Origin of the sequence: Mesorhizobium sp. CA12, assembly GCF_020165255.1 — a bacterium.
Taxonomy (GTDB): domain Bacteria; phylum Pseudomonadota; class Alphaproteobacteria; order Rhizobiales; family Rhizobiaceae; genus Mesorhizobium.
This window is the reverse complement of the sequence record NZ_JAIUHT010000009.1, coordinates 109,412-165,876: the sequence shown is the minus strand read 5'-3', so window position 1 is coordinate 165,876 and position 56,465 is coordinate 109,412. Positions and strand designations below refer to the sequence as shown.

Below are 56,465 nucleotides of genomic sequence, written 5' to 3'. Positions count from 1 at the left end.
GCCGAGGCGGCATTCGCCCGCTTGGTCGACGCCTGGGAAGCCCATTTCGCGCCCATGGCCGCCCCCTATGCCGCGGTCGAGCCGCCGGCTTCCGTGAAAGTGGCAATCGACCGCCGCCTGTTTGCTTCGTCCGCGTCCACGGCGCCCAGCGGCGGCCTCTGGGCGAGCCTTGCCTTCTGGCGCGGCCTCGCCGCCGCGGCCATCGCTGCTTTGGCCGTCTATGTCGCCCTGCCTTACGTCAACCCGCCGGTCCGGCCATCCGAGACCAGGCTGGTCGCCTCTCTGGCCGCCGACAACAGCAACGTCAAATATCTTGCCGTCTATGACGCCGCCCGCCACGAGGTCGGCCTGTCGCTGGTCTCCGGCGACCGCGGCGCCGGCAAGGATTTCGAGCTCTGGATGATCGAGGGCAAGAACGCGCCGGTCTCGATGGGTGTCATTCCCGCCGGCCCGACCGCGCGCATGGCGGTCACGCCGGCCGTCCAGCAGAAGCTGGCGCAAGGCGCCGTGCTCGCCGTCAGCCTCGAGCCCTCTGGCGGTTCGCCGACCGGCCAGCCTACCGGTCCGGTCGTCGCCGCGGGTGACCTGAAGGGCATCTGACCCTGGTCAGCCGGTTATCGGAGACTAACTGCAGTCTATATCCTGCCCTTTCTAGGCGGGAAAATTTCGCTGCCGCCATCAGTGACACAGACGCAATAAAGCACCCGAATAAAAATCGCGCGCCCCTCGTGAAACTAACGCTTTTCGGGCCCGTATCTCCTCGCGTTCCCACGGACGGGAAGAAACAACCCGAGGAGACTGACACCATGCGTAAACTCGCCACCCTTTTGCTTGCCGCTACACTTGGTCTTTCGGCGCTCGGCGCCGTTGCCTACGCTGCCAATCCGATGGTCGGCGGCGCGCCGATGTATGCCAAGAAGAACATCATCGAGAATGCCGTCAATTCGAAGGACCACACAACTCTGGTCGCCGCCGTCAAGGCCGCCGGCCTGGTCGACACGCTGCAGGGCGCCGGTCCGTTCACCGTTTTCGCGCCGACCAACGAGGCCTTTGCGGCGCTGCCCGCCGGAACGGTCGACACGCTGCTCAAGCCCGAGAACAAGGACAAGTTGACCAAGGTGCTCACCTGCCACGTCGTCGCCGCCAAGGCGCTGGCCGCCGACGTCGCCAAGATGGCCAAGGCCGATGGCGGCGCCCACCAGGTCAAGACGGTCGGCGGCTGCGAGCTGACGCTGAAGGCGGAGAAGGGCAAGGTCACCGTCACCGACGAGAACGGCAACGTTGCCCATGTCACCATCGCCGATGTCCGCCAGTCGAACGGCGTCATCCATGTCATCGACAAGGTTCTCTTGCCGAAGATGTAACAAAGCGGGCCTGGCCGGCGAAGACATGGCTGAGCGCTGGCCGCATCATTCAAGATCCGCGCCGCCGGCAGGGGTGTGCTCCGCGTCCGTCCCGCAAGGGCGGCGCGGAGCAGCATCCGGAGCGTTCCAGGAAGGTTCTGTCCGGAATTGCTCGAACGAAGAGATGGGGCGTCACCGGCTTTTGATTTCCGGCCCGGGCTCTATCTTGGCAAAGTGCGTCAGGAGGAACGGCCATGAACCGTCGCGATTTTCTCTGGAGCGGGGCCGCCGCCACCGCTCTCATCGTCGGATCCGCAGCGATGCTGCGTGCCGGCGGACCGAAGCCCGCTCTCGCCGCCGAGACGTTCGAAATCACCAAGACCGATGCCGAATGGCACGCCATCCTTTCGGACGAGGCCTTCGATGTGCTGCGCAAGCAAGGCACCGAATATCCCGGCACCAGCCCGCTGCTCAACGAGCATCGCAAGGGCATCTTCGCCTGTGCCGGCTGCGACCTGCCGGTCTATTCGTCGGAGGCCAAATTCGATTCCGGCACCGGCTGGCCGAGCTTCTGGCAGGAAATCCCGAACTCCATCGGCAAGACCGAAGACCGCTCGCTCGGCATGACCCGCACCGAGGTCCATTGCCGGCGCTGCGGCGGTCATCTCGGCCATGTCTTCGACGACGGCCCGCCGCCCACCGGCCTGCGCCACTGCATTAACGGCGTGGCGCTGAGCTTCAAGCCGGCTTCAGCCTGAGGTGGGTTGAGATTCAGGTGAGGCCGGCCTGCAAATGGCGGCTTCCTGCGCTTCCGGTGCTCACGTACGAAAAGTACGCTCCGCTCCGGTTCTCGGAACCCACCATTTTCGACTCGGCCTGACCTGAATCTCAACCCACCTTGGAGTCGCTTTCAATCTCTCCAAAAAGAATGACCCCGGAAATCGTCACCGGTTTCCGGGGTCACGCGTTGAGGAAGCCAGGCGGGGGTTCCGGCTCCTCAATGGCCTCCGCCGCCACCGCCGCCCTGCGGGGCCGGCTTGTTGATGAACAGCACGAAAAATCCGAGCGAGGCGAACAGCACCGTCAGCATCATGAACACATCCATGAAGGACAAAAGCGCCGCCTGCTGGTGCACCATGCCGGACAGTTTCGAGACCGCAGCGCTCGCGGCGTCGAGACCGGCGGTCTGCTCGAAATTCTGCGTCATGTTCTGCAGCTTGGTCTGCGCCGCCTCGCTGCCCCACTGCACATGCTCCGAGAGCCGCGCATAGTGGAAGGCGTTGCGGTCGATCAGCACCGTGTTGATCACCGCGAGGCCGACGGCGCCGCCAAGGTTGCGGGTCAGGTTGAACAGGCCTGACGCATTCTTCAGCCGTTCCGGCGGCAGCGTGCCGAGCGCGATGTTGTTGATCGGCACCATGCACAGCATCATCGAGCAGCCGCGCAGGATTTGCGGGATCAACAGCTCATAGAAATCCCAGTCGGCCGTGAGATGCGTCATCCACCAGGTGCCGGTGGCGAAGCCGACGAAGCCGATCATCATCATCAGCCTGAGGTCGATCTTGTTCGACAGGATGCCGGCAACGGGCGCGGTGAAGAACATCGCCAGGCCGCTGACGAACAGCGCCTCGCCGATCATCATCGAATCGTAGCCGCGGATACGCCCCAGGAACACCGGATAGAGATAGGTGAGCCCGTAGAGGCCGATGCCGACGACGAAGGAGAACAGCGAGCCGAAGGCGAAGTTGACGTTGCTGAAGGCCCTCAGGTCGACGATCGGCTCCTCGGCGGTGAAGACGCGCCAGAAGAAGATGACGCCGCCGATGGTCATGATGATGGCGCAGGCAAACACTGCCGGCTCCTGCAGCCAGTCATGGTTCGGGCCTTCCTCCAGCACATATTCCATGCAGCCGAGGAAAGCGGCCATGCCGACCAGGCCCCACCAGTCGAACTTCGAGAACAGTTTCAGGTTGGGCTTGTCGAAGTCGATCAGCGACCAAGCGGCCGTCGCCACCAGGATGCCGGGCACGACATTGATCAGGAACAGCCAGTGCCAGGACATGGCGTGGCTGATATAGCCGCCCACCGTCGGGCCGATCGTCGGTGCCAGCGTCGCCACCAGGCCGATCATCGGCGACACGACGGCGCGCTTGGAAGGCGGGAAGATGGTGAAGGCGGCCGCGAAGACGCTGGGGATCATGCCGCCGCCGATAAAGCCCTGGATGGCGCGGTAGACGATCATCTGGTCGATATTGGTGGCGGTCGCGGCGAGCGCGCTGGCCGCGGTGAAGCCGGCCGCCGCGGTGGTGAACAGCACGCGCGTCGACAGCATGCGACTGAGGAAGCCGGACAGCGGGATCATCACCACCTCGGCGATCAAATAGGCGGTCTGCACCCACGGAATCTCGTCGGAGCTGGCGCTCAGGCCCGCCTGGATTTCCGAGAGCGAGGCCGAGACGATCTGGATGTCCAGGATCGCCATGAACATGCCGAACACCATCGCCAGGAAGGCGACGACGCGGCGCACAGGCATATGGTCCGCAGGCAGGGCCGGCGCGGCAGCGACCGGACGCCCGGGCATTGATCCTGCGGTGATGGTTGCGGTTGCCATGTCATGGCCTCCCTGGGCAATTCCTGGGACGAGCGCGTGGCGGTCCCGAATTGCGTCGAAAACGATAAAGCAGGCTGGACGGCCTGGCGCTCGATCGGCCGCCGGGCCGCCCCCCAATCAGTTGGTCGTCGAAGCCGGCGCGGTGCGGCTGTCGACCGCGACGACGACGCTCAGCCCGGCGCGCAGCTTGCCGGCCTTCAGCACGTCGGCCGGCACGTCGATGCGCACGGGCACGCGCTGCACCACCTTGGTGAAGTTGCCGGTGGCGTTTTCCGGCGGCAGCAGCGAGAACACCGCGCCCGAAGCCGGCGCCAGCGAGGAAACCGTGCCTTCGAAGGTCTGGCCGTCGATAGCGTCGACGGTGATGCGGACCTTCTCGCCAGGCACCATGCGGCCGAGCTGCGTCTCCTTGAAGTTGCCGACGATGTAGAGCTTGTCCATCGGCACGACGACGGCGAGCTTCTGGCCGGGGCTGACGAGATCGCCCTGCTCGACCGAGCGGTTGCCGACGACGCCGTCATAGGGAGCCTTCAGCACGGTGAAGGACAGGTCGCGCAGGGCCTTGTCGCGGGTGAGTTGCAGCGAGGCGAGCGTCGAGGCCGACTCGGCGCGCTGCGCTTCCAGCACGCCGATATTGGCCTGCGCCGCCGCGATCTGCGCATCGGCGCCGACAAGCGCCGCCTTGGCCTGGTCGAGCGCGGTCTGGGCGTCGTCGAGCTGGGCCTGCGTGCCGACATGGGTCCTGACGAGTTGCGCCGCCCGCACCTGGGCGCGCGCCGCATTGTCGGCGGCGGCCTGGTCCGCGACCTTCTGTGCCTGAGCCTGCGACAGCGAAGCCTGGGCCGCCTTGGTCTGGGCGTCGATGCGGTCGAGCGTCTTGCTCAAGGTGGCGATCTGCGCCTCGGCCTGGGCCACGGCGATCTTATAGTCGCCATTGTCGATGACGAACAGCGGATCGCCGGCCTTGACCTGCTGGTTCTCGCTCACCAGCACCTTGTCGATATAGCCGGATATTTTCGGCGACACGAACGACATATCGGCCTGGACATAGGCGTCGTCGGTGGAGATCATGAACCGGCCGTCGGTCCAATAGTTATACCCATACCAGGAACCGGCGCCGAGAAGGGCAAGGCCGATGATCGGTAACAGGAAAGAGCGGACAGAGCGCTGCTTCTGGGCGGGTGCTTCAGCCGCCGGCGTCGCAACGGGAGCAGCGGGCTGGACAGGAACTTCCGGCGCTTCGGTCGAAGGCTGGACCTTGGCGTTGGGAAAAGAGCGGACTTCGGCGGTGGCGGGCGCGTTCGAGGACATAGTGATCTCTCTGGAATATCAGTCATACTGAACCGTTCGGTTCGAATTGGAGATTGACATAGCGCGGAAAGAGGACCATATCAAGAGGAAATCGAACCGAGCGGTTCGAAATATTTTTCAAGGAACGACTTCCATGGTCGACACGACAGCCGATAGCGATCTGCTCGACTTACGCAAGGGCCGCCCGGCGGCCGGGCAGGATCCCGTAAAACGGGCCCAGATCATCGAGGGCGCCCGCCGCGTCTTTATAGACAAGGGCTTTGAAGCGGCCTCGATGAACGACATCACGCGCGAGGCCGGCGTCTCCAAGGGCACGATCTACGTCTATTTTCAAAACAAGGAAGAGCTGTTCGAAGCGCTCATCGAGGAAGAGCGCGGCACCATCTTCAAGAACATGTATGAGGTGCTCGACCATTTCGACGACCTGCGCAAGACGCTGGTGAAGTTCGGCACCGTGCTTTCGCTGAAGATCACCTCGGCCAAGGTCATCCAGGCCCAGCGCACCGTGGTCGGCGCGGCCGATCGGATTCCGGAGCTTGGCGCGCGCTTCTACGAACGCGGCCCCAAGCGCGGCCACGACAAGGTCATGGCCTTCCTCAACGAAGCCGTCGAACGCGGCCTGCTTCAGATCGCCGACGTCGACCTTGCCGCCTACCAGTTCACCGAGCTTTGCCTCGCCGGCCTGTTCCGCCAGTGCATCTTTTCCTATCGCACCAAAGCGCCGAGCCAGGCGGAGATCGAGCACGTCGTGACCTCCGGCGTCGAAGTGTTTCTCAAGGCCTATGCCACGGAAAAATTCTTCGCCGAGGAACGGGCGTTGCAATCGGCCTGACCGTCCGGGCATGCGGATTCCAGAGCGCAAAGGGCGAAGCTGAAGGGGTCGCGAGGCGTCGCCGCGAAATCCATCGGTGCGGTCTGCCTCGACCGCGAAGACCGGCCTGAAGACCCCCCTCTCAAAATATCGATCGGCTTCGTCCGGCAGGCGCTTTCGGAAGAACCTGTTAACCATCGCTTCCTATGTCTCGGGATACGTTCAATCGGCGAGTCTCGAGTATGACATCCATGCGTTTCCCCCGTGCCAATCATCCCGGCGCCTCAGCCCACGACAGCGACGACGAACATCGCAATCCGCGGGAAACCGGGCGCCATGGCGCAGTCCCGCAAGCAGGACAGGTCGTGCCGCTGCGAGTCCTGCCCGGGGGCGAATCGGCCGCCGCTCGTAACGCATCGTCCGACTCGGCCGGCGATTCGGCCGGCGACGATTTCGCCCTCCCCGCCTGGCAGAACTATTTCTTCCTTGCGCCCAATGTGCGGTTCACGCGCACGCCGGACACTGACCTCGCCAGGCGGGCCGCCCCGCCGGAGGATGCCGCTCGGGGCAAGGCATCCGCGGCCGAGCCCGTCCGGCCTGCGCCGCCGGCTCCGCCGCCAGCCGCTCCGGTCCGGAAAAGTTCCGCCGCTCCCGCCCCGGCGCCGATGCAAACCAGGCCGATCCGCGCACCAGCCACTGTTGCCCCTGCCACGGTCCCGGCCGCAGCGGCCGCGCCGACCCAAGGCGCCGCTGCTCCGACGCCAAAACCGCGCCTGAGCGGATTGCGCTGGTCCTATCTTTCCGATCATGCCTTTTTCGAGTTCGGCATGCCCTTTCTTGCCGAGCGCCTGGCGCGGGCGCGTCTGAACGAGGCGGGGCAGGCGCCTGCCGTTCCGGCGCAGCCATTGATGCAGCCGGTGCCGGCGCAGCGTCCGGCCGCGCAACCCGTCCAGCCCCGTGCCGCCTTCCCGGGCGAGGCGACGTCATTTTACCGGGTCATCGAATGGCGCTCCAGCACGGCAGAGGCAAGTCCGATCTCGGCGCCCGTGCCGGCTCCGGCGGCGGCCCAACCGGCGCCTGCCAAGCCGATGCCGATCTCCGCCCCGGCAAGCGCCGGGAAAGCCAGGCAGGCACCATCGTTGCCCATGGCCGGCGAGGTCGAGCCGCTATCCGCGATGGGCGGCTACGAGCTTCCTTCGGAAGAGCTCTTGCAGATGCCGCCCGAGGGCCAGGGCTTCTACATGTCGCAGGAGCGGATGGAGCAGAATGCCGATCTGCTCGAAAGCGTGCTGGAGGATTTCGGCGTCAAGGGCGAGATCATCCATGTCCGGCCGGGGCCGGTCGTCACGCTCTACGAGTTCGAGCCGGCGCCGGGTGTGAAATCCAGCCGCGTCATCGGGCTCGCCGACGATATCGCCCGCTCCATGTCGGCTGTATCGGCGCGTGTGGCCGTGGTGCCGGGCCGCAATGTCATCGGCATCGAGCTGCCCAACGAGACGCGCGAGACCGTCTATTTCCGCGAGCTGATCGGCTCGGCCGGCTTCCGCAATACCTCCTGCAAGCTGGCGCTCGGCCTCGGCAAGACCATCGGCGGCGAACCGGTCATCGCCGAGCTCGCCAAGATGCCGCATCTGTTGGTGGCGGGCACCACCGGGTCGGGCAAGTCGGTCGCCATCAACACCATGATCCTGTCGCTGCTCTTCAGGATGAAGCCGCAGGAATGCCGTCTCATCATGGTCGACCCCAAGATGCTGGAGCTCTCCGTCTATGACGGCATCCCGCATCTTTTGACGCCGGTCGTCACCGATCCGAAGAAGGCCGTCACGGCGCTGAAATGGGCGGTGCGCGAGATGGAGGACCGCTACCGCAAGATGGCGCGCCTCGGTGTGCGCAACATCGACGGCTACAACCAGCGCGCGGCCGGCGCCCGCGACAAGGGCGAGGTCGTGACCATGCAGGTGCAGGCCGGCTTCGAGAGGGGCACGGGCGAGCCGCTGTTCGAGGAGCGCGCGATCGACCTCGCGCCGATGCCCTACATCGTCATCATCGTCGACGAGATGGCCGACCTGATGATGGTGGCCGGCAAGGAGATCGAAGGCGCCATCCAGCGGCTGGCGCAGATGGCACGCGCCGCCGGAATCCATCTGATCATGGCGACGCAACGCCCGTCCGTCGATGTCATCACCGGCACGATCAAGGCCAATTTCCCCACCCGCATCTCCTTCCAGGTGACGTCGAAGATCGACAGCCGCACCATCCTCGGCGAGCAGGGCGCCGAGCAGCTGCTCGGCCAGGGCGACATGCTGCACATGGCCGGCGGCGGGCGCATTTCGCGCGTGCATGGCCCTTTCGTTTCCGATGTCGAGGTCGAGCATGTCGTGGCGCATCTGAAGGCGCAGGGACGTCCCGAATATCTCGACACCGTTACCGCCGACGAGGAAGAGGAACAGGAAGCGGCCGACACTGGCCCGGTCTTCGACAAAAGCGCGATGGCCGAGGAGGATGGCGACGCGCTCTATGAGGAAGCCGTCAAAGTGGTCAAGCGCGACAAGAAGTGCTCGACCTCCTACATCCAGCGCCGCCTCGGCGTCGGCTACAACCGCGCCGCCTCATTGGTCGAGCGCATGGAGAAGGAAGGCCTGGTCGGCGCTCCCAACCATGTCGGCAAGCGCGAGATCCTCACCGGCCGGCGCGATCGCGAGCCGGAACGCGACGAGATGGATTGATCCTGAGGGATCGGTCCCTGGCGGGCGGCGTCAGCCGCCGTTCGCTACCAAGGCGATGGCGGCGCGCAGCTCGTCCAAGCCCTCGGCTTTTTCCGACGAGGTGGCCAGCACCAGTGGAAACGCCGCCGGCCGCTTCTTGATCTTGGCCAGCGTCTCCTCGATCAGCCTCGGCACGCCCGCGGCCTTGATCTTGTCGGTCTTGGTCAGCACCACCTGGTAGGACACTGCCGCCTTGTCGAGCAGGGTCAGCACTTCCTCGTCCTTGGCCTTGATGCCATGGCGCGCGTCGATCAGCACATAGACGCGCTTCAGCGTCACGCGGCCCTGCAGATATTCGTAGATCAGCTTGGTCCACTCATCGACCTTGTCCTTTGGCGCGCTGGCATAGCCGTAGCCCGGCATGTCGACCAGCGCCATCGGCGGCAAGTCGGCGCCCTCGCCGGAAAAGCCGTCGGGCACGAAATAGTTGAGCTCCTGCGTGCGGCCCGGCGTGTTCGACGTCCGCGCCAGGCCCTTGTGCCCGACCAGCGCGTTGATCAGCGACGATTTGCCGACATTGGAACGGCCGGCGAAGGCGATCTCCGGCGGGCCTTCCGGCGGCAGGAATTTCATCGACGGCACGCCGCGGATGAAGACCCAGCCACGGGTGAACAGCTCCGGGCTGATCGCCGTTTCGTTCGGGGTCTTGTCGTTTGTCATTTTTTCGGGCGCGTTCAAACCGCCGCCTCCAGCCTGGAAATGTCGGCGCCGCGGATGGCGTTGAGGTTGCGGCTGATCTTGTCGACCGGCCAGTCCCACCAGGCTGCCTTGAGCAGCAGCCGCACCGTGAATTCGTCGAAGCGCATCTTCACCACCTTGGCCGCATTGCCGGCCACGATCGCATAAGGCGGCACGTCGTGCGTGACAACCGATTTCGCCGCGACAATGGCGCCGTCGCCCACCGTCACGCCCGGCATGATCACCGCATCCATGCCGATCCACACGTCATTGCGGATCGTGGTGTCGCCGCGGATCTCCTTCGACCAGGTCTGCGGGTCGAAGCCTTCCTCCCAGCCATGGCCGAAGATGTTGAACGGATAGGTCGAGAAGCCCGACATGGCGTGGTTGGCGCCGTTCATGATGAAACGCGCGCCTTCCGCGATGGCGCAGAACTTGCCGATGATCAGCTTGTCGCCGATGAAGTCGTAGTGATGCAGCACGCATTTCTCGGCGAATTTGTCGGGACCGTCAGGGTCGTCGTAATAGGTGAAGTCGCCGATCTCGATGTTGGGCGACGTCACCAGTCCCTTCAGGAAGCCGACGCGCGGATGCATCGCAATCGGATGCTTGACGTTGGGATTGGGTCCGGTCATCGCGGTCCTTTGCGGGCGGGTTTGGGCGCGGTCGTCGCGCGCGATCAAACTAACGCGATCCTTCGACGGGACCAACCGTCCAATGGCTGCCGCGACAGATCGCGATTGGATTGGAAAGGGCGCTGTCTCCAACGTCAGCGCCAATAGCGCCCGATCAACCCACCGCCACTTTCAGCCACAGCGCCTTTTCGCCGAGCGTCGCGACCAGCCCCGCATGCGCCGCCCGATCCGTTTCACTGAGCCGCGGCGGCAGGGCGATCGGCCGGGCGCCGATCGAGATGTCGATATCGGCCACCTCGCCGGCGCCATTCATGTGCACCGCCACGGACTCCAGCACCAGCGCCGCCTGCTTGCCGCCGATGAGCTCGATATAGACCTCCGCCAGCAATTCGGAGTCGAGCAGCGCGCCGTGCTTGGTGCGGCGGGTGTTGTCGATGCCGTAGCGCCGGCAGAGCGCGTCGAGCGAGTTCGGTCCCATCGGATGCTTGCGGCGCGCCAGCGCCAGCGTGTCGACCACGCGGCCGGGATCGATGGCAGCTTGCTCGAGCCGGCTGAATTCGAGGTTGAGGAAGCCGATATCGAAGGTGGCGTTGTGGGCGATCAGACGGGCGCCGTCGGTGAAGTCCAGCCATTCCTGCGCGATTTCGGCGAAGGTCGGCTTGCCGACCAGGTCGGCGGCGCTGATGCCGTGCACGGCCTGCGCCTCGGCATGGATCGCGCGCCCCTGCGGATTGATGAATTTGTGGAAGGTGCGGCCGGTCGGGAAGCGATTGACCAGCTCGACGCCGCCAAGCTCGATGATGCGGTCGTCGCGCAAATCGAGGCCGGTAGTTTCCGTATCGAAGATGATCTCACGCATTCGAATCAGTTCGCTTCCCAAACGAGCAGAATCATACACCAGAACAAAATGGCAATGGGGACTGGTGACGGCCTAACGCCTGACCTCCGAAAATGGGAATCGATTTTCGGAAAAGGATCATGCGCAAAATCAAAGCGTTACAGCGTCCTTTGCGCGTCCGAACGGGCGCGCGGCGCTGTAATGTCAGGAGTCGGCTTTGCCGGACTTTTCCCCTGAGAGTTCGGCGACGATCGCCTCGACCGCCTTTCGCGCGGCGTCGAAGCCATGGCCGGTGTCGATGATGAAATCGGCCAGGCGGCGCTTTTCGGCGTCGGGCACCTGCCTGGCGAGGATGGATGAAAACTTCTCCTCGCTCATGCCCGGCCTGGCGAGCACGCGCTCGCGCTGGATTTCAGGCGACGCGCTGACGACCACGACCTTGTCGACGCGGCTGCGGCCGCCGGTTTCGAACAGCAGCGGGATGTCGAGCACGGCAAGCCGCGCGCCGGCGGCGCGATGCTTTGCGAGAAACGCGTCGGCGTCGGCGCGCACCAGCGGGTGAATGATTGCCTCGAGCCGCTTCAGCGCGGCCGGATCGGCGAGCACTTTTTCGGCGAGCTTGACCCGGTCGACCGCGCCCACCTGCGTCGTGCCCGGAAAAGCCGCCTCGACCAGAGGGGCGGCCTTGCCGGAATAAAGGCGATGCACGGTCTCGTCGGAATCATGCACCGGCACGCCGGCCTCGGCGAACATTTTCGCCGTGGTGGACTTGCCCATGCCGATCGATCCGGTGAGGCCGAGCACGATCATCAACGGCCCTCGATGTCGGCGACGATCATGCGCCGCAATTCGGGCGTCACTTCGGGTTTCCTGCCGAACCAGCGTTCGAAACCTGGCACGGCCTGATGCAGCAGCATGCCGAGACCATCGACCGTCTTCAGGCCGCGCGCCCTGGCGGCGGCAAGCAAGGGCGTTTCCAACGGCACATAGACAATGTCGGTGACGATGGCGTGGCCGGGCAAGCCTGCCGGATCGGCGGAGAGCGTGGCGTCACCATGCATGCCGAGCGAGGTGGTGTTGATCAGCAGGCCGGCATCGGCAAGCAGATCACTGAGCGCGCCCGCGCCATGCGCCGAGACCCCGGCGCCGAAGTGGCGGCTGAGTTCCTCGGCTCTCGCGAGCGTCCGATTGGCGATGCGGATATCCTTGATGCCACGCTCCTTCAGCGCATGGATGACCGCGCGGGAGGCGCCGCCGGCGCCCAGAACCACGGCCGGTCCATTGACCGCCCAGCCAGGCGCTTGGTCGTCGAGATTGGCGGCGAAGCCGTAGCCGTCCGTGTTGCCGCCCCACAGAATGCCATCCTCGAACCACAACGTGTTGACCGCGCCGATTTCATCGGCCGCATGGTCTCGGCGGGCCACTCCGGCGAAAGCGGCTTCCTTGTGCGGAATGGTGACGTTGCCGCCGCGGTAGCCGTTCTCGCCGAGAGATTTCAGAAAGGCGGCGAAATCCGCCGGCGCGACGTCGATCGCTTCATAGCTGCCGTCGATGCCGTATTTGGCCAGCCAGTAGCCGTGGATCTTCGGCGAGCGCGAATGGGCGATCGGATGTCCGGTGACGAAGGCCTTTTTCTCAGCCATCGATGGCTCCCAATGCGCGCAACTCCTTCAGCAGCGGCAGCAGCGGCAGGCCGACGATGGTGAAATAATCGCCCTCGATCTTCTCGAACAGCTGAATGCCTTCGCCCTCGATCTGATAGGCGCCGACGCTGGACAGCGCCTTGGCGCCGACGCGGGCCAGGTGCCTGCCGATGAAGCCGGGGTCGAGCTTGCGCATGGTGAGGCTGACGACGCCGACATGCCGCCACAGCACCTCGCCGTCGCGGCAAAGCACGGCGGCGCTGTTCAATTGATGCGTCTTGCCGGACAAGGCCAGGAGATGGCGGCGGGCGCCTTCCATGTCGGCGGGCTTATGAAAAATCTCGTCATCCAGCGACAGCGTCTGGTCGCAGCCGAGCACCAGGGCGCCCGGCTTGCGCTCGCTGACCTCGGTCGCCTTGGCCTCGGCCAGGATCGACGCGACATCTTCAGGTGACACACCGCTATCTTTCAGCGGGGCCTCGAGCGCGCGCTCGTCGACATTTGCCGGCACCGCCTCGATGTCGAGGCCGGCGCTGACGAGCATCGCCTTGCGGTACGGGCTGCCCGAAGCGAGGATGATTTTCTCGGCCATGATTTTCGCCCAACTAGCTTCCTGACGCTGTTGACCCATCGTTTGTCTGAGGCCAGCACAAACTTTGGAGAATGGCCGAAGCCTTACGAACTTCGTCATCCTAGGGCGAAGCAGGAGCGAAGCTCCGTCGCGAAGACCCTAGGATCCATGCCATAACCTCAGCCGACGGGCGCAGCGGAGCAGAATTCTACACCGTCGCAACAATTCGACGTCACGGCATGGATCCTAGGGTCTACGCCGCGTCGCTTCGCTCCTTGCTCCGCCCTAGGATGACGAAGCGGCCGGCGTCTCGGCAAATCCCAGTTAGCGCGTCTTGCTCCGCAGGGCAACGATCGCCGCGGCCGTTTCCTCGATGGAGCGGCGGCTGACATCGATCATCGGCCAGCCATGACGCGTGCAAAGCTGGCGGGCATAGGCGAGCTCCTCGTTGATCGCGGCGCGGTCGACATAATCGGTCGGCACGAAGGCGGCGCTGTTGCCGAGGATGCGGTTTTGCCTCACATGCGAGATGCGCTCGGCCGTGGCGACCAAGCCGACGACCAATGGCGTCTTGGCGGCGATCAGGCTTTCGGGCAGCGGAACGCCGAGCACGATCGGGATATTGGCGGTCTTGATGCCGCGATTGGCGAGATAGATGCTGGTCGGCGTCTTCGAGGTGCGCGAAATGCCGATCAGCACGATGTCGGCATCGTCCATATTGGCCGGCAGCTGGCCGTCATCATGCTCCATAGTAAAGTTCAGCGCATCGATGCGGCGGAAATATTCGGCGTCGAGCACGTGCTGGGCGCCGACGCGGCGACCGGCAGGCGTGCCGAGATAGGACTGGAAGACGGTCAGCACCGGTTCCAGCACCGAGACGCAAGGCAGGCCCATCGCAGCGCAGCGCTCATCGATCGAACGCGCCAGCTTCTGGTCGACGACCGTATAGAGGATGATGCCGGGCTCCTCCTCGATGTCCTCGAAGACCTTGGCGATCTGCTTTTCGGTGCGGATCAGCGGATAGATGTGCTCGATGGCGCGCGCATCCTTGTATTGCGCGGACGCCGCGCGGCCGGCCGCCAGCAGCGTCTCGCCGGTGGCGTCGGAGATTAGATGCAGATGGAAGAAGCTCTGAGGTTTGTTCACAGGGAATGGGTCCAGGCTGTGGGCAATTGTGGACAAGGCTGGATGGGCAGGCCTTGGGCAAGGAAGCGACTGTATCAGATGGCCGCTTGTCCACAATTCGACCCGCTGTAGGCTTTGTCGCGGCGCTGGGGACAAAACCGGGGATCAAGTTTTCTTGGCCGATCTCATCCACAGGGCGAGGTTCGGAACGGTAAGTCCAAGCTTTTGACTCCAAAGCTGGAATCCGTTTCGTCCCCAGAACCCTCCAAATTGCGAAAGCGAGTACGCGACAATATGCTGACTGGCCTTTTCGAGCCGCAGGCTGGACAGGTCGCAACCATCACAACCAACAGACTCTTAGAATCAGAAGACTCTTTTAAAATAGATATTTGATTTAAGAGGAGGGCGCATGACCCCGAACCAGAGGTTCGGAAAGAATCATGCGCTAAATGAAAGCGCTACAGCGTCCTTTGCGCGTCTAAGGACGCGCGGCGCTGTAGAGAGGGCAGCGCAGGATGGCTGGGAAACGGATCGTGCTCGATGTCCTCAAGGGCGAGACGGTTTCACCGCCGCCGCTCTGGATGATGCGTCAGGCGGGCCGCTATCTTACGGAGTATCGCGAGACCAGGAAGCGAGCGGGATCCTTCCTCGATCTCTGCTACGATCCGGACCTTGCCGTCGAGGTAACGCTGCAGCCGATCGAGCGCTTCGGCTTCGACGCCTCGATCCTGTTCTCCGACATTCTCGTCGTGCCCAATGCCCTGGGGCGGGACGTCCGCTTCGAGGAGGGCCGCGGACCGATGCTGAAGCCGATCTCGGCGGCCGAGATTGCGGCGCTGAACGGCGACATGTTTCACGTGAATCTCGAACCGGTCTACGAGACCGTGCGCCGGCTGCGGGCGAAACTGCCCGACGAGACGACGCTGCTCGGCTTCTGCGGCGCGCCATGGACGGTGGCGACCTATATGATCGCCGGTCACGGCACGCCCGACCAGGGCCCTGCCCGGCTATTCGCCTATCGCGAGCCCGAGGCCTTCGCGCGGCTTCTGAAGATATTGGCCGATCATTCGGCCGCCTATCTCATCCGCCAGATCGAGGCCGGCGCCGATGCGGTGCAGATTTTCGATTCATGGTCGGGCGTGCTGGACGAGGCGTCCTTCGAGGCTTTCTGCGTCGAGCCGGTGGCCGAGATCGTCGCCCAAGTGAAGGCGGTTCACCCCGAGGTGCCGGTGATCGGTTTCCCGAAGGGCGCGGGCGAGCGCTATCGTGATTACAGGAGAAAGACCGGCATTGCCGGTCTCGGTCTCGACTGGACCGTGCCGCTGTCGATGGCGAAGGAGCTGCAGCGCGACGGAGCGGTGCAAGGCAATCTCGATCCGTTGCGCCTGGTCGCCGGCGGCAAGGCGCTGGCTGACGGCGTCGAGGCAATCCTGAGGACTTTGGGTGACGGGCCGCTGATCTTCAATCTCGGCCACGGCATCACGCCGGAAACGCCGGTGGCGCATGTCGAGGCAATGGTGAAAATGGTGAGAAGCCGGCAATGAGGGATGTAGGCAACGAGAACAGCGCGAGCAGCGAGAACAGCACTGGCCAAGCGATGAAGCGCATGGCGATCGGCATTGCCCTGCTCGTCGTGCTGACGGCGCTGCTCTATCTCGCGGCGCCTGACAGCTTCTATCCGTGGGCCAAGGCGATCCATGTGATTGCGGTCATTTCCTGGATGGCCGGCATGCTCTATTTGCCGCGTCTCTTCGTCTACCATGTCGATGCCGAAAGGGGCTCGGTGCAGTCCGAAACCTTCAAGGTGATGGAGCGCCGGCTGCTCAGAGGGATCATCAATCCGGCGATGACCGCGACCTGGGTGTTCGGGCTTTGGCTTGCCTGGAAAGGCTTTGGATTCCAGGGCGGCTGGCTGCACGCCAAGATCGCGCTGGTGCTCATTTTGTCGGGGCTGCATGGCTATCTCGCCGGCGCGGTCAGGAAATTTGCCGAGGACAAGAACGAAAAGCCGGCGAGGCACTGGCGGATCGTCAATGAGATCCCCACATTGCTGATGATCGTCATCGTCATCCTGGTCATCGTGAAGCCGTTCTGAGGCTTTCCCGGATCCGGCCAGGCCCAGCAAAAGGCGGCTTGCTCTTTCAGTCGAGCGACGATACAAGACGGGTCTTCCTTCCCGTCATGCGCCGCCCCTTTTCTCGCTTTCGGCCGCGCCCGACATTTGTCGCATCCAGCCGATTTCCCTCTCCAAAGCCTACCCAGAGTCTATCTAATGCAAGAAATGAAACTCGCAGAGTTCAAGAACAAGAAGCCGCCGGAGCTGATCGCTTATGCCGAGACGCTCGAGGTGGAGAACGCCAGCGTCATGCGCAAGCAGGAGCTGATGTTCGCGATCCTGAAGAAGCTCGCCGCCCAGGACGTCGAGATCATCGGCGAAGGCGTGGTCGAGGTGCTGCAGGACGGTTTCGGCTTCCTGCGCTCAGCCAACGCAAACTACCTGCCGGGTCCCGACGACATCTATATCTCGCCGTCGCAAATAAGGCGCTTTTCGCTCAAGACCGGCGATACGGTCGAAGGACCGATCCGCAGCCCGAAAGAGGGCGAGCGCTATTTCGCGCTGCTCAAGGTCAACACCATCAATTTCGACGACCCGGAGAAGATCCGGCACAAGATCCACTTCGATAATCTGACGCCGCTCTACCCGACCAAGCGGCTGAAGATGGAGATCGACAATTCGACCTCCAAGGACATCTCGCCGCGCGTGATCGACCTGGTCGCGCCGATCGGCAAGGGACAGCGCGCGCTAATCAACGCGCAGCCGCGCACCGGCAAGACGGTGCTGATGCAGAACATCGCCCATTCGATCACCGCCAACCACCCGGAATGCTATCTGATCGTGCTTCTGATCGACGAGCGCCCGGAGGAAGTCACCGACATGCAGCGCTCGGTGAAGGGCGAGGTGATTTCCTCGACCTTCGACGAACCGGCGGCGCGCCACGTGCAGGTCGCCGAAATGGTGATCGAGAAGGCCAAGCGCCTGGTCGAGCACGGCCGCGACGTCGTCATCCTGCTCGATTCGATCACGCGTCTCGGCCGCGCCTACAACACTGTGGTGCCGTCATCCGGCAAGGTGCTGACCGGCGGTGTCGACGCCAACGCTCTGCAGCGCCCGAAGCGCTTCTTCGGCGCCGCCCGCAACATCGAGGAAGGCGGCTCGCTGACCATCATCGCCACCGCGCTGATCGATACGGGCAGCCGCATGGACGAAGTCATCTTCGAAGAGTTCAAGGGCACCGGCAACTGCGAAATCCAGCTCGACCGCAAGGTGGCCGACAAGCGCATCTACCCGGCGATGGACATCCTCAAATCGGGCACCCGCAAGGAAGACCTGCTGGTGCCGCGCGCGGACCTGCAGAAGATCTTCGTGCTGCGCCGCATCCTCGCGCCGATGGGCACGACCGACGCGATCGAGTTCCTCATCGACAAGCTCAAGCAGACCAAGACCAACGCGGACTTCTTCGATTCGATGAATACGTGATTGGGGCGATGCCCTTCCTCCTTCTCCCCTTGTGGGAGAAGGTGGATCGGCGCGCAGCGCCGAGACGGATGAGGGGTGTTCCAGCGGAATGAGACGCTGGCTTTCCCTGGAGCACCCCTCATCCGTCGCCTTCGGCGACACCTTCTCCCACAAGGGGAGAAGGGAAAGGCGCTATCGCCGCAACAACTTCTCCAACTCCTCCGCATCGGTCACCACCGGCATGCACACCTGCCCGCTGCAGAACCAGGCGCCGGGCTTATCCGTCGGCGGCAAAACGCCGCCCGGCAACAACGGTCGATTCGCTTCCGAACCGACCGGAACGACAATGTCGACCCGGCGCAGGTCCGGATTCCGATTCGCAACCGGAACGAGGCTTGGCGAATCCAGCTTGTCTACAATGACGAGCTTCAGCGGCTCGAGCGCCAAGGCACAGGCGTTGACGATGCCGGCCTGGCCGTAGGCCTGCTGCGAGGCGCGGCCCATTGCATGCTCGGCGGTCGTCCACGCCTTTTCCCAGAGACCGAGGTAGCCGGTGAGCGATGACAGCCGCACCAGCGCCTCGACGATCTGGCCGGTGGCGGACGGGATTGCTTCATCCACATCACCGCGGATGCGGATCGGAACGTCGCCGCTGTCCGACGCCGTCAGCCAGTAGCCGCTCTTTTGTTCATCCAAGTGCCAGCGGTCGAGCTCGCCGATGAACTGCCTGGCGCGATCGGAATAGGCCGGATCGCCGGTCGCCTCGAACAGCGCGATCGCCGCGTTGGTCATGGCGGCATAATCGCTGGACAGCGCCGGGAAAAGCCTCTTCGCGCCTAGCATGGAATGCGGCAGCCGTCCGTCCTGGCCGGCCTCGACGATATGGCCGAAGGCTTTTGCGGCGGCGTCGATCCAGTCATGCCGCCCAAGCGAGCGGCCCGCCTCGGCGAGCGCCGCGATCATCAGCCCGTTCCAGTCGGTGAGCGCCTTGCCGTCGCGGCCCGGCCTGACCCGCCCTTCGCGGACGCCCAACAGCTTTGCCTTCAGAGACGCCAATTGTGCATGGTCGGCGATGCCTTGAGCTTGCTGCGCCTCGCTCTGGCGAATGATCGGCTTGCCTTCCCAGCCATGCGGCGCGGCGAGCTCGAAATATCGCAAGAAGATCGCGGCATCGTCAGCCAGCGCCGTCTCGATCTCCTCGCGATTCCATGTGTAGAAAAGCCCCTCCTCGCCGTCGCTGTCGGCGTCGAGACTGGCGGCGAAGGCGCCGCCTTCGACCAGCATCTCGCGCAGCAACCAGTCGACGGTCTCTTCGATTCGTACCCGGAACAAGTCGTTGCCGGTGGCCGCATGGGCCCAGTTGCACAGGCGGATGAGCTGGGCGTTGTCGTAAAGCATCTTCTCGAAATGCGGCACCAGCCATTCGGCGTCGGTGGAGTAGCGGCTGAGACCGCCGCCGACATGATCGTAGATGCCGCCGGCGAGCATTTTTTCGAGGCTGGCGAGCACCGCGTCGCGATGCGCGGCCTCGCCGTCACGCAGCCAGGACAGCCAAAGCGTGTGCATGAAGGGCGCGTTGGGGAATTTCGGCGCGCCTTTCAAGCCGCCGAGATCGCGGTCGATCATGCCGCCGATGCGGGTGGCGAGGTCGGCCAGCGTGTCGCGATCGAGCACTGCCTTGCCCGCCGCGCCGGCAAGCCGCTGCTCGACATGGGCGGTCAGCCCGTCGGCGCTTTCGGCGAGGCTCTGCTGCTTCTCGCGCCAGGCCTTGTCGACCGCTTCCAGCACCTGGATGAAGCCCGGCCTTCCGTAACGCGCCTCGCGCGGGAAATAGGTACCGCCCCAGAAAGGCTTGCCGTCGGGCGTCAGAAACATAGTGAGCGGCCAGCCGCCCTGCTCGCCCATGACATGGAGTGCGGCCATATAGATCTGGTCGATGTCGGGCCGCTCTTCGCGATCGACCTTGATATTCACGTAGAGCCGGTTCATGACGGCGGCCACGGCGTCGTTCTCGAAGCTTTCGTGGGCCATGACATGGCACCAGTGGCAGGCGGCGTAACCGATGGAGAGCAGGATCGGCCGCCCGAGCTGCTTCGCTTCGGCAAGGGCCGCTGGCGACCAGCCGCGCCAATGGACAGGATTGTCGCTGTGCTGCTGCAGATAAGGGCTGGCCTCTTCGGCAAGCAGGTTTCGTGCGGGTAAGGTCACGATGGACGGCTCTTTTTTGGGTCTGATGCATCAACGCTGGAGCATGATGCCGAAAAGTGTGAAGCGGCTTTCGGCCGTGCTCTATCTTTCAATCTAGGCGTTTCGGCAGGTCCGGCAAATGGTTTCCCCAATGGCTTCGAAGGATTCGATCGTTGCGCTGTCGAGCGGCCGCTTGCCGGCAGGCATCGCCGTCATCCGAATTTCCGGCCCCAAAACTCGATTCGTGGTCGAAACGATAGCCGGATCCGTTAAGGATCGGTTTACCACGTTGCGAAGGCTCCGGGCGGCGGACGGCTCGATCATCGATCACGGCCTCGTCCTGTTCTTTCCAGGTCCCGGCAGCTTCACTGGGGAGGACGTTGCCGAGTTCCAGGTCCATGGCAGCCGCGCCGTCGCGGCCAAGATGCTGGAGACGATCACCGGCTTCGAGGGCGTCAGGCACGCCGAGCCAGGAGAATTCACCCGGCGCGCCTTTCTCAACGGCAAGCTGGATCTGGTCGAGACGGAGGCATTGGCCGATCTGGTGAATGCGGAAACGGAGGCGCAACGCCGCTTCGCCCTGCGCAATACCGAAGGTGCGCAAAGCGAACTCTATTCGAGCTGGCGCCGCCGGCTGATCCATGCGCGAGCCATGATCGAGGCGGAGATCGACTTCGCCGACGAAGAGGATGTGCCAGGTTCCGTTTCGGATGCGGTCTGGTCCGACGTGTCGGTAATGATCGGGGAAATCGATCGCCATATCGGAGGTTTCAAGGCCGCGGAGATCATTCGCGATGGTTTCGAAGTCGTGATCCTCGGCGCCCCGAATGCCGGCAAGTCCAGCCTGTTCAACGCCTTGGCGAAGCGCGAGGCTGCGATCGTCACCGACGAGCCGGGCACGACGCGCGATCTGCTCGAGGTCGTCATGGACCTCAATGGGCTGAAGGTGCGACTTGTCGATACGGCCGGGCTGCGGGAGGCCGTGGGCAAGGTCGAGTCGATCGGCATCGAAAGAGCGCGGGCCAAGGCCGACGTGGCGGATCTCGTCCTGCTGTTGGAGGATATGGCCGATCCGGCGCCCGTTGGGGATATCCCCGGTGGGGCTCCGTTGCTGAGGATCGGAACGAAGTCGGATATCGCCAATGCCGGCGGCGGTGACTACGACTTGGTGATTTCTTCCAAGGACGGCAGCGGTCTGGACCGCGTTCTGAACGAGATAGGGGCCCGCGCCGCTGCTGCGGTTGGCGAGGTGGGTGACGTGCTGCCATCCAGGCTGCGCCATGTAGAGTTGCTCAACGAGGCAGTGGATTTCCTGCGGGCGGCACTGTCGGGCCAAAGCCAGGAGCTGCGCGCCGAGGAACTGCGGCTGGCGGCCGAGCGTCTTGGCCGGATTGTCGGCGCGGTCGATGTCGAGGATTTGCTCGACGTCATCTTTTCGCAGTTCTGCATCGGTAAGTGATTCACGTGAAACACGGATTGGGGCGCTACCCCGCAATGATTCACGTGAAACACCGCCGCCGCTGCCAGCTTCGCAGTTGTCGGCTGGGATCGCAATGCTCGTCATTCATTGTTTCACGTGAAACGAGTCCACCTCTCCTTGACACCAGCCGCCGTCGGGGACATCTGTCAACCCAATCTCTGAAAGCGGATTCTTGGAAAAATGACCAATCACTATGATGTGGTGGTGGTGGGCGGCGGCCATGCCGGTTGCGAGGCGGCGAGTGCTGCCGCGCGCGCCGGCGCCAGGACCGCACTGGTAACGCTGCGCTTCGAGACGATCGGCGTCATGTCCTGCAACCCGGCGATCGGCGGTCTCGGCAAGGGACATCTCGTGCGCGAGATCGACGCCATGGACGGGCTCATGGGGCGCATCGCCGACGCCGCCGGCATCCAGTTCCGCCTGCTCAACCGCCGCAAGGGTCCCGCGGTCCGTGGTCCGCGCACCCAAGCCGACCGCAAGCTTTATCGGCTCGCCATGCAAGCCGCGATCCGCGAGCAAGCCAATCTCGACGTGGTCGAGGGCGAGGTTCTCGATCTTGAGATCGAGAATGGCCGCGTCGCGGCCGTGCTGGTTTCGGGCGACCGGCGCCTGGCCTGCGGCGCGGTGGTGCTGACCACCGGCACGTTCCTGCGCGGGCTGATCCATATCGGCGAAAAGAAGATCGTCGCCGGGCGGATGAACGAGCAGGCAAGTCTCGGCCTATCGGCGACGATGGCGCGCGCGGGTTTCAAGCTCGGTCGCCTGAAGACCGGAACGCCCCCTCGCCTCGACGGCCGCACCATCGACTGGGCCTCGCTGGATGCCCAAGCCGCCGACGAGGATCCAGTGCCGTTCTCGCTGATGACCGACGTGATCGCCAATCCGCAGATCCATTGCGGCATCACCCGGACCATGCCGGCGACGCATGAGCTGATCCGCGCCAATCTCGGTCGTTCGGCCATGTATTCCGGCTCGATCGAAGGCATCGGGCCGCGCTACTGTCCCTCGATCGAGGACAAGATCGTCAAGTTCGGCGACCGCGAGGGCCATCAGATCTTCCTGGAGCCCGAAGGCCTCGACGACGACACCGTCTATCCGAACGGCATCTCGACCTCGCTGCCGGAAGACGTGCAGCTCGACATGCTGAAGACGGTCCCCGGGCTGGAAAAGGCGACGATGCTGCAGCCCGGCTATGCCATCGAATACGACCATGTCGATCCGCGCGAGCTGAAGACGACGCTGGAGACGAAGCGCGTCGCCGGCCTTTTCCTGGCCGGGCAGATCAACGGCACGACCGGTTATGAAGAGGCCGGCGCGCAAGGCCTGCTCGCCGGCATCAACGCCGCGCGGGCGACATCTGGCGATGAGCCGTTCGTGCTCAGCCGCACCGAGGCCTATATCGGCGTGATGGTCGATGACCTGACCAGCCGGGGCATCGCCGAGCCCTATCGTATGTTCACCTCGCGCGCCGAGTTCCGGCTGTCGCTGCGCGCCGACAATGCCGACGAGCGGCTGACGCCGCTGGCGGAAAAACTCGGCATCGCGTCATCGGAGCGGCTGCAGCGTTTTGGCGCGATAGTGCAGAAGCTCGACGAGGCCCGAGCGCTGGCAAAGTCTGTGACGCTTACGCCGAACGAAGCGGCACGGCATGGGCTGGAGATCAACAAGGACGGCGTGCGCCGCTCGGCCTATGCTCTTTTGGCGCATCCGGGCGTCGACATGGCTTGGCTGGCAAGGGTCGAGCCGCGCTTTGCCGAACTGGACGCCAAGACGGCGGAGCGGCTCGAAACGGAGGCGAAATATTCAGTTTACCTCGATCGCCAGCAAGCCGACGCCGCACAAATCAGGCATGAGGAATCGCGGCTCATCCCCGAGGCGCTCGATTTCGCGGACGTTCCGGGACTTTCAAACGAGCTGAAGCAGAAGATGAAGGCGCGCCGGCCGCGTTCGATCGCCGATGCGCAGCGCATGGAAGGCATGACACCCGCCGCGCTTGCCATCATTGTCGCGCATGTCCGCAACGCCGAGTTCGCGGCGCGAAGGGACGTGGCGTGAGCGCGGATGCCTGGGCGGGCCTGCAAAAGGCAGCGGGCCCGGTTTCACGTGAAACATTCGAGCGGCTGCAGGCTTTCGAACAGCTGTTCCTGAAATGGAACCGCAGCATCAATCTGGCGGCGCCGTCGACACTGGACGATGTCTGGCGCAGGCACATCCTGGACAGCGCCCAGCTTGCGCGAATCGCACCCACCGCGACACGCTGGGTCGATCTCGGCTCAGGCGGCGGTTTTCCCGGCCTGGTGCTGGCTTTCCTGTTGGCGCAGCGCCCCGGCGCATCGATCGCCCTGGTCGAAAGCAACCGCAAGAAGGCGTCGTTCCTGCAATCCGTCATAGGCCAGTTCGGTTTGCCGGCGCGTGTCGTGGCCAGGCGCATCGATGACAGCTATGCGCTTGTTTCCACACCAGAAATCGTCACGGCCAGGGCGCTGGCGGCGCTTCCGGACCTGCTCGACCTATCGGCGCCCTGGCTGACCAGGGGCGCGCGCGCGCTCTTTCACAAAGGCCGGGATTACCGCGCCGAGGTGGAAGAAAGCACTCACCGCTGGGGCTTCGATCTGGTAGAACATTCGAGCATGACCGACGCCGAAGGCGTCATCCTCGACATCACCGACTTGCGCCCAGCGAAACAGCAATGAATTACTGGCATAAACCCATGAAAACCGGACCGCGTATCATCACTGTCGCCAACCAGAAAGGCGGGGTCGGCAAGACGACGACGGCCATCAACCTGGCCACGGCGCTGGCCGCGATCGGGGAGCGCGTGCTGATCGTCGACCTCGACCCGCAGGGCAATGCCAGCACCGGCCTCGGCATCGACCGCAAGGATCGCACGGTCTCGTCCTATGACGTGCTGACCGGCGAGCTCGAGCTGGAGCAGGCCGCGGTGCCGACGGCGGTGCCGGGCCTCTCCATCATACCCTCGACGCTCGACCTTCTCGGCATCGAGATGGAAATCGCCTCGGCGCCCGACCGGGTGCTCAAGTTGCGCAATGCGCTGCGCGCCGCCTCCGAGCGTTCGGCCCCGTTCGGCTATGTGCTGATCGACTGCCCGCCCTCACTCAACCTTTTGACTTTGAATTCAATGGCGGCGGCCGATTCCGTTCTCGTGCCGCTGCAATGCGAGTTCTTCGCGCTGGAAGGTCTCAGCCAGTTGCTGGAGACGGTCGAACAGGTGCGCAATACCATCAATCCGGACCTCACCATCCAGGGTATCGTGCTCACCATGTATGATGGGCGCAACAACCTCGCCAACCAGGTGGTGCAGGATGTGCGCACCCATATGGGCGACAAAGTCTATGAGACGATCATCCCGCGCAATGTGCGGGTTTCCGAGGCGCCGTCCTACGGCAAGCCGGCGATCCTCTATGACCTGAAATGCTCGGGCAGCCAGGCCTATCTGCAGCTCGCCTCCGAGGTGATCCGCCGCGAACGCAAGCTGCGCGCCGCCTGAGCTACATCGCTGCGGCAACTTGGTTAACTAGCCAATTCGATTCCGAAACGATCTGGACAAACTAATGAGCGAAGACCAATCAAGAAAAAGACTGGGCCGTGGGCTCGCGGCGCTGATCGGCGAAATCGACCGTCCGGCGGCGCCGGAAAAGCCGGCGACCGTGGTCGCGGCTGACGGCAAGGTGCCGATCGAGTTCGTCAGCCCGAATCCGAAGAATCCGCGCCGGCATTTCGGCGATGCCGAGCTCACCGATCTTGCCCAATCGATCCGCGAGCATGGCGTGGTGCAGCCGGTGGTGGCGCGCCCCTCGCCGTCGCAGGCCGGCCGCTACGAGATCATCGCCGGCGAGCGGCGTTGGCGGGCGGCGCAGCGCGCCGGCCTGACCGAGATTCCGCTGATCGTGCGCGACGTCAACGACCGCACGGCGCTGGAGCTGGCGATCATCGAGAACGTGCAGCGCGCCGACCTCAATCCGGTCGAGGAAGCGCAAGGCTATCAGCAGCTCATCGACGAGCACGGCTACACCCAGGCCGATCTCGGCCAGGTGATCGGCAAGAGCCGCAGCCATGTCGCCAACACGCTGAGACTGCTGAAGCTGCCTAACGTCATTCACGACATGCTGGTCGACGGCGATTTGTCGGCCGGCCACGCCCGAACGCTGGTCACCGCCGAAGATCCGGCCGGGCTCGCCAAGCGCATCGTCAAGGAAGGGCTTTCGGTGCGCCAGGCCGAAGCCTTGGCGCAAATGCCCGCCGGCCCGACGCCAGCCAAGGTGAAATCCCCCGCGAGCCCGCCCGAGAAGGACCCCGACACGCTGGCGCTCGAGAAGCTGATGACCGACACAATCGGCATGATCGTGAGCATCGAGCACAAGGGCAAGGGCGGCACGCTCAAGGTCAACTACCGCTCGCTGGAACAACTCGACGAGCTCTGCCGACGTCTGAAGGACGAGCGGTAGGGGGCCGAGGCGTAACGGTATTCGGCTGTGGCTGAGGTTTTGGCTGAACGCTGGATACGCCTGATATATCCGTGATAGACAAGGGACTGGCGATCCGCCGGCCCCTTTTGTTGGCGGTGGTGAACTGGCGAAGGTGGAGGCAAGGGCAGAGGGGGGCCGTGAAGGAGCGCCGTTCCCCTCTATCGTCATTCTAGGGCGGAGCAAGGAGCGAAGCGACGCGCGCAGACCCTAGAATCCATGCCGTGACGGTTGAGAGCCGCCACGGTTCAGAACGCTCACCAGCCAACCCCGCGAAACAGCTCGAACCATTCCGGATTGGTCTTCTCGATCAGTTCAATCTTCCATTGCCGTGGCCACCGCTTCAATGACGTCTCACGCTGAATGGCATCGGTGATGTCGAAATATTCTTCGTACCAGACCAGACGCTGCACGCCGTAGCGGCTGGCAAAGCCCGGAGCCTTGGCCGGACTTATGCTCAGGCATCCGGCGAGCAAGGTCGTTGGTGACGCCGATATAGATCGTGCCGCCTTTCTGGCTTGCGGTCATGTAGACGTAGCCTGTCATGCTGAGATCCTACGTAGCGCTATCGCCAACGGCCATTTTTGGGCCGTTGCATTCTACGGCCAAAGTCACGGCATGGATTCTAGGGTCTGCGCGCGTCGCTTCGCTCCTTGCTCCGCCCTAGAATGACGACGGGTATGCTGCGGCGGTTTTCATCGGGCCGCCCGCCACCTGTCTCGCCAGCGCTTGCCCACCGCCGAGGCACCGCAGCCCGCGCCTTGACAGTCCAGGGCAACGGCGTACGCTCTATTAGCTTGACCTTAAATTACTGCCCCGGCGTGCCGATCAGTCGCGGTGAGGGCTATCTGCCGTTCTCCGTGAAACGGCACCGCCTCGCCAAAGCCGGACACGCCTGACACAATGGGAGGTGTAAATGGCAGTCAGTTGGCGGTTGTCTGGAAATTACTTCGAAAACTGCAGCTGCGACGTCGTATGTCCTTGTCTGCTGTCCACCCAGGCGCAGCTGACATCGAAGCCGACGAAAGGCGTTTGCGACGTCGCCTTGGTCTTTCATATCGACAAGGGCAGTTTCGGGGACGTTCGATTGGACGGGCTCAATGTCGCGATGGTTGCTCACACGCCAGGCCCGATGGCGGAGGGCAATTGGACGGCCGCAGCCTATATTGACGACCATGCGGATGACAGGCAGACCGAAGCGCTGGGCGCCATCTTCACCGGCGCCGCGGGCGGGCCGATGGCCGCCTTCGCGCCGATGATCAGCACCAATCTCGGAGCCAAGAAGGTGCCGATCAGATACCAGGCCGACGGCAAGAAGCGGTCGGTGGAGATTGCCGGCGTGATGCAGCTGGCGGTCGAACCGTTGCCGACAATGCGCGAGGACGGCGAGATGTGGGTGGCCTCCGGCCATCCCGTCAATCCCGACTGGCTCGGTATGGCCATGGGAATGGAAGGCAATACTTTCAGCGACCATGGCATGAGTTGGGACAATTCCCGCCGGAACGCGCACTACGCTCCGATCAATTGGTCCGGCCAGCAATAGTCCCGCACGCATGGTCGGAACGGCCTCGCCCATGACGCTGACATTGCAGCGAAACATCATTCTCGCCCTGTTGGGCGCTGTCGCCGCGGCGGCGTGGGTCTTGCTCATCCGGCAGCAGATCGGCATGGACGCGGATATGCGCATGGAGATGTACTCACCCACCATGGGCATGGCGGCGCCGCTGTTTCTTGCCGTCTGGATGATCATGATGATTGCCATGATGTTTCCGACGGCGGCGCCCATGATCCTGACCTTCCACCAGGTCCAGGCCGGCAAACGGGGTCGCGGCGAGGCCTTTGTCGCCACCTGGGTATTCGTGGCAGGCTATATGCTGGTTTGGGGCACGGTGGGCGTTTTGGCCTTTGCCGGCGCCGCAGGAGCCGAGACGCTTGCCGATCATGCGGGATTGTCCACCGCGACGGCCGCACGCATCGGCGGCGCCCTGCTGATCATTGCCGGCGCCTACCAGCTCTCGCCACTGAAAGATCTGTGCCTGGCCAAATGCCGCACGCCAATCGGTTTCATCCTGACCTCCTGGCGCGATGGTTCTTGGGGCGCGGTCCGCATGGGCCTCGAGCACGGCGCCTTTTGTCTGGGCTGTTGCTGGCTCTTGTTTCTGGCACTTTTCCCGCTCGGGATCATGAACGTCGCCGCAATGGCCGTGGTCACCTTGCTGATCTTTGCGGAAAAGACCTTCCCGGCGGGAAAGGGCATAGCCAAGGTGTCTGGCATCGCCCTGCTCCTTTACGGCGCGGCGGTGCTGGTGTTTCCCCAGGCGCTGCCGACCTTTCAGCCGACGGATATGATGATGAATTGAGCAGCGACAGGCAGCTACCTTTGCCCCAGCCTCGCGCTCTCGATCGCAATGCCAAGCAGCGCCTGGCGTGCCAGCGCTTCCGACAAGTCCGGTCGTTTGCGGGTCTGCAGCACCGCTGTCTGCAGCCGGCCGAGCGCACGTGCGAGCGCCTCGACAGTCCAGCGCTCCAGCGTCTTTTCCACCAGCTTGCGGCGCGAGAAGAACACCGGAGGGCGGGCGCCGGCGACGACCGAAGCGGCGTTGCGGCCGCCGGTCTCCATCTGGCCGCGCATCGCCTGGATCGCCTGCAATTGCCGCATTGCCGATGACAGAACCAGGAACGGATGGCCGCCGGACTGGCAGTGACGGTTGAAGGCGATGTCGAAATCGCCGACCTTGCCGTCCAGCATGGCGTCGACCGCGGCGTCGAAGGAAGCGCCGGAGACGTCGCCCGACAGCGCGTTGACGTCGTCGACGTCGATTTCCTTGTGGCCATGCGCGTAGAGCACCAGCTTCTCGATCTCGCCGCGCGAGGCGAGGCGGTCGCCGCCGAGGTTGCGGCGCAGCGCCTGCCTGGCGTCCAAGGTCATCGACATGCCGGCCTTGCGCAATTCGTCGTCGATCACTGAGTCCAGATCGCGGGCCTCGTCGGCATAGCAAGGTAAGGCAATGGCGTTGCCGGCGGCCTCGACGATGGCGCGCAGGCCGGTGCCTTTCTTCAGGTCGCCGGCTTCGATGAGGATGATGGCGTCGCGCGCGGGCTCGGCGGTCAGCGCCTTGATGTCGTCGGCCAGCGCCTTCTGGCCGCTGGCATTGCGCACCCAAAGCAGCCGCCGGTCGGAAAACATCGGCACCGTGCGGGCTTCGTCGAGCAGCCGCCCCTCATCGCGGTCGACTTCGGCGCCGTCCAGCCTGACGACAGAGAACGGGTCGTCGAGCGGCAGGCCGGTTTTCGCGGCGAAGGTTTTCGCCCGCTCGGCGACAAGGCCGCGGTCTGGACCGTAAAGCAGGACGATTGCCATGGCCGGATCCGGCTTCGCCAGCCACGAATCGACCTCGTATCCCTTCTTTTGTGCCATGCGGGGTGAATTAGCACGGGGCGGGGTGACGGAACTAGCGTCTTCCCCTTCTCCCCCTGTGGGAGAAGGTGGATCGGCGCGACAGCGCCGAGACGGATGAGGGGTGTTCCAGCGGAGTGAGACGCTGGTGGCATCTGGAACACCCCTCATCCGTCGCCTTCGGCGACACCTTCTCCCACAAGGGGAGAAGGGGAAGGCCGCGCCCGGCTCCACCTCCCAATCGCATTTTCTGGCGGCAATCGCCCCGCAAACTTCCGCCAAATTGCGCGCGGCGTGAAAACATCGACAAGAAATTTCGCCGCCATATCTGCATCTTGGCGCCTGCGTGCCGCATTGCTCAACCGAGCTGACGGCCCGGGAGGAAGGCCGTGCCGAGGTCCGGCGAATTGGCACTGGTCTGGCGGCGCGGATGTGCAAATATCGCACCGGCAACATTGGAGGATGTGAGCTCATGGCCGACGCTGGATTGTTGCGCTTCCATGTGCCCGAGCCCGAGGTGCGGCCCGGCGGCACGCCCGACTTCTCGAATGTGACCATCCCCAAGGCCGGCTCGGTGCCGCGTCCGGAGATCGAGGTCGATCCGCGCAGCATCCGCGACATGGCTTTTTCCATCATCCGGGTGCTGAATCGCGCCGGCGAAGCGGTCGGGCCGTGGGCCGGGCTGCTCAGCGACGAGGAGCTGCTCGAGGGCCTGCGCCATATGATGACGCTCAGGACCTTCGATGCGCGCATGCAGATGGCGCAGCGCCAGGGCAAGACCTCCTTCTACATGCAGCATCTGGGCGAAGAGGCGGTGAGCTGCGCTTTCCGCAAGGCGCTCAAGCCGGGCGACATGAATTTCCCGACCTATCGGCAGGCCGGCCTTCTGATCGCCGACGGCTATCCGATGGTCACGATGATGAACCAGATCTATTCCAACGAGGCCGATCCGCTGAAGGGCCGGCAGCTGCCGATCATGTATTCGTCGAAGGAGCACGGCTTCTTCTCGATCTCCGGCAATCTGGCGACGCAATATATCCAGGCGGTCGGCTGGGCGATGGCCTCGGCGATCTCCAATGACTCCAAGATTGCGGCAGCGTGGATCGGCGACGGCTCGACGGCGGAGTCGGACTTCCATGCGGCGCTGGTGTTTGCTTCCACCTACAAGGCGCCTGTCGTGCTCAACGTCGTCAACAACCAGTGGGCGATCTCGACCTTCCAGGGCATCGCGCGCGGCGGCTCCGGCACGTTCGCCGCGCGCGGGCTCGGCTTCGGGATCCCGTCGCTGCGCGTCGACGGCAACGACTATCTCGCCGTGCATGCGGTGGCCAAATGGGCGGCGGACCGGGCGCGAAAGAATCTCGGGCCGACGCTGGTCGAATATGTCACCTACCGCGCCGGCGCGCATTCGAGCTCGGACGATCCGTCGGCCTACCGGCCGAAGGCGGAATCCGACGCCTGGCCGCTCGGCGATCCGGTGATCCGGTTGAAGAACCACCTCATCCACAAGCAAGTTTGGTCGGAGGAGCGACACACCCAGGCGGAGGCCGAGATTCTCGAAACGGTGATCGCGGCGCAGAAGGAGGCCGAAAGCCATGGCACGCTGCATGCCGGCGGCAAGCCGTCGACGCGCGACATGTTCGAGGGCGTCTATGCCGAGATGCCGCCGCATCTCAGGCGCCAGCGCCAGCAGGCGGGGGTCTGACCATGCCGAGACGCACGATGATCGAGGCTATCCGTGACGCCATGGACGTGTCGATGGGGCGCGACAGCCAAGTCATCGTCTATGGCGAGGATGTCGGCTTCTTCGGCGGCGTCTTCCGCGCCACGCAGGGCCTGCAGGCCAAATACGGCAAGAGCCGCTGCTTCGACGCGCCGATCAGCGAATCCGGCATCGTCGGCTCGGCCATCGGCATGGCCGCCTATGGGCTGAAGCCCTGCGTCGAGGTGCAATTCGCCGATTATGTTTATCCGGCTTACGACCAGATCGTATCGGAGGCGGCGCGCTTGCGTTACCGTTCGAACGGCGATTTCACCTGCCCGATCGTGGTGCGCATGCCGACCGGCGGCGGCATTTTCGGCGGCCAGACGCACAGCCAGAGCCCGGAAGCGCTGTTCACCCATGTCTCGGGCCTGAAGGTGATCGTGCCCTCCAACCCGCATGACGCCAAGGGGTTGCTGATCGCGGCGATCGAGGATCCGGACCCGGTGATCTTCCTCGAGCCGAAGCGGCTCTATAACGGCCCGTTCGACGGGCATCACGACAAGCCGGTGACGCCGTGGTCGAAGCATGAGCTGGGCGAGGTCGCGGACGGCCATTACACGATCCCGCTCGGCAAGGCGGCGATCCGCAGGCCGGGATCGGCGGTGACGGTGCTTGCCTATGGCACGATGGTCTATGTTGCCCAAGCCGCGGCCGAGGAGACCGGCATCGACGCCGAGGTCATCGATCTCAGGACGCTGCTGCCGCTCGACCTCGAGGCGATCGTCGCCTCGGTGAAGAAGACCGGCCGCTGCGTCGTCGTGCACGAGGCGACGCTCACCTCCGGCTTCGGCGCCGAGCTGGTGGCGCTCGTGCAGGAGAACTGCTTCTACCATCTGGAAGCGCCGGTGGCGCGGGTCGCCGGCTGGGACACGCCCTATCCGCATGCGCAGGAATGGGACTATTTCCCCGGCCCGGCGCGGGTCGGGCGCGCGCTGATCGAAACATTGGAAGCTTAGAGTGGGGGAGGCCTGAGATGGGCGAGCACGTCATAAAGCTTCCCGATGTCGGCGAAGGCGTCGCCGAGGCCGAGCTTGTCGAGTGGCACGTCAAGGTCGGCGACCTCGTGCGCGAGGACACGGTTCTCGCCGCCGTCATGACCGACAAGGCAACCGTCGAAATCCCCTCACCGGTCGACGGCGAGATCCTGTGGCTCGGCGCCGAGATCGGCGACACGGTGGCGATCGGCTCGCCGATCGTGCGGCTGAAGGTGGCCGGCGAAGGCAATGTGAAAAACACCTCGCCAGGCGAGAGTGGTGCCGACGGCATCCCCGCTGGAGCGAGCCATGGCGATCGTCTTCCCCCTGCGCAAAACGCAGCGCCGTCATCCTCGGGCTTGTCCCGAGGATCCGCTGGTTCGCCGGAACTGGCGTCGCATCCACGCAGGTCGGCAGATCCTCGGGACAAGCCCGAGGATGACGGCGTTAAGAAGGATCGCGCCATGCCCAGCCTTTCGGGCGCGCCGCGCGCGGAAGGCGAGAAGCCGCTGGCCTCGCCGGCCGTTCGCCTGCGCGCCAAGGAAGCCGGCATCGATCTGCGCCAGGTTCCGGGCAGCGGTCCGGCCGGGCGCATCAGCCATGAGGACATTGACGCATTCCTCGCGCGCGGCCCGCAAGTCGCCCGCGCGACCGGGCTTGCCCGCAAAGACGGCGTCGAGGACATCAAGGTCGTTGGGCTCCGGCGCAAGATCGCCGAAAAGATGGCGCTGGCGAAATCGCGCATCCCGCATATCACCTATGTCGAGGAGATCGATGTCACGGCATTGGAAGACTTGCGCGCCACCCTCAACAAGGAGAAGCGTGCCGATCGTCCCAAGCTGACGCTGCTGCCTTTCCTGATGCGGGCGATGGTCAAGGCGATCGGCGAGCAGCCGAACCTCAACGCCTTGTTCGACGACGATGCCGGCATCATCCACCGGCATGAAGGCATCCATATCGGCATCGCCGCGCAGACGCCCAGCGGGCTGGTGGTGCCGGTGGTGAAACATGCCGAGGCGCGCGACCTGTGGGATTGCGCTGCGGAAGTCAACCGGCTGGCCGATGCGGCGAAGGCCGGCACCGCGAGCCGCGATGAGCTTTCCGGCTCGACCATCACCATCACCTCGCTCGGCGCCATGGGCGGCGTGGCGACGACGCCGGTCATCAACTACCCGGAAGTGGCGATCGTCGGCGTCAACAAGATGATGGTGCGGCCGGTGTGGGACGGCACGCAGTTCATCCCGCGCAAGATGATGAACCTGTCCTCCAGCTTCGACCACCGCGTCATCGACGGCTGGGACGCCGCGGTGTTCGTGCAGCGCATCAAGGCGCTGCTGGAGACGCCGGCGCTGATCTTCGTGGATTGAGGGAGATGGGGTCGGTCTCGAACATCGCGGCGCCGAAATGCGCGCTCCCCCTTCTCCCCTTGTGGGAGAAGGTGTCGCCGAAGGCGACGGATGAGGGGTGCTCCAGCGGAGTGAGACGTTGGCTTTCCCTGGAACACCCCTCATCCGTCTCGGCGCTGTCGCGCCGATCCACCTTCTCCCACAAGGGGAGAAGGAAAAGGCGCGTCGCCGCCTCCGCCATCAGGAAGAGCGTGATCCCATGAAAGAAATCTCCTGCAAGCTGCTCGTCATCGGCGCCGGGCCGGGCGGCTATGTCTGCGCCATCCGGGCCGGCCAGCTCGGCGTCGACACCGTCATCGTCGAGTTCGGCAAGCCGGGCGGCACCTGCCTCAATGTCGGCTGCATCCCGTCGAAGGCGCTGATCCATGCCGCGGAAGAGTTCGGGAAGATCGCGCATATGGCCCGCGGCAAGGATCCGCTGGGCATCAAGGTCGGTGCGCCGACGCTCGACCTGACCAAGACAATAGCATGGAAAGACGGCATCGTTAGCCGGCTCAACAGCGGCGTGGCCGGCCTGTTGAAGAAGGCCAGGGTGAAAACCGTACAAGGCTGGGCGACGTTTCGGGACGGCAAGACCGTCGAGGTCGAGACCGAGACCGGCACGCAGGTCATCCACGCGGAGACCGTGGTGATCGCCACCGGCTCGGCGCCGGTCGAATTGCCGTTCCTACCTTTCGGCGGCCCGGTCATCTCGTCCACCGAGGCGCTGGCGCTGAGCGAAGTGCCGGAGAAGCTCGCGGTCGTCGGCGGCGGCTATATCGGGTTGGAGCTCGGCATGGCCTTCGCCAAGATGGGCGCCAAGATCACCGTGGTCGAAGCCCTGCCGCGCGTGCTCACGCAGTATGATGCGGAGCTCACCCGACCGGTGCTTAAGCGGCTCGGCGAGCTCGGCGTCGAGGTGATGCTGGGCGTCAAGGCCAAGGGATTGTCGACCAAGGGCGATGCGCTGCTGGTCGAAACCGCCGAGGGCAGGAACGCCAAGGTCGCCGCCGACAGGATCCTGGTCACGGTCGGCCGCAAGCCGCTGACCGAGGGCTGGGGCTTGGAGCAGATCGACCTCGACATGGCAGGAAAATTCATCCGCATCGATGACCAGTGCCGCACCTCGATGCGCGGCATTTTTGCCATCGGCGACGTCACCGGCGAGCCGATGCTGGCGCACCGCGCCATGGCGCAGGGCGAGATGGTGGCCGAGATCGTCGCCGGCCACAAAAGAAGCTGGGACAAGCGCGCCATTCCGGCGATCTGCTTCACCGATCCGGAGCTGGTCACCGCCGGGCTGTCGCCCGAAGAAGCGAAGGCGCTCGCCGGCGAGATCAAGATCGGCCAGTTCCCCTTCGCCGCCAACGGCCGCGCGATGACCAAACAGGGCGAGGACGGTTTCGTGCGGGTCGTGGCGCGTGCCGACAACCATCTGGTGCTGGGCATCCAGGCGGTCGGGCAGGGCGTATCGGAACTGTCGGCGGCGTTCGGCCTGGCGCTGGAGATGGGCGCTCGCCTGGAGGACATCGCCGGCACGATCCATGCGCATCCAACGCAGGGCGAAGGTTTTCAGGAAGCGGCGCTGAAGGCGCTGGGCCACGCGCTGCATGTTTAGCTCCCCCTTCTCCCCTTGTGGGAGAAGGTGTCGCCGAAGGCGACGGATGAGGGGTGCTCCAGGGAAAGCAAGCCTCTCACTCCGCTGGAACACCCCTCATCCGTCTCGGCGCTTGCGCGCCGATCCACCTTCTCCCACAAGGGGAGAAGGAATAGACCTCAGCTCGCCAGCCGGCTTACCATCTCGTGCTGGGCGTAGGCGCGGCCGAAGCGGTTGGCGAGGAAGGCGTCGAGGGCGATGTCTTCCTGGCGCACGAAACCCTCGGCCGGCAGGCTGCCGTCGGCCAGCATGTCGAGCACGGCGCAGATGCCGGAGGCGGTGGTGATCTGGATGGCGCTGCGCACGATGTTGCCGACGCGCTGCGAATAGATCTTGTTGGCGTAGGTCTCCTGCAGCAGGCGACCGTTGCGGCGTCCCGAAACGGTGACGAAGACGATGACCACGTCCTGCAGCGTCGCCGGCAGGGCGCTCTCGAAAATGTCCTTGAGCACGTCGCGGCGATGACGCAGGCCGAGGTCGTTGAGCAGCGCCTTCATGATCGCGGCGTGCCCGGGATAGCGGATGGTGCGGTAGTTCAGCGTGCGCACCTTGCCCTTCAGCGTCTCGGCGAGCGTGCCCAGACCGCCGGAGGTGTTGAAGGCCTCATAGGTGACGCCGTCGAGCGAGAATTCCTCGCGCTCCTCCAGCGGCGGCACCTCGATCAGCTCGCCCTCGACGATCGCCTCGCAGGGCTCGCAATATTCGTTGATGACGCCGTCGGTGCTCCAGGTGAGGTTGTAGTTCAGCGCGTTGGACGGATATTGCGGCAGCGCGCCGACGCGCATGCGCACGCTTTCCAGCGTGTCGAAGCGGCTGGCGAGGTCGTTGGCGACGATCGAGATGAAGCCCGGCGCCAGGCCGCATTGCGGGATGAAGGCGCTTTTGGCGCCACGCGCGAGCTCCTTGACGCGGCGGGTCGAGACGACGTCCTCGGTGAGGTCGAGATAATGCACGCCGGTGGCGGCGGCCGCCTCGGCGATGCGCGTGGTGAGGTGGAAGGGCGCGGCGCTCAGCACGGCGAATTTGCCGGCAAGCACGTCTTCGAGCTCACCCGAGGCAGTGATGTCGAGCTCCTGCGTCGCGATGCCGGCCGGCAGTTCAGCGGCGGCAAGCTGAGCCGCCGAGCGGTCGACCAACGTGACGCGGTAGTCGCCCGTGGCGCTCAGCATTTCGGCGATGGTCGAGCCGATTTTGCCGGCGCCGACGACAACGATGTTCTTCATGATCAATTCCCCTGCCAATGCTGATTCCGATTTGGCGGGAATCTTCGCAGCTTGCCGGTCGAAAGGAAGCGTGGAATCTGGCAATATGAAGCTTAAGTTTGAGCGATATGCCGAAAGGTTTCGTCGAAATGATCAGTCAAGCCGAACAGGCGCTGCTTACCTTGTTGCGCGCCAACGCCCGCGCCTCGACCGCCGAGCTCGCGCGTCAGCTCTGCGTGTCGCGCACCACGGTGCAGAGCCGCATCGAGCGGCTGGAGCAGCGCGGCATCATCACGGGCTATGGGGTCAGGCTGTCGCCCGATTATGAGCAAGGGCTGGTCAAGGCGCATGTGCTGCTCACCGTGACGCCGAAGCTCGCCGACAAGGTGGTGCGCAGCCTCGCGGCGATGCCGCCGGTCCGCACGGTGCATTCGGTGAGCGGCAATTTCGACATGATCGTCATCGTCGACGCGCCGTCCATCCGCGACCTCGACGCGCTGCTAGATCGGATTGGGGCGATGGAGGGGGTAGAGCGGACGTCGTCGTCGATTATTTTGTCGACGCGGGTGGATCGGTAGCGCCAAATCTCCACCCTTGAGGGGGAGATGTCGCCGAAGGCGACAGAGGGATGCCTCGCGTAGAGCGCCGGCGCACCTTCGTCATTCTAGGGCGGAGCAAGGAGCGAAGCGACGCGCGCAGACCCTAGAATCCATGCCGTGACTTTGGCCGTAGAATGCAACGGCCCAAAAATGGCCGTTGGCGATAGCGCTACGTAGGATCTCAGCATGACAGGCTACGTCTACATGACCGCAAGCCAGAAAGGCGGCACGATCTATATCGGCGTCACCAACGACCTTGCTCGCCGGATGCCTGAGCATAAGTCCGGCCAAGGCTCCGGGCTTTGCCAGCCGCTACGGCGTGCAGCGTCTGGTCTGGTATGAAGAATATTTCGACATCACCGATGCCATTCAGCGTGAGACGTCATTGAAGCGGTGGCCACGACAATGGAAGATTGAACTGATCGAGAAGACCAATCCGGAATGGTTCGAGCTGTTTCGCGGGATTGGCTGGTGAGCGTTCTGAGCCGTGGTAGCTCTCAACCGTCACGGCATGGATTCTAGGGTCTGCGCGCGTCGCTTCGCTCCTTGCTCCGCCCTAGAATGACGAAGAACAGGTTAGCGGGACAGGCCCTTCTGCCGTCTCGGCATCCCTCACAAAGCCGCAAGGCGGAAGGTTAGGCCCCTAAGCCCTCCGTCTCTCCGGCCCCTCGTCCAGCCACGCCACATCCTCCGGCGTCAGCTTGATATCCAGCGCGCTAAGACTGTCCTCCAGCTCGTCCAGTGTGCGCGGGCCGATCAGCGGGACCGAGGGGAAGGGCTGCGCCAAGACATAGGCGAGCGCGACATGGATCGGGCTCTTGCCGAGTTTTCGCGCCAGTTCGATGGCGCGGTCGCGGCGGCCGAAATTCTTTTCCGAATACCAGACCCGCACCAGCTCTTCATTGTCGGTCCGGTCGCGGCCGGCGCGGTCGGTGAAGAAGCCGCGGCCCTGGCTCGACCAGGCGAAGTTCGGCATCTGCCGCGACTCCAGCCAGGCCTTCCAGGCATCGGTTGACGAGGTGACGCAGCCGGCCCAGATCGGCTCCAGCATCTCGGCCAGCGAGAAATTGTTGGAGAGCGCGCCAGGCTTCTGCTTGCCGTTCTTCTCTGCATAGGAGATCGCTTCGTCCATGCGCTCCATCGTCCAGTTGGAGCCGCCGAACAGGCCGCGGATGCGGCCGGCCCTGGCCTCTGCGTCCATGGCATCGACGAACTCGCCGACCGGCACGTCCGGATTGTCGCGATGCATGAAATAGATGTCGACATGGTCGGTCTGCAGCCGGTCGAGCGACTGCGCCAGCTGCTTCGCAATCACATCGGGATAACAGAGCGGCGAATGCGCGCCCTTGGCGATGATCACCGACTGCTCGCGCACGCCGCGATTCCTGAGCCACTGGCCAAGCAGCGTCTCGGTGTAGCCGGCGCCATAGACGAAGCCGGTGTCGAACAGATTGCCGCCGGCCTCGAAATAGGCGTCGAGCAGGATCGAGCCGGAGGAGAAGGTGCGGAAATCCTCGAAGCCGAGCGCCAGAAGCGACACTGCACGCGGCAGGCCGGGAATGGCGCGCTTGCCGATGGCTTTGCCATCGGTCCGCAGCGGCCGGCCGGAGAGGGTGTTGACGCGCTTAGCCGGCTTTTCGATGTCATATTCCAGGCCCACCGCGGCACGCCATTTGTCGAGAACGCGCAGCGTGCCGAGGCTGTCGGCCCAGCCCATGCCTGGCCAGGCGAACTCCTGCCGTCCGGCAAGGATCGCCTCGCCGGCGGCCTCGACCTCGAAGGAGTAGAGGTGGCGGGTCTCGTCGAGGCTGATCACCTCGCGAGCCGCCCCGGACCGGATCACCTCGATCCGGCCCGGTCCGACGTCGCGGTTGCCACCGGCGAACCAGAAATCGGGCACCTCGATCTGACCCTTGGTGCCGAAGATGCGCAGCACATTGTCTTGGTTGAGCGAGATGCTGCAGGAGATCTCGGCGACGATGCCACCCGGGAAGTGCAGCAGCGCCGAGGCCCACTCATCGACGCCCGATTGGCCGAGATGGGCGGCGCCGACAACCTTGTCCGGCTCGAGGAAAGGCTGCCCGGCGGCGGCGCCCGCGATCAGCCGCGCCATCGACACCGGATAGCCGCCGACATCGAGGATGCCGCCGCCGGCCATGTCGTTGGCATAGAGCCGATGTTCCGGCATGAAGCCCGGCATGGCGAAGCCGAAGCTCGACTTGATCATGCGGATCTCGCCGATGGCGCCCGACTTGATCAGCTCGACCAATTGCAGCGTCTGCGGGTGCAGCCGGTACATGAAGGCCTCGCCGAGAAAGGTGCCGGCCTTGCGCGCCGCATGCATCATGGCGTCGGCCTCGAAGGCAGTCAGCGCCAGCGGTTTCTCGCACAAGACATGCTTGCCGGCTTCCGCCGCCTTGATCGCCCATTCGGCATGGCCGGGATGCGGGATCGAAATGTAAACGGCGTCGACTTGCGTGTCGGCGAGCAGCGCCTCATAGCCATCGAGGATGCGCGCGCCCGGAAAGCTCTGGGCCAAGCCCGGCTTGGCGGGATTGCGGGCGCCGAGCGCGACCAACTCGCCGTTGCGCGATCCCGCCACGCCGCCCGCAAAGGATTTCGCGATGCTGCCGGGTCCGAGAATGCCCCAGCGGATTTTTCCAGATGTCATGTCGAATTCTCCATGGTCGCCGCCACGCCTGGCATGCCGGCAAAGATAATTTGCGGGTCAGCGGATCCTTGCGCCCGCCTTGTCGAAGAGCAGCGCCCGTTCCGCCTTGATCGAGACCGTGAAATGGTCGCCGCTGGCGCGCTGGCGCGAAGCCTCGCGCTCGACGATCAGCTCCTCGGGTCCGGCATTGGCGTAGACGTAGCTGACGGAACCAAGATGCTCGGCGACATCGGCCTTGACCGGGATGTCGCAATCGCCCTCGCCGGCCTCGAAGAAATGCTCCGGCCTGACGCCGAGCACGACCTCGGCGCCAAGGGCGGGAAAAGTCTCGCAAAGCGGCTTGCGCAATCTGGCGCCGCCGTGATGGGCGAGTTCGATGATCGCGGCGCTGTTCGTCGTCTCGACGACCTTGGCGCTGAGGAAATTCATCTTCGGCGAGCCGATGAAGCCGGCGACAAAACGGTTGGCCGGGTCGTCATAGAGATCGAGCGGCGCGCCGATCTGCTCGACATTGCCGGCTTTGAGCACCACGATGCGGTCGGCCAGCGTCATCGCCTCGGTCTGGTCGTGCGTCACATAGATCATGGTGACGCCGAGCTCCTTGTGCAGCCGCGAGATCTCGACCCGCATCTGGACCCTGAGCTCGGCGTCGAGATTGGAGAGCGGCTCGTCGAAAAGGAAGACCTGCGGCTCGCGCACGATGGCGCGGCCGATGGCGACGCGCTGGCGCTGGCCGCCGGATAATTGCTTCGGCCGGCGCTGCATCAATTCGTCGATGCGCAGGATTTCCGCCGCTCGCTTCACCCGGCGATCGGTGTCGGCCTTCGGATTGCCGTTCATCCTCAGCCCGAAGCTGAGGTTCTGCTCGACCGTCATATGCGGATAGAGCGCGTAGGACTGGAACACCATGGCGATGCCGCGGTCGGCCGGCTCGACATCGTTCATCACCTTGCCGCCGATGGCGATGTCGCCGCCGCTGATGTCCTCCAGCCCGGCGATCATCCTCAGCAGCGTGGACTTGCCGCAGCCGGAGGGGCCGACGAAGACGACGAACTCGCCGTCGGCGATGTCGATGTTGGCGCCGTGGACGACTTCGAAGATGCCGAAGCGTTTGACGACGTTGGTGAGGGTGACGGCCGCCATGTTAGAGCGAGATATGGCTAGGTTGGATCATTCTGTGTCCCAGTCTGCGAGGCATGTCGCGCTTCCTATTTGACCGCGCCGGCGGCGATGCCGGCGATGAAATGGCGCTGCAAGAGCACGAAGACGACGAGCATCGGCACCGTCAGCATGACGGCGCCGGCCATGATGCCGCCCCACGAAACCTTGGTCAGGCCGATCAGCGTGCCGAGCGCCACCGGCGCCGTCATCGCGCCCGGCTGGCTGTTGATCAGCAGCGGCCACAGATAGTTGTTCCACGAGGCGAGGAAGAGGATGATCGCCAGCGCCGCCAGCATCGGGCGGGCCAGCGGCATCGCCACGAACAGGAAGATGCGCCATTCCTTGACGCCTTCGACGCGGGCGGCGTCGAACAGCTCGGCCGGCATCATCGAGAAAGCCTGGCGCATGAAAAGCACGCCCAGCGAGTTGAACAGCGGCGGCACGATCAGCGCGATCCAGGTGTTGGCCAAGGCGAAGTCGCGCGCCACCATGATGAATTGCGGGATCAGCACCACCGCATAGGGAAGCGTGATGGTGCCGAAGATGATGGCGACGATAGCGCCCTTGCCGTGGAATTCGTAGCGCGCCAGCGCCCAGCCGGCCATCGAGGTGAGCAGCACCGAAAGGACCGTGTAGGTCACCGCCACCGAGACCGAGATGCCGATGGCGCCGATGAAGTTGGTGTCGCGCTGCAGGTTGGCGACATTGTCGAGGAAATTGTCGTGCGGCAGGAGTTCGATGCCGGGGCTGAAGATGCCGTTGTCGGGCATGGTGGAGAACACCACCATCATCCACAGCGGGAACAGCCAGACCAGCGCCAGCGGCGTCAGGAAAAGATGCAGCGCAATGACGCGGCCCAGCCTTGCTTGCGAGCGCGAGGTCATTTCGGCTCCCTCATCAACCAGAGCTGCACCAGGGTGATGGCGATGGCGAGCCCCGCCATGGTATAGGCAACGGCCGAGGCGTAGCCGAAATTGAGCGAGCGGAAGCCTTGGCGGTAGAGCAGCAAGCCGAGCGTCTCGGTGCCGCCGCCCGGGCCGCCGCGCTCGGTGATCAGGAACGGCTCGGTGAAGAGCTGCATGGTGCCGATGATCGACAGCACGGCGCAAAAGACGATGACCGGCTTCAGCAGCGGCAAGGTGATGTAGAAGAACTGCTTCAGCCTGCTGACGCGGTCGAGCGTCGCCGCCTCATAGACATCCTCCGGGATCGACTGCAGGCCGGCGAGGATGATGATGGCGTTGTAGCCGGCCCAGCGCCAGGTGACCGCGATCATTATCAGCGCCATGGCCGGCGTGACATTGGAGAACCAGTCAATCTTTGAGATGCCGACGCTCTCCAGGAGCTTGTTGACGATGCCGAAATCGAGGCTGAACATCAGCCGGAAGACGGCCGAATAGGCGACCTCGCCGACCACCACGGGGGCGAAGAAAGCGAAGCGGTAGAGGCCGCGGGCTTTAAGCAGCGGCGAATTCAGAAGCACCGCCATGACGATCGCCAGCGCAATCATCACCGGCACCTGGATGACCAGGATCAGCAGCGTGTTCTTCAGCGCATTGTAGAAGGCGGGGTCGCCGATCAGGCGGCCCCAGTTGAATGCCGGCGCGAAGCGCCACGGCACGGTGCGCGTCGCCTGGAAGGAGATGATGAAGGAAGAGATGATCGGCCAAATCCAGAAGATGGCGAAAATCAGAAGGTAAGGCGTGAGGAAGCGGTACGCGGTGGCGTTCTGGGTGCGCATTTCGCTTCCTCCTTTCGTCTGTCTTTCCCTTCTCCCCTTGTGGGAGAAGGTGGCCGCGAAGCGGCCGGATGAGGGGTGTTCCAGGGAACGCCAACGTCTCACTCCGCTGGAACACCCCTCATCCGTCTTGGCGCTGCGCGCCAATCCACCTTCTCCCACAAGGGGAGAAGGGGAGGCAGCGCACTATCTAACCGGCAAACCTGTCGCGGCGGCGATCTGCTTGGCGGCGTCGTCGAGCGCGGCCTTGGCGTCGGGATAGCCGTTGGCCAGGTATTTGGTCTGCACGGCGCGGACGATGATCTCGGCGTCGCTCTGGAACTGCGTGCCGCGGCTCGGCACCACCTTGGGCAGCGTGGCCAGGATATCCTTCCAGACCGGCTGGCCGCCCCAATAGGGCTGCGGCTGCGAGACGTAAGGATCGTCGAGCGCCGAGATCAGCGACGGCACCAGGCCGAAATCCTTCAGCATGGTGATCTGGCCCTCATTGGTCTCCAGCGTGTATTTCAGATAGGCGTAGGCCGCTTCCTTGTTCTTCGAGGCCGAGGTGATGGCCAGGGACGAGCCGCCGAGATTGGCGGCGCGCGGGCCGTCGGCGGTCAGGCTCGGCATCAGGTAGACGCCCCACTTGCCGCTCTCCTTCGGCGATTCGGTGCGGATCGTGCCTTCATACCAGCCGCCATAGACCTGGCTGGCGACGGTGCCGGCGGTGTTGTTGGTGATCTTGGTCGACCAGTCGGCCGACGACACGATGCCGGCGTCCTTCATCTCCTTGACCTTGGTCATGGCGTCGACGCATTTCGGCTCGGCCACGGTGATCGACTGGCCATCCTCGGCGAAATAGGCGCAGCCCTGCTCGTTGGAGATCATGCGGAAGAATTCGGTGTCGCCGTTGAAATCGGCATTGGTCATCGACACGCCCGGATTGGCGTCCTGGATCTTTTTGCCGGCGGCGATGAAATCGTCCCAGGTCTTGATCGAGGCGGGATCGACGCCGGCCTTCTCGTAGAAGTCGCGGCGGTAGAAAACGGCGACCGGGCCGGAATCCCATGGCATGGCATAGGCCTTGTCGCCGACTTCGAGCTCGGTACGCTTGAAATCGGGGAATTTCTTCTGGTCTTCCGCCGTGTAGCCCAGCGTGTGCAGGTCGACGAAGCAGTCCGGGAACTGGCTCCAGTAGTTTTCCGCCTCGCCATTCTCGATGGAGACGATATCGGGCAGGCCGACGCCGCCGGCGGCGCAGCCGGCGATCGATTTGTCATAGGTGGGCTGGTTACCGAGGTCCTGAACCGTGACCTTGATGTCGGGGTATTTCTTGTTGAAGCCCTCGACCGTCGCCTTCAGGGATGAGGCGGCGATGTTCCAGCTCCAGATGGTGATCTCGCCGGACTGCGCCAGCGCCGGGCCGGAGCCCAGGGCAAGGATAAGCGCGGCGCAGGTCAGTGTAGTGCGCATTGAAATCCTCCCATTTCATTTGCTCTCTCACTGTGAGCGTGGCTAGACTATGCGGCGCGGAAGGCTTGTCCCCGTCGAAGGGAATGAGAAGTTGGCGGAAAGTAAGATGCCGGAGCGTCCGTTCTACCAGCCTGGCGCGAGCAGCGTCGAAGGACTGCCGCTTGTTTTGCAGATGTTCCACAACCACCCGTTGGTGATGCTGAAGCCGCACTGGCACGCCCAGGTCGAGGTGAATTTCATCGTGCAGGGCTCTGTGCATTACCGCATGGCCGAGCATGAGATCTCGCTCTCGGCCGGCGAGATGTGCCTGTTCTGGGGCGGCCTGCCGCACCAGATGGACGATCTTTCCGACGACGCCATTTATGCCGGCGCGCATCTGCCGCTGGTGCATTTCTTCCGCCTGCATCTGCCGGCCGACATACGCCACCGGCTGATGACCGGCGCGACGCTGGTGACCAATGCGACCGACGAGTCGGACAACGACAATTTCAAGCGCTGGAACGAATATGCGCGCTCCGGCGATCCGGCCAGAGCCGAGCACGCCGTCAACGAGCTGCTCTTGAGGCTCGAGCGGGTGCGCTTCGAGCCTTACCGGCTGGTGCCGGAAAGGGTGGTCGGGCAAGGCGCCGGCAATGCCTTCGACCAGCAGTCCTCGCGCAATGTCGGGCGCATGTGCGATTTCATCGCCGAGAATTTCCTCTACGACGTCGACTGTGTGACCATCGCGGCTGCCGCCGACATCCATCCCAAATACGCCATGAGCCTGTTCAAGAAATCGACCGGCATGACGCTCAACGAATATGTCAATCTGCTGCGGTTGAGCTACGCCCAGGCGCTGCTGATGCATGAGGACGCCAATGTGTTGAGGGTCGCCATGGACTCGGGCTTCGGCTCGCTCAGCGCCTTCAACAAGTCCTTCCGCAAGCTCGCCGGCATGTCGCCCTCCGATTTCCGCCGGGCGGGCGGGGCGCGGTAAAAATGGCCGACGGTCGCCCACCCGTCGTCGCCCATCGCGATCGTCATTCTAGGGTCTGCGCGCGTCGCTCCGCTCCTTGCTCCGCCCTAGAATGACGACGTCACCGGAGTTCCCACGGCCGGAAAGCTGACGGTAACGCCGAGACCCGGATTGCGGTCCTCGAGCGTTATCGCGGCGCCATGCAGGTCGGCCACCGCCTTGACCAAGCTGAGGCCCAGGCCGCTGCCGGGCGTCGTGCGGCTGGCATCGAGCCGATAGAGCCGGCGGAACACTTTTTCGCGCTCCTCGGCGGGAATGCCCGGGCCATTGTCGCGGACATGAATGAGGACGTGGTTGCCTGCCCCGGTCACCGAGAGCTCGATCGCGGTGCCCGGCGGGCAATGCCTGAGCGCGTTCTCGACCAGATTGGCCAACATCTGCATGAGCAGGTCGCGGTCGCCGTGCACGTACCATTTTGTATCCGGAACGATCACGGTGGACAGAGACTTGCCGTCGTCCTCGGCGACATCGGCATAGACTTCGCCAATGGTCTCGACGACCGGTCCTACATCGAGATCGACGAAGCGCGCCTTGCGGGCGCCGGCTTCGATCTGGGCGATGCGCAGCAAGGCGTCGAAGGTGCTGTTGATCTGCTGGCTCTCGGCGCGGGCGTCGCTCAGCTCGGCCGAGACATCCTCGCCCGACACCGTCTTGTCGGCGGCGGATTCCAGGATCATCTGCAGCCGGTTGAGCGGCGTCTTGAGATCATGGGCGATGTTGGCGCTCACCTCCCGCATGCCGTCGACCAGGGCAGACAGGCGATCGAGCGCGGAATTCACCTGGGCCGAGACGGCGTCGATGTCGTCGCCATTGCCGGTCAGCGGGATGCGGGCATCGAGACGCCCATGCGAGACGTCGACCATGGTATTGGCGATGCCGTCGAGGCGGCGCTGGACGCGCGAGGCAAGCACAGCGCCGCCGCCGATCGCCAGGACGGTGATGAAGAGCGTGGCCCAGCCGAAGCTCATCAACACGATCCTTTCCAGATCCTCGGTTTCCGAGAGCGAGAAGGCGACCGTCAGCTTGTTGCCGCCGACCGTGCCCGAATAGGCGCGATATTGGGTATCGGGCGGCACGCCCGGCAAGTCGGCGGCGAAGATGGAAAAGCCGTCCGGCAGGCTGGAGGCGGTGAAGTCCCCGGCGAGACGGTTGCCGTTCCGATCGGTGAGGGAAAAGATTTCGTCCTTGTCCTGGCTGAACTGGGCATGATCCCTGACGGTTGAAACGAGATCTTCCTCGTCGCCCTCGGCATGGGTCGCGGCGATGAGCGAATAGGTCTCCTTGATCGATTGATCGAGCTGCCTGGCGAGCGAGGCGCTCATCAGCTGATAGACGATCGCGCCCGACAGGATGAAGGCCAGCAGGAACAGGAAGGCGAAGGTCAGCGCCAGCCGGAACGGCGTGCTGCGCAGCAGGCTGGAGCGCGTCCCGCTCATGCGATCGCGGAAGCGGTTGGCCGCCCCGCGATTGTGGAGGCAAGATCAGGCCGGGACATGCAGGCTGTAGCCGGTGTTGCGCACGGTGTGGATCAACGGCACGTCGAAGGGCCTGTCGACCTTGGCCCTGAGCCGGCTGATATGCGTCTCGACGACACTGGTCTTGGGGTCGAAATGAAAATCCCAGACGCGCTCGAGCAACATGGTGCGGGTGATGACGCGGCCCTCGCCGCGCATCAGCACTTCGAGCAGGCTGAACTCGCGCGGCTGCAGGTCGATCGGCTGGCCCTGCCTGGTGACGCGGCGCTGGATAAGGTCCATTTCGAGGTCGGCGACACGCAAAGCCGTCTTCTGCTCCTGCGCCGCCGGCCGGCGGCCGAGCGCATGGATGCGGGCAAGCAGCTCGGAAAAGGCGAAGGGCTTGACGAGATAGTCGTCGCCGCCGGCCTCGAGGCCCTCGACCCGGTCGTCGACGCCGCCGATCGAGGTCAGGAAAATAGCGGGCGTGCGGATGCCGGCGGCACGCACCGCCTTGATCATCGACAGGCCGTCGAGGCCGGGCACCATGCGGTCGGCGACGATCACGTCATAGGCGTTGCGGGTCGCGGCGAAGAGCCCGTCATGACCGTCGCGCAAGAGATCGCAGACATGGCCGGCCTCGGTCAGTCCCCTGATGATATAATCCGCGGTTCTCGGATCGTCTTCAACAAGCAGAAGTCGCATTGTCCGGTGCCGTCCTTGCCACCTCAACCATTTGTTTTTACGAGCTTTCAGACCGAGTGCCGCTACACATTTTTGCGAGGGACAGCCGATATCCGTCGCGACCGCCGACGGCAGCGGCGAAGAACCGGGCGGCCGGCGGCGAGAGCGACCTCATGGTCGTCCCGCGCTCGCGCCCAGCGTGAGAAGAAGCTCGTCCAGTTGCTCGAACGTCTCGCCCATCGCATCGGCCGCCCCGGTGCCGGCAGCGTCGAGAGCTTCTTTCGAGGGATAGAGCTCGTGCATCACCAGCAGCGTCTTGCCACCCTTTTCCTCGAAGGTCACCGTGGTGACGGGTCCACCGTCGCCGCCTTCGTCATTGGTCCAGGCGAGGCGCGAGTACGGCACCACTTCGATATACCGGCCGAAGAACTCGGCGGGGTTCGAGGCGTCATGGCCGAACGCCAAACGGTACCCACCCCCGACGCGAACATCCATCTCGCAGGAACGCAGGATCATGCCCATCGACTTCGGCGCCCACCACCGCTTGAACAGTTCGGGCTTGGTCCACGCCTCGAACACGATGCGTGCGGGGGCGTCGAAGGTTCGCGTAACGACCAGCTCACGGTCGGACCTCCGTTCCACTGTCGTGCGAGCAGGCTCACTCCGTTCCATCGACTTCCTCCTTCCGTTTCAGTTCCTCGACAACTTTGTCCAGCTCTTCGAAGCGTGTGTCCCAGAGCCGGCGGTAGCTCTCGATCCAAGCCGCCTCTTCCTCCAGTCCGCGCAGGCCGAGCGTGCAGGTCCGCACCCGCCCGGCTTTCCGGGTGGTGACGAGCCCCGCCTGTTCCAAGACGCCGATATGCTTCTTCATGCCTGTGAGGGTCATGTGGAATTTCTCGGCAAGGTCCGTGATCGAGGCCTCCGCGCGTCCGAGCTGCTCCAGAACGCCGCGCCGTGTGGCGTCCGAGAGCGCGGCGAACGAGACATCGAGGCGGGACTTCGAATACTGAACCATTTGGTTCAGTATCTAGCGTATCGATGAGCGGCGCGCAAGGGGATAGCGGGCGGGCTGCGCTGCCACCGAGCCAGTCTGGCTGCTGCAGCTTACGGTCAATCGCGACATGCTCTAGTCGAGGAGCGCCAGCTCGTCTTCGTCGATCAGTTTTCTCAGCGTCATATGGAGAATGATGGCGACGATGCAGCCGAGGAAGGTCAGGCTGGTGAAGGTGGTGCCGAAGCCCAGCCCGCCATAGTCGACAGGATGCGAGAGCAAGTCGCCGAAGGAGGCGCCGAACGGCCGGGTCAGGACATAGGCGAGCCAGAAGGCGAGGACGCTGTTCAGGCCGAGGAAGAACCAGGCAAAAGCGATCGCCGCGATCACGCCGCCGAAGATGAGGCCGGTAGCGAGATAGCCGATATCGAAGCGCTCGGCCACCAGATCGCCGGCAGCCGTGCCGAGCGAGAAGGTGAAGAGGATCGCCAGCCAGTAGAAGATCTCGCGCCTGGCGGTGAAGATGGTGTGGATCGAGAGGGTCCTTTCGCTGGCATACCAGACCGCGAAAGTCAGTGCGAGGGCGACCGAGAAGACGATGGTCGTCGTCTCCAGCCGCACGCCGAAATCGTCGATGAGGTTGTCTGCGACCAGGGTGCCGACGACGCTGATCAGCACGACGGCGAGCCAATAGGCCCAAGGTACATAGCGTTTCTGCGCGAATTGCAGGACGAGCGCGACGATGAGGATGCCGCCCATGATCAAGGACGTGACAGTAAGGCCGAGGCCGAGCTTCACGGCGAGGTAGTCGGCCGCCGTCTCGCCCATGGTCACCGCCATGATCTTGACCAGCCAGAAATCGATGGTGACGTCCGGGACGCGGTTGGGGGTGAGGTTGTCGGCTTGAGAGATCATGGCGCGATCCGTTGTTCGTTCGAGCCGCCTCGAATTCCGTATGGCGGCGACGCCCAAATTAGGCAGGCGAATTCACCGCGGCCTGTCCGCGTTCTTACAAATTCGTAAGGTTGGCCAAAAACATCCGCCGAGCCTCGTCATGCCGCCAGCGAAGAGATAGACAAGCCTTGGCGCCCCCTGGCTGCGCCGGAGCGGTGAGAAGAATGGCATCCCCCAAATCGACGCCGAATGCGTTCGACCAGCATAAGCGCCTGATCGTCGTGCAGCTGGCCGCCGTGCTTGCCGTGATCCTGCTCCTGTTCAGCAAGCCGGCGTTGGCCGAGGGAGCGGACGGTCACGAAGTCATGGAGACGATCGGCTTCGCGATGGTGCTGATCTGCTTCCTCGGCCGGCTGTGGAGCATCCTCTTCGTCGGCGGCAGGAAGAATGACGAACTGATCGTGTCCGGCCCGTTCTCGATGACCCGCAACCCGCTCTATTTCTTCTCGACGGTCGGCACGGCAGGCATCGGGCTGATGTTCGGCTCGCTGCTAGCGGCCGTCATGCTCGGCCTGGCGAGCTTCCTCGTCTTCCGCTTCACCGCGCGCAAGGAGGCGGAGTATCTTGCCGGCAAGTTCGGTGCGGCTTACGCGGCCTATGCCGACCGCACGCCGTCCTTCTGGCCAAATCCGCTACTTTACCGCGACGAGGCGCAGTGGCTGTTTTCGACCGGCGCGCTGCGGAACACGTTCCGCGACGGGCTCTATTTCCTGGCTTTATTTCCGGTGATCGAGGCGGTCGAGTATTTGCGCCTCAGCGGCGACCTGCCGACGCTTTTTACCGTTTACTAGTTCCATCGCGATCGTCATTCTAGGGCGGAGCAAGGAGCGGAGCGACGCGCGCAGACCCTAGAATCCATTCCGTGACTTCCAAGCGCTGCCGCGGTGCAGAATTCTGCTCCGCTGCGTTCCTTGGCCAAGGTCACGGAATGGATTCCAGGGTCTCCGCGACGCCGCTTTGCGGCTGCTCCGCCCTGGAATGACGAGGCTGGGGCGGCTCCGCCAATCTCCAGCGGTTGCGCAGCTTCACCGGAATAAACCCCGGTCAGCGCGCCTTGCCGCGCACGGCGCGGCGCGTGCTCTGCAGAAGAATTGCCAGGCAGCCGACGAGAAGCAGGAGGCCGCCGATGAGCGGCGGCAGCCCCAAGACCTTCACCACGGCGGTGATCAGCGCGATCAGGATCAGCGCGAGCAGGGCGAGATTGCCGTCGTCGACGAACATGCCGACGAGTTCCTTGACGACCAAACGGATCATCGGGCAACTCCTTCGGCGGGTGCCGGGTAGGCGCCGCGCAGCCAACGCACGATGGCGAAGGATGCGGCGGCAATGACGGCGAAGATGGCGAGCAGAGCGAGATCGGCGCCCGGCCACTCGGCACCGAGGCCCTCGCCAGTCCAGAACACGCCGAAGCTGGTCAGCATCAGGCCGACGACGAATTTCAGTGCATTCTCGGGCACGCGGGCTAAAGGACGATGCACGGCAAGGCCGATCAGCATCACCAGCACGAAGGCCGCCAGCGCGCCGAGGCCGGCATAGAGCGTCTGGCCGTGCGCGGCGCCGACGGCGATGACGATGAATACCACTTCGACGCCTTCGAGCAGCACCGCCTTGAACGACGCGACGGCCGCCAGATAGTCGGCGCGGCGGTCGGCGGCCTGCCGCTGCAAGGCGGCCGTCTCCCTGGAAAAGGCCTGCTCCTCGTCATGCAGCGCGATCACGCCGACGCTGCGCAGGATCGCCTTTCTCAGCCAGCGCATGCCGAACAGGATCAAAAGCACGCCGACCACGAATTGCAGGACGGTGATGGGGACAAGCGCAAGCAGTGGCCCGAACGCCAGCACCAGCGCCGCAAGCAAGATGAGCGCCAGGGCCGCGCCGTTCAGCGCCGGGCGCCAGCCGCGAGTCACGCCGACGGCGAGCACGATGGTGAAGGCTTCGACCACTTCGACGAAGGAGGCCAGGAAAGAGGCCGTCACGGTGGAAAATGTCAGGCCATGCATGCAGGCATTCGTCCAATGCTCGGGAATCATCGGGAGGCGTGAACGATACAGCGCTTCGGCGGCGGCGAAAATGCCAGGGATGATCCTCTCTGGTATCGCGTGGGGCAAGGGCGGCGGCAGCGGACTTCTGGAGAACTCATTGACGGTCTGTATCCGTTCGGTGTCCGTTGTATCGCGGCGCTGCCCTGGCTATCTGCTGGAGCAACAAGAAGTTTTAAGCGGTCGATGGGCCGCTCCAGCAGGAATGGAGCCATGAAGAAGATCGGATTTCTGTCGTTCGGGCATTGGTCGCCCTCGCCGCAATCGGGCACGCGCTCGGGCGCCGACGCGCTGCTGCAGTCGATCGACCTCGCGGTCGCGGCCGAAGAGCTCGGCGCCGACGGCGCCTATTACCGCGTCCACCATTTTGCCCGCCAGCTCGCCTCGCCGTTTCCGCTGCTTGCCGCGGCCGGCGCCAGGACCAAGCGTATAGAGCTCGGCACCGCCGTCATCGATATGCGCTACGAGAACCCGCTCTATATGGCCGAGGACGCGGGTGCTGCCGACCTGATCGCCGGCGGGCGTCTGCAATTGGGCATCAGCCGCGGCTCGCCCGAGCAGGTGATCGATGGCTGGCGCTACTTTGGCTACGTGCCGGAAGAGGGCAAGAGCGATGCCGACATGGCGCGCCGGCACTCCGAGATCTTCCTCGACCTGCTGCGCGGCGAAGGCTTCGCCCAGCCCAATCCGCGGCCGATGTTCCCCAACCCGCCCGGCCTGCTCAGGCTCGAGCCGTTCTCGGCCGGCCTGCGCGAGCGCATCTGGTGGGGCGCGGCCACCGACGCAACTGCGGTATGGGCGGCCAAGCTCGGCATGAACCTGCAAAGCTCGACGCTGAAATTCGATGAGACCGGCGAGCCGCTGCATGTCCAGCAAGCCAAGCAGATAAGAGCCTACCGCGCTGCCTGGAAGGAAGCAGGCCATGCCAGGGAGCCGCGCGTCTCGGTCAGCCGCAGCATCTTCGCTCTCGTCAACGACATGGACCGCGCCTATTTCGGCGGTAGCGAGGGCGAGGACCATTTTGGCTATATCGAGCCGGAGAAGCGCGCCGTGTTCGGCCGCACCTATGCCGCCGAGCCGGACGTGCTTATCGAGCAGTTGAAGGAGGATCAGGCGATCGCCGAGGCCGACACGCTGCTGCTCACCGTGCCCAACCAACTGGGCGTCGACTACAACGCCCATGTCATCGAGTCGATCCTGAAGCACGTCGCGCCGGCGCTGGGCTGGCGGTGAGGTGGCGAAAACCGCAAAACGCGTAATCTCCCCCGCAAGGGGGGAAATCAGACTTCACGCCGGCTTTCGCCAATCACCAACGTCAGCCATGGCACCGCCTTCCCTCTCGTCCTTCCCTCGACGTTGACATGTGATAAAATAGCAATCTACTTTGGCGCGTAATCGGTTACGTAACCGATTACGGCTCAATCAAGTGGAGGAGACTAATGAGCAAGTTCTCGAACACGCATGGGCTTGGCCCGTTCTCGCGCCGCCAGTTCCTGAAGACCAGCGCCTTGGCAGCCGGCGCGCTGGCGCTGCCGCTCGGCCCGGTTCTCGCCGCCGACAAGCCGAAGGTCGGCCTGGTCATGAAGTCCCTGGCCAACGAGTTCTTCAAGCAGATGCAGGCCGGCGCCGAGGAGTATGCGGCGAAGAACAAGGACAAGTTCGATTTCGCCGCCGTCGGCATGAAGGACGAGCGCGACTTCGCCGCGCAGGTCGACGCCATCGAGAACTTCATCACCCAGAACTACAACATCATCGTCGTCGCCCCGGCGGATTCGAAGGCCATGGTTACGCCGATCGCCAAGGCGCTGAAGGCCGGCATCAAGGTCATCAACATCGACGTTGCGCTCGACACCGAGGCCAAGAAGAAGGCCGGCATCGACCTCGCCTTCTTCGGTCCGGACAACCGCGCCGGCGCCAAGCTGGCCGGCGACGCGCTCGGCAAGGCGCTGGGCAAGGGCGGCAAGGTCGTCATCCTCGAGGGCAATCCCGAGGCCGACAACGCCAAGCAGCGCAAGCTCGGCTTCGATGATTCGGTGAAGGAATACGGCCTCGACCTGCTCGACTCCAAGACCGCGCATTGGGAGACCGAGGAAGCCAACACGCTGATGACCAACTTCCTCACCCAGCATCCCGACATCCAGGGCGTGATGGCGGCCAACGACTCCATGGCGCTCGGCGTCGTCAAGGCGATCGACGCTGCCGGCAAGTCCGGCCAGATCAAGGTCGTCGGCTTCGACAACATCCCGGCTGTCGGTCCGCTGCTGAAGGAAGGCAAGATGCTCGCCACCGTCGAGCAGTATGGCGCGAAGATGGCGGCGATGGGCATCGACTACGGCCTGCGCGAGCTGGCCGGCGAGAAATTCTCCGGCTGGGTCAAGACCGACGTCAAGCTGGTCACCGCATGAGGCGAGCCGGGGCGCCGGCGCTCCCTTCCGGCGCCAGGCTTCGCCTCTCTCGTCACCGCCGCCGCCAGTTCCGGCGGCGGTGACGGAGCGCCCGCCGCTGTCGTCGCCGACGGGCACGGTTTAGGATTCTGCCGCCTATGGATGCGATTCTCTCCCTTGAAAGGGTCGGAAAGATCTTTCCCGGCGCCGTCGCGCTGAGCGACGTGTCGCTGTCGATCGCGCGCGGCGAGACCCATATCATCCTGGGCGAGAACGGCGCCGGCAAGTCGACGCTGATCAAGCTCTTGGCCGGCATCTACCAGCCGGACTCCGGCACGATCGCCTTCAACGGCCAGCCTTACCGGCCGAAGACGCCGCATGATGCGCAGCAGAGCGGCATCCGCGTCGTGCATCAGGAACTGAATCTCCTGCCCTATCTCAGCATCGCCGAGAATCTGATGCTGGAAAGCCTGCCGCGTCGCGCCTTCGGCATCGTCGACCGCAAGGCGCTCAACAGCCGCGCGGCGGCGCTGCTCAAGGAAGTCGGCCTCGACATCGATCCGCGCATACGGGTCGAGGCGCTGGGCGTGGCGCAGATGCAGTTGGTCGAGATCGCCAAGGCGCTGAGCTACGACTCGAAGCTTCTGGTGCTCGACGAACCGACCGCGACGCTGACGCCGCCGGAGATCGGGCGGCTGTTTTCCATCATTAAGCGGCTGAAGGCGAAGGGCGTCACCATCATCTACATCTCGCACCGGCTGCACGAGGTGTTCGAGATCGGCGACCGCGTGACCGTCTTGCGGAACGGCAGGCTGGTCGCGACGCGCGACCTTCACGGCCTTTCCGTGCCGGATATCGTGCGCATGATGATCGGCCGCGACATCGCCGACGAATATGGTTTCGATGCCAGGGTCGTGCCCGGCAAGGTGGCGCTCAGCGTCGCCAATCTGAAGCGCGACGCCTCCACCCCGGAGATATCGTTCGCCGTGCGCCATGGCGAGATCCTCGGCGTTGCCGGCCTGGTCGGCAGCGGCCGCACCGAAGCTATGCGCGCTCTGTTCGGCGCCGACGCAAAACTCGACGGTGTCGTCGAGATCGACGGCAAGCCCGTGGCGATCGCTGCGCCCAAGGATGCGGTGCGGCACGGCTTGAGCCTGCTCACTGAGGACCGCAAGGGCCAAGGCCTTCTGCTCGACATGGCCGTCGACAAGAACATCACCATCACCGATCTCAGCAAAATCTCGCGCAACGGGCTGCTCAACCGAAGGACGGAGGCTGCGGCCGCCAACGATCTCGTCGGCCAGCTGCGCGTCAAGGCGAGCTCCATTGAGCAGGCGGTGCGCAATCTCTCCGGCGGCAACCAGCAGAAGGTGGTGCTGGCCAAATGGCTGTTCCGCGGCACCTCCACGCTGATCCTCGACGAGCCGACGCGCGGCGTCGACATCGGCGCCCGGCGCGAGATCTACCAGCTGCTGTGGATGCTGGCGGCGCGGCAGAAGGGCATCATCATGGTGTCGTCCGACCTGCCTGAATTGATGGGCATGTGCCACCGCATCATCGTCTTTTCGAAAAACAGGATCGTCGGCGAGGTGCCGCGATCCGAATTCGACCAGGAGCGCATCCTGTCGCTCGCCTATCAGGAGTATGTGCGACCATGAGCGAGACGTCCGAGATAGCCGTGGCGGCGCCTGTTTCTCCGGGCCGGGCGAAGTTCCTGCGCTTTTTGGTGCGCGATGCCGGCGTGCTACTGGCGCTGGTGCTGATCACGCTGTTCTTCTCGGCCACCGCGCCCTATTTCGCCACCTCCGGCAACGCGCTGAAGATCTTCGTGCAGATCGCCATCAACACGGTGCTGGCGGCCGGCATGACCTTCGTCATCCTCACCGGCGGCATCGACCTTTCGGTCGGCTCGGTGCTGGCGCTGTGTACGGTCGTCGGCGCCACCGTGATGATAAACGAAAGCCTGTCGCCGGCCGTCGCGATCACACTGGCGCTGCTGGCCTGCATGGCGACGGGTGCGGTGTGCGGCTTTCTCAATGGCTGGATCTCGACGCGCTGGAAGATCCCGTCCTTCATCGTCACGCTGGGTATGCTAAACATGGCGGCGGGCGCCGCGCGCGTGGTCAGCGACAATTCCACCATCACCGGCCTGCCGCAGAGCTTCGTCGATTTCGGCAATCTGATCATCGGCGGCTTCCTGCCGTCGATCTTCCTGGTCGCGGTGCTGGTGATCGCGGCCGGCTGGTTCGTGCTGCGCTTCACCGTCTTCGGCCGCATGATCTTCGCCGTCGGCACCAATGACGAGGCGGTGCGGCTGTCGGGTCACAATCCGGATTTCTACAAGGTCGCCGCCTTCACCATCAGCGGGCTCACCGCCGGCATCGCGGCGATGGTCTATCTGTTGCGCCTCAACATCGGCAGTCCGATCGCCGGCGTCGGCTACGAGCTCAACGCGATTGCCGCCGTCATCATCGGCGGCACCAGCCTCAGCGGCGGCAAGGGCTCGATCATCGGCACGCTGGTCGGCGCCTGCATCCTGCAGGTGCTTTCCACCGGATTGCAGCTGCTCGGCGTCGGCGACAATTTCAAACCGATCGTGATTGGCCTTGTCATCGTGCTCGCGGTCATCCTAGACGCGTACCGGGAGAGGCTGTTGCGGAAAATCCGCTGAGGGGAACGGGCCATGACGACGATTGCCGATGTCGCGCGCCGTGCGGGGGTGTCCGTCGCCACCGTCTCGCATGTGATGAACCATACGCGTCATGTCGAGCCGGAAACGGCCGAGCGCGTGCGCGCCGCGATCGCGGCGCTGCGCTACAGCCCGAACTCGGTGGCGAGGAGTCTCAGGCGCGGCGAGACCAAGACCATCGGCCTGCTTCTTCCCGACAATTCCAATCCCTTCTTCGCCAGCGTGGCGCGGCAGATCGAGGATGCCGGCTTC

General features: G+C 64.3%; 51 protein-coding genes and 2 pseudogenes (2 of these 53 running past the window's edge). 28 read left to right on the top strand and 25 right to left on the bottom strand.

The genetic code is table 11. The features are described 5' to 3' along the window. The 3 genes from LB520_RS16905 to msrB form a co-directional block, all read left to right on the top strand. A protein-coding gene (locus LB520_RS16905) for an anti-sigma factor domain-containing protein (protein ID WP_224638234.1) crosses the window boundary here: on the top strand, positions 1 to 600 show its 3' portion. Its footprint begins 117 nt before the window's first position; 600 of the gene's 717 nt are visible here — the last part of the coding sequence; its start codon lies off the left edge, out of view; its stop codon occupies positions 598 to 600. A 206-nt stretch (positions 601 to 806) separates the two neighbouring features. Continuing rightward, a complete protein-coding gene (locus LB520_RS16900) occupies positions 807 to 1,364 on the top strand; it encodes a fasciclin domain-containing protein (protein WP_224606703.1) in 558 nt (185 codons plus the stop codon). 233 nt (positions 1,365 to 1,597) lie between these two features. After that, positions 1,598 to 2,101 carry a peptide-methionine (R)-S-oxide reductase MsrB gene (gene msrB / locus LB520_RS16895; protein ID WP_224638233.1) on the top strand — a complete coding sequence of 168 codons (504 nt, stop codon included), beginning with the start codon at positions 1,598 to 1,600 and terminating at the stop codon, positions 2,099 to 2,101. A 239-nt stretch (positions 2,102 to 2,340) separates the two neighbouring features. Here the strand turns inward: msrB and LB520_RS16890 are convergent, their stop codons facing one another. Further along, positions 2,341 to 3,954, bottom strand: coding sequence for a DHA2 family efflux MFS transporter permease subunit (locus LB520_RS16890; RefSeq protein ID WP_411969897.1), 1,614 nt, complete (start codon positions 3,952 to 3,954; stop codon positions 2,341 to 2,343). Positions 3,955 to 4,071: 117 nt separating this feature from the next. After that, entirely contained in the window at positions 4,072 to 5,265 is a 1,194-nt protein-coding gene (locus tag LB520_RS16885; protein ID WP_224638232.1) for an HlyD family secretion protein, read from the bottom strand. 133 nt (positions 5,266 to 5,398) lie between these two features. Between LB520_RS16885 and LB520_RS16880 the strand changes: the two genes are divergently transcribed. Next, positions 5,399 to 6,097, top strand: coding sequence for a TetR/AcrR family transcriptional regulator (locus LB520_RS16880; RefSeq protein WP_095769503.1), 699 nt, complete (start codon positions 5,399 to 5,401; stop codon positions 6,095 to 6,097). Positions 6,098 to 6,282: 185 nt separating this feature from the next. Next, a complete protein-coding gene (locus tag LB520_RS16875; RefSeq protein ID WP_411969896.1) occupies positions 6,283 to 8,802 on the top strand; it encodes a DNA translocase FtsK in 2,520 nt (839 codons plus the stop codon). 30 nt (positions 8,803 to 8,832) lie between these two features. Here the strand turns inward: LB520_RS16875 and yihA are convergent, their stop codons facing one another. The 7 genes from yihA to LB520_RS16840 form a co-directional block, all read right to left on the bottom strand. Next, positions 8,833 to 9,501 (bottom strand): ribosome biogenesis GTP-binding protein YihA/YsxC, encoded by a 669-nt coding sequence (gene yihA, locus LB520_RS16870; protein ID WP_224532437.1) that lies wholly within the window; start codon positions 9,499 to 9,501, stop codon positions 8,833 to 8,835. 14 nt (positions 9,502 to 9,515) lie between these two features. Next, complete coding sequence (locus tag LB520_RS16865) at positions 9,516 to 10,154, bottom strand: CatB-related O-acetyltransferase (protein ID WP_224638230.1); 639 nt, start codon at positions 10,152 to 10,154, stop codon at positions 9,516 to 9,518. 154 nt (positions 10,155 to 10,308) lie between these two features. Then, positions 10,309 to 11,013 carry a DNA polymerase III subunit epsilon gene (dnaQ, locus tag LB520_RS16860; protein WP_140546255.1) on the bottom strand — a complete coding sequence of 235 codons (705 nt, stop codon included), beginning with the start codon at positions 11,011 to 11,013 and terminating at the stop codon, positions 10,309 to 10,311. Positions 11,014 to 11,196: 183 nt separating this feature from the next. Then, complete coding sequence (gene coaE / locus LB520_RS16855) at positions 11,197 to 11,802, bottom strand: dephospho-CoA kinase (protein ID WP_224638229.1); 606 nt, start codon at positions 11,800 to 11,802, stop codon at positions 11,197 to 11,199. After that, the gene (locus LB520_RS16850; protein ID WP_224638228.1) at positions 11,802 to 12,635 is read right to left on the bottom strand and encodes a shikimate dehydrogenase; all 834 of its coding nucleotides are present in this window, start codon (positions 12,633 to 12,635) and stop codon (positions 11,802 to 11,804) included. The genes coaE and LB520_RS16850 overlap by 1 nt, the downstream gene beginning before the upstream one ends. After that, entirely contained in the window at positions 12,628 to 13,227 is a 600-nt protein-coding gene (locus LB520_RS16845; RefSeq protein WP_224638227.1) for a Maf-like protein, read from the bottom strand. Before LB520_RS16845 ends, LB520_RS16850 begins: the two co-directional genes overlap by 8 nt. 303 nt (positions 13,228 to 13,530) lie before the next feature. After that, positions 13,531 to 14,352, bottom strand: coding sequence for a pyruvate, water dikinase regulatory protein (locus tag LB520_RS16840; protein WP_224532433.1), 822 nt, complete (start codon positions 14,350 to 14,352; stop codon positions 13,531 to 13,533). 494 nt (positions 14,353 to 14,846) lie between these two features. Between LB520_RS16840 and hemE the strand changes: the two genes are divergently transcribed. From hemE to rho, 3 genes are all read left to right on the top strand, one after another. Continuing rightward, positions 14,847 to 15,875 carry a uroporphyrinogen decarboxylase gene (hemE, locus tag LB520_RS16835; RefSeq protein WP_224638226.1) on the top strand — a complete coding sequence of 343 codons (1,029 nt, stop codon included), beginning with the start codon at positions 14,847 to 14,849 and terminating at the stop codon, positions 15,873 to 15,875. Then, positions 15,872 to 16,426 carry a protoporphyrinogen oxidase HemJ gene (gene hemJ / locus LB520_RS16830; protein ID WP_224638225.1) on the top strand — a complete coding sequence of 185 codons (555 nt, stop codon included), beginning with the start codon at positions 15,872 to 15,874 and terminating at the stop codon, positions 16,424 to 16,426. Before hemE ends, hemJ begins: the two co-directional genes overlap by 4 nt. 177 nt (positions 16,427 to 16,603) lie before the next feature. Then, complete coding sequence (rho, locus tag LB520_RS16825; protein ID WP_095769513.1) at positions 16,604 to 17,869, top strand: transcription termination factor Rho; 1,266 nt, start codon at positions 16,604 to 16,606, stop codon at positions 17,867 to 17,869. Positions 17,870 to 18,040: 171 nt separating this feature from the next. Here the strand turns inward: rho and LB520_RS16820 are convergent, their stop codons facing one another. Next, positions 18,041 to 20,056 (bottom strand): thioredoxin domain-containing protein, encoded by a 2,016-nt coding sequence (locus LB520_RS16820; protein ID WP_224638224.1) that lies wholly within the window; start codon positions 20,054 to 20,056, stop codon positions 18,041 to 18,043. Positions 20,057 to 20,186: 130 nt separating this feature from the next. Between LB520_RS16820 and mnmE the strand changes: the two genes are divergently transcribed. The 5 genes from mnmE to LB520_RS16795 all read left to right on the top strand — a co-directional run bounded on the left by mnmE (position 20,187) and on the right by LB520_RS16795 (position 25,981). Further along, a complete protein-coding gene (gene mnmE, locus LB520_RS16815; protein ID WP_224638223.1) occupies positions 20,187 to 21,494 on the top strand; it encodes a tRNA uridine-5-carboxymethylaminomethyl(34) synthesis GTPase MnmE in 1,308 nt (435 codons plus the stop codon). A 201-nt stretch (positions 21,495 to 21,695) separates the two neighbouring features. After that, a complete protein-coding gene (mnmG, locus tag LB520_RS16810) occupies positions 21,696 to 23,570 on the top strand; it encodes a tRNA uridine-5-carboxymethylaminomethyl(34) synthesis enzyme MnmG (protein WP_224638222.1) in 1,875 nt (624 codons plus the stop codon). Continuing rightward, on the top strand, positions 23,567 to 24,208 hold the full coding sequence (gene rsmG / locus LB520_RS16805; protein ID WP_224638221.1) for a 16S rRNA (guanine(527)-N(7))-methyltransferase RsmG: 642 nt from the start codon (positions 23,567 to 23,569) through the stop codon (positions 24,206 to 24,208). The genes mnmG and rsmG overlap by 4 nt, the downstream gene beginning before the upstream one ends. A gap of 17 nt (positions 24,209 to 24,225) precedes the next feature. After that, a complete protein-coding gene (locus tag LB520_RS16800) occupies positions 24,226 to 25,023 on the top strand; it encodes a ParA family protein (protein ID WP_095769880.1) in 798 nt (265 codons plus the stop codon). Positions 25,024 to 25,087: 64 nt separating this feature from the next. Beyond that, on the top strand, positions 25,088 to 25,981 hold the full coding sequence (locus LB520_RS16795; RefSeq protein WP_224638220.1) for a ParB/RepB/Spo0J family partition protein: 894 nt from the start codon (positions 25,088 to 25,090) through the stop codon (positions 25,979 to 25,981). Between the two features lie 275 nt (positions 25,982 to 26,256). Here LB520_RS16795 and LB520_RS16790 read toward each other — a convergent pair. Next, positions 26,257 to 26,545 (bottom strand): annotated as a pseudogene (locus tag LB520_RS16790) (GIY-YIG nuclease family protein). 370 nt (positions 26,546 to 26,915) lie between these two features. Between LB520_RS16790 and LB520_RS16785 the strand changes: the two are divergent. Both LB520_RS16785 and LB520_RS16780 read left to right on the top strand, forming a co-directional pair. After that, positions 26,916 to 27,542: a DUF1326 domain-containing protein gene (locus tag LB520_RS16785; protein WP_224638219.1), complete on the top strand. Its 627-nt coding sequence runs from the start codon at positions 26,916 to 26,918 to the stop codon at positions 27,540 to 27,542. A gap of 31 nt (positions 27,543 to 27,573) precedes the next feature. Continuing rightward, positions 27,574 to 28,359, top strand: coding sequence for a DUF2182 domain-containing protein (locus LB520_RS16780; RefSeq protein WP_224638218.1), 786 nt, complete (start codon positions 27,574 to 27,576; stop codon positions 28,357 to 28,359). Positions 28,360 to 28,373: 14 nt separating this feature from the next. Here LB520_RS16780 and holA read toward each other — a convergent pair whose 3' ends face one another. After that, positions 28,374 to 29,417: a DNA polymerase III subunit delta gene (holA, locus tag LB520_RS16775; RefSeq protein WP_224638217.1), complete on the bottom strand. Its 1,044-nt coding sequence runs from the start codon at positions 29,415 to 29,417 to the stop codon at positions 28,374 to 28,376. A gap of 451 nt (positions 29,418 to 29,868) precedes the next feature. Here holA and LB520_RS16770 point away from each other — a divergent pair, with 451 nt between their 5' ends. The 4 genes from LB520_RS16770 to lpdA all read left to right on the top strand — a co-directional run bounded on the left by LB520_RS16770 (position 29,869) and on the right by lpdA (position 35,138). Further along, positions 29,869 to 31,101, top strand: a complete 1,233-nt coding sequence (locus LB520_RS16770; RefSeq protein ID WP_224638216.1) for a 3-methyl-2-oxobutanoate dehydrogenase (2-methylpropanoyl-transferring) subunit alpha — start codon at positions 29,869 to 29,871, stop codon at positions 31,099 to 31,101. Between the two features lie 2 nt (positions 31,102 to 31,103). Further along, the gene (locus tag LB520_RS16765) at positions 31,104 to 32,117 is read left to right on the top strand and encodes an alpha-ketoacid dehydrogenase subunit beta (protein WP_140845359.1); all 1,014 of its coding nucleotides are present in this window, start codon (positions 31,104 to 31,106) and stop codon (positions 32,115 to 32,117) included. 17 nt (positions 32,118 to 32,134) lie between these two features. Next, positions 32,135 to 33,502 (top strand): dihydrolipoamide acetyltransferase family protein, encoded by a 1,368-nt coding sequence (locus LB520_RS16760; protein WP_224638215.1) that lies wholly within the window; start codon positions 32,135 to 32,137, stop codon positions 33,500 to 33,502. A gap of 238 nt (positions 33,503 to 33,740) precedes the next feature. Next, a complete protein-coding gene (gene lpdA, locus LB520_RS16755) occupies positions 33,741 to 35,138 on the top strand; it encodes a dihydrolipoyl dehydrogenase (protein ID WP_224638214.1) in 1,398 nt (465 codons plus the stop codon). A 158-nt stretch (positions 35,139 to 35,296) separates the two neighbouring features. Here the strand turns inward: lpdA and LB520_RS16750 are convergent, their stop codons facing one another. Beyond that, entirely contained in the window at positions 35,297 to 36,400 is a 1,104-nt protein-coding gene (locus LB520_RS16750) for a saccharopine dehydrogenase family protein (RefSeq protein ID WP_224638213.1), read from the bottom strand. 128 nt (positions 36,401 to 36,528) lie between these two features. Here LB520_RS16750 and LB520_RS16745 point away from each other — a divergent pair, with 128 nt between their 5' ends. Together LB520_RS16745 and LB520_RS16740 are read left to right on the top strand one after the other, a co-directional pair. Next, entirely contained in the window at positions 36,529 to 36,957 is a 429-nt protein-coding gene (locus LB520_RS16745) for an Lrp/AsnC family transcriptional regulator (RefSeq protein WP_224638212.1), read from the top strand. A gap of 207 nt (positions 36,958 to 37,164) precedes the next feature. Continuing rightward, positions 37,165 to 37,453 (top strand): annotated as a pseudogene (locus LB520_RS16740) (GIY-YIG nuclease family protein). A 168-nt stretch (positions 37,454 to 37,621) separates the two neighbouring features. On the opposite strand, the gene LB520_RS16735 reads toward LB520_RS16740, so the two are convergent. The 5 genes from LB520_RS16735 to LB520_RS16715 form a co-directional block, all read right to left on the bottom strand. After that, complete coding sequence (locus LB520_RS16735) at positions 37,622 to 39,649, bottom strand: aldo/keto reductase (RefSeq protein WP_224638211.1); 2,028 nt, start codon at positions 39,647 to 39,649, stop codon at positions 37,622 to 37,624. Between the two features lie 57 nt (positions 39,650 to 39,706). Beyond that, on the bottom strand, positions 39,707 to 40,792 hold the full coding sequence (locus LB520_RS16730) for an ABC transporter ATP-binding protein (protein WP_224638210.1): 1,086 nt from the start codon (positions 40,790 to 40,792) through the stop codon (positions 39,707 to 39,709). Positions 40,793 to 40,857: 65 nt separating this feature from the next. Next, complete coding sequence (locus LB520_RS16725; RefSeq protein ID WP_224638209.1) at positions 40,858 to 41,694, bottom strand: carbohydrate ABC transporter permease; 837 nt, start codon at positions 41,692 to 41,694, stop codon at positions 40,858 to 40,860. Beyond that, positions 41,691 to 42,551 (bottom strand): carbohydrate ABC transporter permease, encoded by an 861-nt coding sequence (locus LB520_RS16720; RefSeq protein WP_224638208.1) that lies wholly within the window; start codon positions 42,549 to 42,551, stop codon positions 41,691 to 41,693. The genes LB520_RS16725 and LB520_RS16720 overlap by 4 nt, the downstream gene beginning before the upstream one ends. Positions 42,552 to 42,734: 183 nt before the next feature. Continuing rightward, positions 42,735 to 44,003, bottom strand: a complete 1,269-nt coding sequence (locus LB520_RS16715) for an ABC transporter substrate-binding protein (RefSeq protein ID WP_224638207.1) — start codon at positions 44,001 to 44,003, stop codon at positions 42,735 to 42,737. Positions 44,004 to 44,109: 106 nt separating this feature from the next. Between LB520_RS16715 and LB520_RS16710 the strand changes: the two genes are divergently transcribed. Then, the gene (locus LB520_RS16710; RefSeq protein ID WP_224638206.1) at positions 44,110 to 44,979 is read left to right on the top strand and encodes a helix-turn-helix domain-containing protein; all 870 of its coding nucleotides are present in this window, start codon (positions 44,110 to 44,112) and stop codon (positions 44,977 to 44,979) included. An 86-nt stretch (positions 44,980 to 45,065) separates the two neighbouring features. Here LB520_RS16710 and LB520_RS16705 read toward each other — a convergent pair whose 3' ends face one another. The 5 genes from LB520_RS16705 to LB520_RS16685 form a co-directional block, all read right to left on the bottom strand. Further along, complete coding sequence (locus LB520_RS16705; RefSeq protein ID WP_224638205.1) at positions 45,066 to 46,454, bottom strand: sensor histidine kinase; 1,389 nt, start codon at positions 46,452 to 46,454, stop codon at positions 45,066 to 45,068. A 45-nt stretch (positions 46,455 to 46,499) separates the two neighbouring features. Then, positions 46,500 to 47,177, bottom strand: coding sequence for a winged helix-turn-helix domain-containing protein (locus tag LB520_RS16700; RefSeq protein WP_095769853.1), 678 nt, complete (start codon positions 47,175 to 47,177; stop codon positions 46,500 to 46,502). A gap of 150 nt (positions 47,178 to 47,327) precedes the next feature. Then, the gene (locus LB520_RS16695; RefSeq protein WP_224638204.1) at positions 47,328 to 47,828 is read right to left on the bottom strand and encodes an SRPBCC family protein; all 501 of its coding nucleotides are present in this window, start codon (positions 47,826 to 47,828) and stop codon (positions 47,328 to 47,330) included. Next, positions 47,815 to 48,171 carry an ArsR/SmtB family transcription factor gene (locus LB520_RS16690; RefSeq protein WP_224638203.1) on the bottom strand — a complete coding sequence of 119 codons (357 nt, stop codon included), beginning with the start codon at positions 48,169 to 48,171 and terminating at the stop codon, positions 47,815 to 47,817. The genes LB520_RS16695 and LB520_RS16690 overlap by 14 nt, the downstream gene beginning before the upstream one ends. Positions 48,172 to 48,282: 111 nt before the next feature. Continuing rightward, entirely contained in the window at positions 48,283 to 49,062 is a 780-nt protein-coding gene (locus LB520_RS16685; RefSeq protein WP_224638202.1) for a hypothetical protein, read from the bottom strand. 203 nt (positions 49,063 to 49,265) lie between these two features. On the opposite strand from LB520_RS16685, the gene LB520_RS16680 reads away from it, so the two are divergent. Further along, positions 49,266 to 49,892, top strand: a complete 627-nt coding sequence (locus LB520_RS16680; RefSeq protein WP_224638201.1) for a methyltransferase family protein — start codon at positions 49,266 to 49,268, stop codon at positions 49,890 to 49,892. Positions 49,893 to 50,145: 253 nt separating this feature from the next. Here LB520_RS16680 and LB520_RS16675 read toward each other — a convergent pair whose 3' ends face one another. Further along, positions 50,146 to 50,355 carry a hypothetical protein gene (locus LB520_RS16675; protein ID WP_224638200.1) on the bottom strand — a complete coding sequence of 70 codons (210 nt, stop codon included), beginning with the start codon at positions 50,353 to 50,355 and terminating at the stop codon, positions 50,146 to 50,148. Continuing rightward, on the bottom strand, positions 50,352 to 51,101 hold the full coding sequence (locus tag LB520_RS16670; protein ID WP_224638199.1) for a COG4280 domain-containing protein: 750 nt from the start codon (positions 51,099 to 51,101) through the stop codon (positions 50,352 to 50,354). Before LB520_RS16670 ends, LB520_RS16675 begins: the two co-directional genes overlap by 4 nt. A 252-nt stretch (positions 51,102 to 51,353) precedes the next feature. Here LB520_RS16670 and LB520_RS16665 point away from each other — a divergent pair, with 252 nt between their 5' ends. The 5 genes from LB520_RS16665 to LB520_RS16645 form a co-directional block, all read left to right on the top strand. Next, the gene (locus LB520_RS16665; RefSeq protein WP_224634010.1) at positions 51,354 to 52,373 is read left to right on the top strand and encodes an LLM class flavin-dependent oxidoreductase; all 1,020 of its coding nucleotides are present in this window, start codon (positions 51,354 to 51,356) and stop codon (positions 52,371 to 52,373) included. A 206-nt stretch (positions 52,374 to 52,579) separates the two neighbouring features. Then, complete coding sequence (locus LB520_RS16660; RefSeq protein ID WP_140845939.1) at positions 52,580 to 53,545, top strand: sugar ABC transporter substrate-binding protein; 966 nt, start codon at positions 52,580 to 52,582, stop codon at positions 53,543 to 53,545. Between the two features lie 137 nt (positions 53,546 to 53,682). Continuing rightward, on the top strand, positions 53,683 to 55,182 hold the full coding sequence (locus tag LB520_RS16655) for a sugar ABC transporter ATP-binding protein (protein WP_224638198.1): 1,500 nt from the start codon (positions 53,683 to 53,685) through the stop codon (positions 55,180 to 55,182). Further along, complete coding sequence (locus LB520_RS16650) at positions 55,179 to 56,195, top strand: ABC transporter permease (RefSeq protein WP_140845941.1); 1,017 nt, start codon at positions 55,179 to 55,181, stop codon at positions 56,193 to 56,195. The genes LB520_RS16655 and LB520_RS16650 overlap by 4 nt, the downstream gene beginning before the upstream one ends. Before the next feature lie 12 nt (positions 56,196 to 56,207). Then, positions 56,208 to 56,465, top strand: the start of a protein-coding gene (locus tag LB520_RS16645) for a LacI family DNA-binding transcriptional regulator (protein WP_224638197.1). It continues 741 nt past the right edge of the window; only the first 258 of its 999 coding nucleotides appear in the window; its start codon is at positions 56,208 to 56,210; the stop codon falls past the right edge of the window.

Bases quoted from the DNA above. Each gene is read 5' to 3' on its own strand.
- LB520_RS16730 (WP_224638210.1), bottom strand. From the start codon at position 40,792: ATGGCGGCCGTCACCCTCACCAACGTCGTCAAACGCTTCGGCATCTTC.
- LB520_RS16725 (WP_224638209.1), bottom strand. From the start codon at position 41,694: ATGACCTCGCGCTCGCAAGCAAGGCTGGGCCGCGTCATTGCGCTGCAT.
- rho (WP_095769513.1), top strand. From the start codon at position 16,604: ATGCAAGAAATGAAACTCGCAGAGTTCAAGAACAAGAAGCCGCCGGAG.
- LB520_RS16715 (WP_224638207.1), bottom strand. From the start codon at position 44,003: ATGCGCACTACACTGACCTGCGCCGCGCTTATCCTTGCCCTGGGCTCC.
- LB520_RS16795 (WP_224638220.1), top strand. From the start codon at position 25,088: ATGAGCGAAGACCAATCAAGAAAAAGACTGGGCCGTGGGCTCGCGGCG.
- LB520_RS16670 (WP_224638199.1), bottom strand. From the start codon at position 51,101: ATGCATGGCCTGACATTTTCCACCGTGACGGCCTCTTTCCTGGCCTCC.
- LB520_RS16760 (WP_224638215.1), top strand. From the start codon at position 32,135: ATGGGCGAGCACGTCATAAAGCTTCCCGATGTCGGCGAAGGCGTCGCC.
- LB520_RS16800 (WP_095769880.1), top strand. From the start codon at position 24,226: ATGAAAACCGGACCGCGTATCATCACTGTCGCCAACCAGAAAGGCGGG.
- LB520_RS16695 (WP_224638204.1), bottom strand. From the start codon at position 47,828: ATGGAACGGAGTGAGCCTGCTCGCACGACAGTGGAACGGAGGTCCGAC.
- LB520_RS16700 (WP_095769853.1), bottom strand. From the start codon at position 47,177: ATGCGACTTCTGCTTGTTGAAGACGATCCGAGAACCGCGGATTATATC.
- LB520_RS16900 (WP_224606703.1), top strand. From the start codon at position 807: ATGCGTAAACTCGCCACCCTTTTGCTTGCCGCTACACTTGGTCTTTCG.
- yihA (WP_224532437.1), bottom strand. From the start codon at position 9,501: ATGACAAACGACAAGACCCCGAACGAAACGGCGATCAGCCCGGAGCTG.
- LB520_RS16685 (WP_224638202.1), bottom strand. From the start codon at position 49,062: ATGATCTCTCAAGCCGACAACCTCACCCCCAACCGCGTCCCGGACGTC.
- LB520_RS16750 (WP_224638213.1), bottom strand. From the start codon at position 36,400: ATGAAGAACATCGTTGTCGTCGGCGCCGGCAAAATCGGCTCGACCATC.
- hemJ (WP_224638225.1), top strand. From the start codon at position 15,872: ATGAGGGATGTAGGCAACGAGAACAGCGCGAGCAGCGAGAACAGCACT.
- LB520_RS16705 (WP_224638205.1), bottom strand. From the start codon at position 46,454: ATGAGCGGGACGCGCTCCAGCCTGCTGCGCAGCACGCCGTTCCGGCTG.
- LB520_RS16850 (WP_224638228.1), bottom strand. From the start codon at position 12,635: ATGGCTGAGAAAAAGGCCTTCGTCACCGGACATCCGATCGCCCATTCG.
- mnmG (WP_224638222.1), top strand. From the start codon at position 21,696: ATGACCAATCACTATGATGTGGTGGTGGTGGGCGGCGGCCATGCCGGT.
- holA (WP_224638217.1), bottom strand. From the start codon at position 29,417: ATGGCACAAAAGAAGGGATACGAGGTCGATTCGTGGCTGGCGAAGCCG.
- LB520_RS16875 (WP_411969896.1), top strand. From the start codon at position 6,283: ATGTCTCGGGATACGTTCAATCGGCGAGTCTCGAGTATGACATCCATG.
- LB520_RS16785 (WP_224638219.1), top strand. From the start codon at position 26,916: ATGGCAGTCAGTTGGCGGTTGTCTGGAAATTACTTCGAAAACTGCAGC.
- LB520_RS16690 (WP_224638203.1), bottom strand. From the start codon at position 48,171: ATGGTTCAGTATTCGAAGTCCCGCCTCGATGTCTCGTTCGCCGCGCTC.
- LB520_RS16770 (WP_224638216.1), top strand. From the start codon at position 29,869: ATGGCCGACGCTGGATTGTTGCGCTTCCATGTGCCCGAGCCCGAGGTG.
- LB520_RS16660 (WP_140845939.1), top strand. From the start codon at position 52,580: ATGAGCAAGTTCTCGAACACGCATGGGCTTGGCCCGTTCTCGCGCCGC.
- LB520_RS16710 (WP_224638206.1), top strand. From the start codon at position 44,110: ATGCCGGAGCGTCCGTTCTACCAGCCTGGCGCGAGCAGCGTCGAAGGA.
- LB520_RS16745 (WP_224638212.1), top strand. From the start codon at position 36,529: ATGATCAGTCAAGCCGAACAGGCGCTGCTTACCTTGTTGCGCGCCAAC.
- LB520_RS16885 (WP_224638232.1), bottom strand. From the start codon at position 5,265: ATGTCCTCGAACGCGCCCGCCACCGCCGAAGTCCGCTCTTTTCCCAAC.
- coaE (WP_224638229.1), bottom strand. From the start codon at position 11,802: ATGATCGTGCTCGGCCTCACCGGATCGATCGGCATGGGCAAGTCCACC.
- LB520_RS16880 (WP_095769503.1), top strand. From the start codon at position 5,399: ATGGTCGACACGACAGCCGATAGCGATCTGCTCGACTTACGCAAGGGC.
- LB520_RS16665 (WP_224634010.1), top strand. From the start codon at position 51,354: ATGAAGAAGATCGGATTTCTGTCGTTCGGGCATTGGTCGCCCTCGCCG.
- LB520_RS16735 (WP_224638211.1), bottom strand. From the start codon at position 39,649: ATGACATCTGGAAAAATCCGCTGGGGCATTCTCGGACCCGGCAGCATC.
- LB520_RS16675 (WP_224638200.1), bottom strand. From the start codon at position 50,355: ATGATCCGTTTGGTCGTCAAGGAACTCGTCGGCATGTTCGTCGACGAC.
- LB520_RS16845 (WP_224638227.1), bottom strand. From the start codon at position 13,227: ATGGCCGAGAAAATCATCCTCGCTTCGGGCAGCCCGTACCGCAAGGCG.
- LB520_RS16720 (WP_224638208.1), bottom strand. From the start codon at position 42,551: ATGCGCACCCAGAACGCCACCGCGTACCGCTTCCTCACGCCTTACCTT.
- LB520_RS16650 (WP_140845941.1), top strand. From the start codon at position 55,179: ATGAGCGAGACGTCCGAGATAGCCGTGGCGGCGCCTGTTTCTCCGGGC.
- LB520_RS16865 (WP_224638230.1), bottom strand. From the start codon at position 10,154: ATGACCGGACCCAATCCCAACGTCAAGCATCCGATTGCGATGCATCCG.
- dnaQ (WP_140546255.1), bottom strand. From the start codon at position 11,013: ATGCGTGAGATCATCTTCGATACGGAAACTACCGGCCTCGATTTGCGC.
- LB520_RS16765 (WP_140845359.1), top strand. From the start codon at position 31,104: ATGCCGAGACGCACGATGATCGAGGCTATCCGTGACGCCATGGACGTG.
- LB520_RS16780 (WP_224638218.1), top strand. From the start codon at position 27,574: ATGACGCTGACATTGCAGCGAAACATCATTCTCGCCCTGTTGGGCGCT.
- hemE (WP_224638226.1), top strand. From the start codon at position 14,847: ATGGCTGGGAAACGGATCGTGCTCGATGTCCTCAAGGGCGAGACGGTT.
- LB520_RS16890 (WP_411969897.1), bottom strand. From the start codon at position 3,954: ATGGCAACCGCAACCATCACCGCAGGATCAATGCCCGGGCGTCCGGTC.
- lpdA (WP_224638214.1), top strand. From the start codon at position 33,741: ATGAAAGAAATCTCCTGCAAGCTGCTCGTCATCGGCGCCGGGCCGGGC.
- LB520_RS16680 (WP_224638201.1), top strand. From the start codon at position 49,266: ATGGCATCCCCCAAATCGACGCCGAATGCGTTCGACCAGCATAAGCGC.
- LB520_RS16655 (WP_224638198.1), top strand. From the start codon at position 53,683: ATGGATGCGATTCTCTCCCTTGAAAGGGTCGGAAAGATCTTTCCCGGC.
- msrB (WP_224638233.1), top strand. From the start codon at position 1,598: ATGAACCGTCGCGATTTTCTCTGGAGCGGGGCCGCCGCCACCGCTCTC.
- mnmE (WP_224638223.1), top strand. From the start codon at position 20,187: ATGGCTTCGAAGGATTCGATCGTTGCGCTGTCGAGCGGCCGCTTGCCG.